This is a genomic window from Actinomadura physcomitrii (genome assembly GCF_008923205.2).
Taxonomy (GTDB): domain Bacteria; phylum Actinomycetota; class Actinomycetes; order Streptosporangiales; family Streptosporangiaceae; genus Spirillospora; species Spirillospora physcomitrii.
Genome location: NZ_WBMS02000012.1, coordinates 156132 through 212316, shown reverse-complemented (window position 1 = coordinate 212316; position 56185 = coordinate 156132). Strand labels below are relative to the sequence as shown.

The window sequence follows — 56185 nt, the reverse complement described above, 5'->3', positions numbered from 1 at the left end:
AGATCGAATGGAGGTCGCTTCGGTCGACACCCTTCGCGGCCTTGAGCGCCCGGTCGGGCCGCCTCAACATCGTGTAGGCGTGGGTGGCTTGCATCGCCACCTGCGACGGCCCGTAGTTGCTCTCATAGTCGTGGCGGTCGCCGTCGTCGAACCGGCCGATACCGACCCGGGCGAGGCCGATGTACTCGGTCACCTCGTCGACGCGTTCGGCCGCCGCGGCGGACGCGAGGCCGGTGAGGACCAGGCCGCCCCACACCGTCAGGTGCGGCAGCGGCGCCCGCGCGAAGTCCGGTTCGATCTGCTCGGCGACGGTGAGGGCGTGCCGCTCGGCTACGTCCAGCCGCCCCTGGTGATGCACGCACCATGACCAGGTGCCGTTCATGGTCGCCCACAACAGCCGGTCGTCTCCGGTGGTGGACGCGGTCACGGCGCGTTCCGCGGCCATCGTCGCGAGGTCGTCCTTACCGAGGTGGACGAGCAGGCACGCGGCGAGTTGGTACGCCTGCGCGAGAGGCCTCGCCGCGGCGGGCCCGTGCTCCCGGGACGCCATGCGCGCCTCGCTGAGCAGGCCGGGAACGGTGGTGGTGAGGCGGGTCAACCGGCCGCCCCAGTAGTCGAGCCATGCGGCGCGCACGGCGCGCTCGAGGGCGGGGAGCGGCGGGGGTTCGGTGTCATCGGCGTCGATGCCCGGCAGGACGGCCGGGGACAGGATCGCGTCTCGTACGGCTAGCACCGACGCATCGTCGTCGTGGGTGAGGTGCGGGCGCTTACCGACTAGCTCGGATAGGTCTATGTCGAGTGCGCCGGCGAGTTTCAGCAGCGACGACACCCGTGCGGATGCCCGGTCGCCGCGCTCGAGTTTGCCGATGAGGTCGACGGAGACGCCGGCCGCTTCAGCGAGTTGCTCTTGGGTGAGGTCTGCGTCTCTGCGATGGGCCTTGAGTCGCTGGCCGATCCCTGTACCGTCGTTCATAGAGCCCCGCCCTTCCGTGAAGCCTGGACAACTTCCACGGTAGGCGCGGGGCTCTGGCATGTCAGCACGTCACGCAGGTAGGGCCTTGGCATGGGGTGTGTCCCAAGGGCCCGGAACAGGCCGATTCAGTGCCTGTCCCGGACCCTCCGAAACCCGAAACATCCCAGGTCACCCCCGATACCGGGGGCGAAACCGGTTTCGGGGGTGGTGAACCCGGTCAGGTGCCGTCGACGGCCGCGAGGTCGTCCCACCGGACACCCTTCGCGCCGCCGCCGGCGCCCCTCTTGTTGATCTGCCGAGTGGTCACTCCGTAGGGCTTGAGGGCGTTCGTCAGCATCGTCGCCGACGCGGACCGGGCCGCCTTCTGCTCCGCCTCGTCGAGCTCGTCCAGCCCTTCCGGGAGCCAGTCGCCGTACCGGTCCGGCTTGTACGCGGCGAGGGCCTGGACGAGCTCCCACGAGTGCATGGTGTCCTGCCCGGCCGGCCACACCGCCCGCAGGTCATCGACGATCGTTGTCCGCTCACCGTCGTTCACCGTCTCCCCGGCCGCCTCGCCGGTGAGGGTGCCCGCGGCGATACGGAGCGCCAGGGCGCGGCGCCCGATCTCCTCCGCTTCGGTCTGCTTGATGAACGCCGCGCGGACGGTGACGCCCTCCCGGCCGCGGGCGAGGATCCCGGTCCCCTGCTCACTGGCAGAGATATCGGTCGCCCGCAACCCGCGTTCATGCGCGCCCGTGCCCAACACATTGTTGTTCGCGCGCCAGTCCATCACCGCGAGGCACAGGCGCGTCCCGACGCTGGACGCGACCGACGTCGGCAGCGACGCAGCGTCGGGGTTCTGCGTCAACAGGATCAGGATCACCCCGTACGCGCGGCCCTTCTTGATCAGCCGGGTAGCCAGGTCGGCCGCCTCGTCCTTGTGCTCGGCAGAGGTGAACAACTCTTGCACCTCGTCGATGACGATGACGCGCGGCCCGAGGTCGGCTTCCGGGTACTTCTCGACCAGGGCGCGGGTGACGCGCCGCCCCTCCGCCGTCTCGGACGCTGGCAGGCCCTTGATGAACTCCGCGCGCCGCTTCTGCTCGGCGATCCCCGCGCGGAGCCCCTCGAGCGCCGCCGTCAGGTCGTCGTCATCGTCGCCGGACACGTACTGGTGGCACACCGGCCGGACGCTGTCGAGGTCACCGGAGCCCTTGAGCTCGAAGACGTCCAGGCGCGCGGTCGGGTCGAGGGCGACGCCCAGGACGATCGCCAGGGCACACGACGTCTTCCCGGACCCGGGGATGCCGCCGACGAGCAGGTTGGAGTACATGAGCGTGATCTCGACGAGGTTCCCGCGCGGGTCGAACCCGAACGGAAGCGGCCCGAACACGTCGGCCTGCCCCTCACGCATGAGCGGCCACAGCCGCCGCGGCGCCTTTGCCGGGTCTTCGCGTGCGACCCAGATGCGCAGGCGGCCCGGGTGCGCGGTCCGGTCGCCTTCCGGCCACAGGGTGGAGATGGGGCGGCGCATCGCCGCGGCGAGTTTCTCGCGCTTCTCCAGCACCATCGCCGCGGTGGTGGCGCCGGGGAGGTCGAGCTCGGCGAGCCACCCGGGCCCGTCGACCTGGATCGGCGCGGCCCAGTCGACCGAGCCTTTGACGCCGATCGCCTCGAGCGCCGTCTCGACCTCGTTGGAGTCCAGGCGCCGCTGGAGGCGCACGGCGACGTACCGGGACACGATGGGCCGGTCCGGGTCCTTGCCGACCCACCCGAGCACCGACAGCACGGCCGCGGCGCCGGCGGTCAACATCCAGGTCGGCAGCAGGATCGCGGCGAGCGTGACCAGCAGCACCACCGGGACGCCGACGACGAGGGTCAGGCGGCGCCGCGGCCCGGTCCGCCGGGACTGGACGGTGACGAACCTCGTCCAGGTGTCGGGGTCGCCGAGCGCGGCCTTGGCTTCCACCGGTCGCGCTTCGGCGTCGGTGACCCACCGGAACCACTTGCGGCCCGCCTTGTAGGCGCCGCGCGGCGCACCCGACCAGAGCCGCGCCACATACAGCGGCGCCCGCACCCCGTGGAATGCCGCTTCGCGCCCGTACCAGGCAGCGACGAACGCGACGTTATCGGCGAACTGGTCGCGGTCCCGCAGCCACAGCGGCACCACCCGCGGCGCCGCGTCCAGCCGCGCCCGACGCTCGGCGATCCACCCGACGTCCAGGCCGGTGTCGGGCTGGTCGACCGGTTCGGCGAGGACCTCGCCCTCGATCTCGTCGACGTCGACGAGCTCCACCGGGTCGACCAGGCGGGCGCCCGCCGGCGCCTTGTCCAGGGAGATGACCGGCTCATCAGCGGCCGGGGTGAACCGGCGCGAGGTGTGGCCGTTGACGGTGTGCGTCATGCTTGTAGTTCCTCCTGAGAGAGGAACCGGGCCCCGGGATGCTGTGGAAGGTGACCCCGGGGCCCGGCTCGGTCTACTTGCCCGCGACCGCGTCGAGCGCGGCGCGGATTTTCACGGCCCGCGGGTACCCGACCCGCATCTCTCGGCGGACCGCCCGCACGGACGGGAGACCACCGGTCGCGATCACGTCGGCGAACCGGTCCCGGGCGGTCGCGATCACCGGCTCAAGTACGGGATCGGTCTCGTCCGGCTCGGAACCATCGGTCTCGTCGGCCGCGCCCGGTTCGGGGTCGGTCTCGTCCTGGTCGCGACCACCGGTCTCCGGCTCGGGATCGGTCTCGTCGTACCAGTCGTCCAGGGGATCGGGGGTCGCGACCGGTTCGACTTCCGCCGGGGGCGCGTCCTCGAGGGCCGCCCAAATCGAGTACCCGTTCGCGGCGCCGTCCGCGCGGTCCGCGTCGGCGACGCTCGCCCGCACGGACACGGACGCGTCCAGCCCATCGGCCGGCCGGGTGACCAGCCGGTGAAGCGTCCGCAGCAGAACCAGCAGGCCCAGCATCGACGCGACCGGCGGGACCGCGGCCGTCGCCTGGTCGGAGAACCGGTGCCCGACCGACCCGACGTTGAACACCAGCGACACGCCCCACCCGGCCGCGGCGATCCCGAACGGCAACGCCACGTCCGCCCACGACATCACCGACTTGCGGAGCCGGTGGCCCTCGAGCGCCAACGCGAACATGCCGAGCTCACCGACCGCGACGAACAGGTCGACCAGCAGCGGGAACGTGTCGGCCTTCCACGACTTGAGGTGGTGCTCGGTCGCCCAGTGGTACAGCCCCGCGTACGACTGCGCGAACCCGTCGCCGGTCGCGACCAGGACCACCACGGCCATGAGGACGATGGTCGCGCGGTGCGCGAAGAACGTGGGCCGCGTCATGAGTCGATCCCTTCGTTCGGCATGTCGGCGACGAGGCGGCGGAGCTCTCCGAGCGTCTTCGCGGCGAGAGCCTGCGTGACCCGGTCCTCCATCTCGACCTGGTCGAGACGGCCGGCCTCAAAGTGCGCGTGCAGGACCGTCACGACGACGTCCCGCTCTGCGTCGCCGATCCGGCGGCCGTCGAGGTCGGACGCGTACGGGCCGCGGTGCAGGATCAGCGTCACGGCCTGCTCGTCGCGGCGCGGGTGGAGTGCCTCGTGCCGCTCCCGCTGCAACCGTTCGTGCCGCTCGATCGCCTTACGGCGCCGCTGCGCCCACCAGTCGACCTCGCGCCACCCGAGCCACAGCGTGGCGGCGCCGGTCGTCAGCGGCAGCAGCAGCGGCACCGACACGTCGGTGACGGCGCACTCGTACAGTCCCCACCCGAGCAGCGCGAAGACGGCGAGGACGAGCACACCGCCGACCGCGTTCCACAGGTCGGTGTCCCGGTTGTTCACAGTTCCTCCCCGCGGATGTGGGCGTCGTACTGGTCGCGGGTCATCGGCGCGGGCAGCCCGTCCGGGCGCCGGTACGCGGTCACGGTGACGCCGGCGAGCTTCCCGCCCTGCCAGATGGTGCGGACGTCCGGCAGGCTCACCGGGACGCCGTGAGCGGCGAACAGCATCATGAGCTCGTCGGCGAGAGCCTGGACGTTCGGCTCGGGAACGATCGCGGTCATAGGGCCGCCTCCCGCAGGATCGTCGCGGCGCGCTCGACGAGCGCGGCCAGGTCGGTCTGGCCGGCGAGCGTCAGGAGCCGGACCATGTCGTCGTGGTCGTCGTTGTGGATCTCGACGTACACCGGCCCGGAGATCGTCACGCTCGCCGGTCCCTCCGGCGACTTGAGGATGACGACGATGACGGTCTCACCGCCGACGTTCGCGCGGCCGATCTCGCCGCGGTGGACAACACCGGACCACCCGGACGGGTGGTCACCGTCGCACCAGGCGGGGCACGGGTTCGGGGTGGCGGTCACTTCGCACCGCCCTTGCGGTCGGCCGCGTCCCGGACGGACTTCGGTTCACCGTTCGGCCACGTCGACGATTTCCCGTCCGTGGCGGACCGGTCTTCGGTCGCGATGTAAATCTCTGCGAAACTACGCATGGGTTCGGGCTCTCTCCCCGGATCAAGGCCCCGGCCGGTGTTGGTAGCACCGTGATTCCGGGGCCGCCTCATGTCTGGCGGCTGCGTGCGGCGAGATGCATCTCACCGCGGCGTCTTGATCGGGGGCCCGCGGGCGGGTTGCAGTTCGGGTTGCAGTTCCCCCCGTACCGTGCAGGTGCGTGGACGTTCGGACGTCCCCTCTGAACAGGCAAAACGAACTTCGGCGAACTCGCCGGAACCCTGGTCAAGGGCTCTCGTAATGAATAGGTCGTCGGTTCGATTCCGACAGGCGGCTCCAGCTCAAAGGCCCCTTCCGGGCACTCGGAAGGGGCCTTTCCGCAGCGGCGCCGCTTCGGTCCTGACCAGCGCGAACACGGCGCCGTGCCGGCAAATCCACCGCGGCGGCGGCCCTGGGCACGGGCGATCCGAGGTCGGTGCTCAGCGCCTGGTCTCGTACCTGGTCAGGAGTACGCCGTCGGGGAACGTCCGGGTCTCCACCAGGGTCAGGTTCACCCAGTTGTCCAGCGCCGTGAAGAACGGTGTGCCGCCGCCCACCAAGACCGGTGCGGTGACCAGCACGTACTCGTCGATCAGCCCGGCCCGCATCGCCGCTGCGGCGAGGGTGGCGCCGCCGATGTCCATGGGACCGCCGTCCTCGGCCTTGAGCCTTCTCATCTCGGTGACCGCGTCGCCGCTGACCAGGCGGCTGTTCCAGTCGACCGTGCCGATGGTGGAGGAGAACACCACTTTCGGCATGTCCCGCCAGCGGCGGGCGTACTCGACCTCCGCCGGTGTGGCGCCGGGCTGCTGGTCGGCGGTCGGCCAATGGGAGCTCATCGTCTCCCACAATCTGCGCCCGTACAGCGCCAGGTCCGTCGCCCCCACCCGGTCGGACCACCACTGGAACAGCTCGTCGCTCGGTGTGCTCCAGCCGAGGTCGTCGCCCGGCGCGGCGATGTAGCCGTCCAGGCTCAGGTTCATGCCGAAGGTCAGTTTCCGCATGGCGTCATCCTCCTGTGAGCCGGTACTCGGCGTACTGACCGGCACGGCGCGGAGAAATCACCGGGGCGCCGCCGATGCGGTGATCGGGCGGGCGGCGTAGGTGGACGGCCATGTGGACCAGGAAGTAGATGCCGGCGACGAGGTAGCAGTTGGCGACCGGTGTCAGGAGGTGAAGGCCGTATTCGCGCGGGTCGCCGTTGTGGGGCGTCCACCACAACGGGGACAGGACGAAGATGGCGCCGCAGGCGATGGCGGTCTTCCGGTGACCGTCGCGGACGAGAACGGCCAGGAGCGGGACGACCCATACCCAGTGGTGCGCCCAGGAAATGGTTGAGACGAGCAGACCGGTCACGCCCGTGACGGCTGTGGCGCTCAGCCAGTCGCCGCGCCTTGCCCACAGCACGGCGATCGCCAGGCCGGCAGCGCCGATGGTCAGTGGAATGGCCGGGTACCAGACGCCGATCTCGGCGGTGCCGTGGAGTATGCGGGCCAAGGCGCCATATGGGGATTGGTTGCTGATGTACGGGACGCCGACGCGCGAAGTGTCGAAGAAGGTGTGCAGCCAATAGATGCGTGACGCGTCCGGTGCGATGGCGTAGGCGAGCAGGGTGCAGGCGGCGAAGGTGCAGAAGGCCGTGACGGCGTCTCTCGTTCTTCTCGTCAGCAGTAGCAGGACGACGAAGATGCCCGGTGTGAGCTTGATGGCGGTGGCGATGCCGATGCCGATTCCGGCTGGACGGCCGAGAGCGACGCGGTGCATGTCGGCCAGGACGAAGGCCAGGAGAAAGAGGTTCACCTGGCCCAGGAAAAAGGAATGCCAGACAGGCTCCAGGAGTAGTGCGACGGTCGCGGCGATGCGGCGGCCGGCGAGCTTCGTGGTCAGGAAACAGGCCCAGGCAAGGGCTCCGAAGGCGGCCGCCTGCCACAGGACTCGGGCGAGGGTGAGCGGCATTGCGGCCAAAGGTACGAACAACGTCGCCATGAACGGGGTGTTCGTGAACCAGAGGCCGGCGAGACGTTCGTGGTAGAGGCTGGTTCCGTTGGTGACGACGTGCCCGCCCAGCCAATAGATGTGGAAATCGAGGGAGTCGTACACCGCCGAGAAGAGTGCTATCCCCGTGATCTCGAAAGCGGGCAGGAGCAGCGTCCACCGTTTCATGGAAATAACGGTGCCGACGGCGCGGTCGCCGGACATCGGGCCGCCGGACACATTCGCCACAGGCCTTTTCATCCCGGAGGATTACGCCTGCGGGCCAATGTGCGAAGGGGCGGGCGAAGGTTACGATCGGCGCATGTCAACCCTGCCGTGGCGTCGAGCGCGCCGAGTCGCCGGTGCGGTCCTGGCCTGGTGCGGGGCCGTCCTCTATCCCGGTGTCCTGCTCCTCACGGTCATGCCCATGAGGTTTCCGGAGCGTCTGGAAGTGCTCCTCTCGATCGGTCTCACGGCCCTCGTGATGTCGTTGTTGAGGCGTCAGGCGCTCGCGGCGCACGCGATTCTGCTTCTCGCCTGGATCGTCGCCCTCATGCAGACGCGGAACGGAACGATCGCCGGGCTGGAGATCCTCCTCACCGATATCGCGGTCTGTTACATCGCGACCACGCGAAGGCGGCGATTCTCGCTTCCCGTCGCCGTCGTCACCTGCGTCCTACAGCTGATGTCCGTGGTGGCGTGGCTGTCCGCGGACGACGTGCTCCTCGTCACCATCGTCCTGGCGGCGGTCGTGACGTGGATGACGGGGAACTCGATCCAGGTGCGGCGTGCGCACACGGAGATCCTGCGCGAGCAGGCCACGGCGCAGGCCGTCGCGGCCGAGCGGCTCCGGATCGCGCGGGAACTGCACGACATGGTCGCGCACAGCATCGGCATCATCGCGATCCAGGCCGGCGTGGGCGGACGGGTGATCGACACGCAGCCTGGGGAGGCGCGCAACGCACTGGCGGCGATCGAGGCGACCAGCCGCGACACCCTGTCCGGGCTGCGCAGGATGCTCACCGCGCTGCGCCGGGACGAGCCCGGTGCCGCACCGCTCGGTCCGGCGCCCGGCCTGGCCGATCTCGGCCACCTGGCCGCGGCGACGATGGACGCCGGAGTCCAGGTCGACGTCCGGATCGAGGGCGAGCCGAGACCGCTGCCGCCGGACGTCGAGCTCTCCGCCTACCGGATCGTCCAGGAGGCGGTCACCAACGTCGTCCGCCATGCGGGCACCGACAGCTGCCGGGTGACCATCGGCTATCGGGACGGGGAGCTGGCCGTCGGGATCGACGACGAGGGGGACGGCGGCGTGGTCGGGACCGGGTACGGCATCGTCGGAATGCGCGAGCGGGTCGCGCTGCTGCGCGGCGAGTTCACCGCCGGGCCGCGTCCCGGCGGCGGGTTCGGGGTGGCGGCGCGGCTTCCCGTGCCCGCGAGAGCGGGGGCGAGGGCGGGGGCCGCATGACGATCCGCATCGTGCTGGCCGACGACCAGCCGCTGATCCGCGCCGGCCTGCGCGTGCTGATGGCCGACACTCCGGACATGGAGATCGTCGGCGAGGCCGGGACGGGCGCCGAGGCGGTCGCGCTGGTGGAGGAGACCGGTCCCGACGTCGTGGTCATGGACATCCGGATGCCGGACATGGACGGCATCGAGGCCACCCGCCGGATCAGGTCCGCCCATGTCGTGATCCTGACCACGTTCGACGACGACGAGTACGTCTACGGGTCGCTGCGGGCGGGCGCCAGCGGCTTCCTGGTCAAGGACATGGCGCTGGAGGAGATCCTCGCCGCGGTCCGCGTCGTCGCCGGCGGGGACGCGCTGATCGCGCCGAGCGTCACCAGAAAGCTGATCGAGGAGTTCGCGGCGCGTCCGGAGCCGTCGCCCGGGCCGCCGCGCCGCGTCGACGGGATCACCGACCGCGAGCGCCAGGTCCTCACCCTGGTCGGACGGGGCCTGTCCAACCAGGAGATCGCGGCTGAGCTTGTCATCAGCGTGGCCACCGCCAAGGCCCATGTCGCGCGGTTGCTCACCAAGCTCGATGCGCGCGACCGCGTCCAGCTCGTCATCATCGCCTATGAGCTGGGCCTGGTGAGGCCGTCCACGAGCGGTGGCTGACCAGCGCCCGAGGCCGATCCGAGGCGCGTCTTAGCAGGCGGCAGCGGCGGGGAGGTGCTTGGCCAGGACCTCGATGTGGGTCTTGTGCGCCTCGGCGTGCCGTTCGCGGCCGGCCTCGGTCAGGGCGACGAACACGCCGCGGCGGTCGGACTCGCACATGACTCGCTCGACCAGTCCGTGCTTCTCGAGCCGCGCGACCGTCCGCGACAGGGCGCTCTGGCTGAGGTACATCGCCGCGGCGATGTCCTGCATGCGGCACTTGTCGCAGCCGACGTCGACGAGCCTGTCGAGCGTCTCGAACTCGCTCATGCTCAGGCCGTGCGCCTCCTGCAGCGAGCGGTCGAGGTCGCAGGCGACCGTGTTGTAGCACGTCGCCAGCGAGCGCCACCGGCCCACCAGGGCCGTCTCCGACTCCATGCCGCGCATCCTAGCATGCGCGCGCATCAGATGCACTCGCATTAAATTCGAACGAAACTTATGCTTGGACATTGAATGCATGTGCATGTAATGTCCTCCGACGTGACTATCACCGACACCTCACCCGCCTCTGCCGTCCGCGCGCCGGCCGCCGCGAGCGCGCCGGCCGAGCAGGCCTGGACCCCCCGGCTGTGGGGAGTCCTCGCAGTGCTCTGCGCCGTGCTGTTTCTCGACGGACTCGACGTCTCGATGGTCGGCGTCGCGCTGCCGTCGATCGGGACCGAGCTCGGCCTGTCCACCACGTCGCTGCAGTGGATCGTGAACGGCTACGTGCTCGGCTACGGCAGCCTGCTGCTGCTCGGCGGACGCACCGCCGACCTCCTCGGCCGCCGCCGCGTCTTCCTCACCGCGCTCGCCGTGTTCGCCGTCGCCTCGCTGGTCGGCGGCCTGGTCAGCGACGGCACGCTGCTCATCGCCACCCGTTTCGTCAAGGGCCTGGCCGCCGCGTTCACCGCCCCGACCGCCCTGTCCATCCTGACCACCACCTTCCACGAGGGACGCGCGCGCAACCGGGCGCTGTCGGTCTTCTCGGTCTTCGGCGCCAGCGGCTACTCGTCCGGGCTGATCCTCGGCGGGCTGCTCACCAGCGTCGGCTGGCGCTGGACGTTCCTGACCCCCGTGCCGCTCGCCCTGGTCGCGCTCGTCGCCGGCATCACCCTGATCCCGCGCGACAAGCCCGCGGCCGGCGGCGGCCACGACCTCGTCGGCGCCGTCACGCTGACCGGCGGCATGCTCCTCGCCGTCTACACCGTCGTCTCGGCGCCGGACCGCGGTTGGCTCGACCCGGTCACGCTCAGCTCCATCGCGCTCGCCGCGGCGCTGCTGATCGGTTTCGTCGCCACCGAGAACAAGGTGCGGCACCCGCTGATCCGGCTCGGCATCCTGCGCATCGGCTCGATCATCCGCGCGAACCTCAGCATCGTCGCGCTCTTCGGCTCGTACCTGAGCTTCCAGTTCATGATGACCCTGTACCTGCAGGACGTCCTGCACTGGTCGCCGCTCAAGATGGCCATGGCGCTGCTGCCCGCCGGTCTGATCGTCGCGTTCGGCTCCCCGTTCGTCGGCCGGCTGATCGACCGCTACGGCACGCCGCGGCTGATCATCAGCTCCATGACGTCGCTGAGCCTCGGATATGTGTGGTTCCTGGCCACCGCCGGGAACACCCCGCACTACGCGTTCACGATCCTGCCGACGATGCTCCTGCTGGGCGGCGGCTTCGCGTTCGGCTTCAGCTCGATCATGGCGCAGGCGACCGACGGCATCGACGACTCCGAGCAGGGCCTCGCCTCCGGGCTGGTGCAGACGTCCGGCCAGGTCGGCGCGGCCCTCGTCCTCGCCGTCGTGACCGCGCTGGTCGCGGGCGGCGCGAGCGGGGGAGGCGGCGACTTCGCCGAGTTCCACCCGGGCGTCAACCTGGTCAGCGGCGTCGCGGTCGTCGGCCTGGCGCTGAACCTGATCCCGCTGCTGCGCGGCGCCCGCGCGAAGCGTGCCTGAGCCCCGCTCTCTCCGGCCACTGCCGGGACCACCACAGGGCGGCCTCCCGCGCGGGGGGCCGCCCTTCGGCCTGCCCGCTCTAGGCGGGGGCTGTGCCTTGCGCCGTGAGCGACTCGCGAGCACCCGCCCGCCCGTGGGATCGAGTACCCGTGCGATCACCTGGAATGCCGCGCTGCAGGGGTTCGCCGACAGCGCTGCCACCTCGATTCGCGCCGCCGGAGCGTCTTTGGCCCCTCGTCCAGCCAGCGGCACCGAACCCCGGCTGCGAGAAGCGGCCAGCGAACACCCGCTCGCGATCACCACGCCGGAGTCTCATCAGGGACGGTGGCGAGGGCGGAGTGCGGGCAATGGGCAACACGGTGACAGCGAGGGGATCCTCGAGCGGGTCAGCGGCGGAGGCCGTGGAGGAGGGCGAGGACGGCGGGCTCGGCCTCGGCGCGGGCGGCTTCGGGGTCGTGGCGCCGGCGATGAGCAGCCCGGCCTCGCCCAGGCCGTTCATCTCCGCGGAGATCTCCTCGATCAGCTCCTGCTGGATCTGCCCTTCGGCGCGCACACGGTGCCGATGCCCGGCGCCGACCTCGCCCCGCCGGCCCTGGCCGCGATCGTCGCCGGTGCGATCCAGGCCTTGGACCTCGGGCCGGTCACCCTGGTCGGCAACGACAGCGGCGGCGCCGTCTGCCAGATCGTCGCGACGACCCGGCCCGAACTGGTCGGCCGGCTCGTCCTCACCTCCTGCGACGCCTACGACACCTTCCCGCCGAAGTTCTTCGACCGGCTCGAATGGATCCCCGGGGCGCGCACCTTCTCGCCCGAGGACCAGCCCGCGCGCCTGGCCGCCGCGATAGCCGGGTTCGTCCCGCAGCGGGCCGCCCGATGAACGGGAGACCCCTGCCCGGACTGGACGGTGTCGAGCACCGGTTCATGGATGTGGACGGCCTGCGCATGCACGTGGCCCTGGCCGGACGGGGCGAACCCCTGGTCCGACACCCTTCGCATCGTCAGTGCTGGTCAAGCGGGCCCGCAGTCGGCTTTGCGTGTGCGTGGGTACTGGTCGGGCGGGGCGTTACCTGTGGCGGGGGCGGGGGTGCCGCCGGTTTCGGTGGGGGGCAGGCCGGGGCCTGCCCCCCACCGGGTCATGATCTGCGCTTCCAGAAGGGGCGGCGGGTCGGGGACTTGGCGGGTTCGCCGGTGAGTTCGCCGAGAGTCTGCAACGTGCGTTTCCAGAGGTCGTCGACCTCGTGCGTCGCGCTGGTGCCGGTGATGCGGAGCAGGGCTCGGCGGAGCGTCTCCAGCGTGCGGAGGGGCTCGGCGTCGGGCGCGAGATGTGCCTGCATGCGGTTGACGACCGATGTCAGCACCGGAAGCACCTCGTGCTGCAGCCGACCGATGCGGTGACCGGTGTCGGAGGGCGTTCCGCGCAGCGACTCCAGCAGGCGCGCCAGTTCCTGCTTGTAGGCATCGATGCCGGGCGTCGTGGGTGCGCCGTAGCCGGGAGACGCGCTCGCCGGGGGCGAGAGGAAGTCGGGCACGTCGATGTCGTCACCGCCGGAGGAGGTTCGGCGCATGCGGGCGGCCGGTGGGGCGGGCGGCCCGGCCGACATGAGGGCGGCGCTCGGGTCGGGAGGCCCACCGGGGGCCGGCGGGGCGAAGGTGGACGGCGGAGGGCCGCTCGCGGGCGGGGCGGGAGGCGCTGCCATCAGCGGACTCGCCGCCCCGTACTCCGCCACGGGGGCGGCCCACCCGTCCGGGACCTCCACCGGCTGGACGACCTGGTGCGGCGCGGCCGAGTCGGTCACGACCCGGCTGTCGACGGCGACGAAGGCGGTGAAGCGGCACAGCACTCCGAACCGCAGCGAGGTCTCGACGATGCGGCTTTCGAGGTCGGGGGGCCCGCCGACGGTGTAGCGGTCTTCGAGGTCGCGGAGGTGGCCGCGCGCCCAGATCGCCGTGGCGGCGGGGTTCCGGGCGATCGTGCCCGATGCCCGCTGCCGCCAGGCGGTGCCGTCGGACGCGGTGCCGTTGACGGTGACGGATCCGGCGGGCGCGCCGCGGAAGCGACCGGCGATCACGAGCGGTACCCCGGGGAAGAGAGCGCCCAGGCGGGCGGGCGCCACCGAGTCGGGGACGATCTCCAGGCCGTCGGCCAGCAAGGAGAGGTCGGTCGCGATGGGCGCGCCGATGTGGTGGTGGATCTGATCCATGGCCTCGTCGAGGCGGTCTTCGGACTCGACCAGTTCGCATCGGCCCTGGCCGATCGACGCGAGCCGGTTCAGGAATCCGGCGTTCACGGCGCGGTCGATCCCGACGGTGTGGACGCGCACGCCCTGCAGCCGCGGCGCCAGCTGCGCGAGGATCTGGTCCTCGTTGCCGACCTGGCCGTCGGTGATGAGGACCACCACGCGGTCGCTCTCCGAGCCGGCGACCAGGCGGCACGCCTCGTTGAGCGGGCCGAGCATCTCGGTGCCGCCGCGCGCGTGCAGTGCGGCGAGGTGCTCGACGGCGCGGAACCGGTTGCGATCCGTGCCTGGGACGAGGCCGGAGCCGAGGTCGCGGGGACGCTCGACGACGGTGTCGAAGGACAGTACGGCGAACCGGTCCTCGTCGCGGAGCGTGTCGACGATCCGTGCGGCCGCGCGCCGGGCGGCGACCATCTTCCAGCCGTGCATGCTGCCCGACCGGTCGAGGATGAGGACCACGTCGCGGGGACGCGGCCGGGCGTCTCCGGACGGGAGGACCGTCAGGCTGAAAGTGCCCTCGTCGCCGCTCTCGTCCGGAACCAGGGACAGGGCCGCGCTCTCCTGGGGCGCGAATCCCAGCCGCAGGATGAAGTCGCGATCGAGTCGCTCGCCGGGACGCAGCCGGACGGTGGTGCGGTCGCCGTCGCTCTCCTCCGTCACCACGTGCAGGGCCGAGTGGATCTCGGTGAGCGGCAGCCCGGACGGGTCGATGTCGGCGCTGATCGCCAGCCGGACCGGGCTGGGGAACCCCCGCAGCAGCACGGGCGGGCTGATCCGGGACGCGTCCGGCGCCGCGTCGGTGTCCTCGGCCACTCCGGCGCCCGCGGCCTCGCCGTCCAGCGGCGTCCCTGGGATGTAGCGGGGCGCGACCACGAGCGGGAAGCGGAACGTCGCCGTCGAGGCCGACTCGTGAGGCAGCGGCTGGGTGAGCGCGAGGCGGATCGTCACGCGCTCCCCCGGCAGGATGTTGCCCACCTGCATGGTGAAGACGTCCGGCCGGTCCTCCTCGGCGAGGGCGGCGCGCTTCCCGGCGGCTATGGCGGCGCTGTAGTCCTGCCGGGCCTGGCCGCGTTCCTTCAGCGTTCCCTCGATGACCCGGTCGTCCGCCTCCATGCGCAGCGCGGTCACGGCGGCGCGGTCGGGCAGCGGAAAGATGTAGGTCGCCTCCAGGGGCACGTCGAACGGGTTGCGGAACCCCTGGACGACCTCGACGCCGGCGGCGAGACCGGTGATCGAGGCGTGCACGTCGACGGAGTCGAGCGGGAGGTTGCCCCGGTCGGTGGCCAGCGCGCCGAGCCCGCCGTCCGGCTCCGGGGGCGCGTCGGTGTCGGGCAGGGGCAGTATGCGGACGGTCATTGCGGCCTCCGGGGAGGGTCGGCGGGCATGCGGGCGGAGTCTGCGGGGGAGGCGATGAGCCCTCGTGCGGCCAGCTCGTCGAGCAGTGGCCGCGCGGCGGTCTCGATGGCGCGGAGGTCGTCGGCGCTGAGCGGGCCGGCCTCCAGGAGGAGGGTGAGGTCGGGGGCGAGGCGGACGCCTTGGACGACGGGCGGAAGGGGACGGGGAAAGTCCTCCGCCACGGCGGCGCGGCCGAAGGAGACGTCGGGTCGGGCGTTCCAGAACCGCGCCCTGGTTCGTGCTTCGCCGTCCGCCTGCCGGGCGCCGTCGGCGGCCGGTTGGGTGTCCGGTTCGGTGCCCGCCGACTTCGTAGGGGGCGCGGCATCGTCGGACGGGGCGGCTTCGGGAGATGGCCCGGTCGATTGCCGCGTCGAGTCGGGCGGAGCCGTTCGCGGTGCCGAAGCGGTGGTCCCGGCATCCGGAACGGATTCCGCCGTGCGCGGGTTCGCGGCGGATGCGGTGCTCTGCGAAGCGGGTTCGGCCGTACCGGCGATGGTCGGGATGGGCGCCTCTGCTTGCTGATCCATGGCACCGGGCGGGAGGGCGGCGATCCGTTCGAGGACGGCGTCGGTCGCCGCGGCGAGCTCGAGCTGGATCTCGGCGATCGAGCGGCCTGCCGCCTGGCGCCGCTTGACCGCGACCAGCTGGAGCAGGTGGCGCGGCCCGTAGAGCGCGGTGCGGCCGCGCCTGCCCGCCGGCGGGTCGACCAGCCCGATGGTGGTGTACCAGCGGATCAGCCGCTCGTTGGGCAGGTCCCGGATGCGGCCGTTGACCTGCGCCGACTCGCCGGCGGCGAGCACCGCGACGGCGCGCTCGGCCAGCTCTCCGATCGTCCAGGCAACGTCCATGGGTCGATGATGACACTGTCACGATGACAGTGTCAAGTCTGTCGGGCCCCTCGGAGTGCGGCGCGGGTTCGACCGGTGGCCCGACGGAGCCTGAAAGATCGGGGCGAATCCCCGTTAAAACCGCTAAATGCAACACTCTGGAAAAGCATTCCGAAAAAGGGAAGAATTGGCGCATGCCATTGGAATCGATCCCTCGAAATCGCCGGTAAAGACCTTCGGGAGGCTTTACCTTTTCTGGTATGAACGACCATCTCCTGGTCGAGGCGCTGCGCGAGCGCGGCGCCGGCGCCCCGGCCGACATGTACGCGGCCTACGCCGACCGGCTCTACGCCTACTGCTGGTTCCAGTTGCGGGAGCGGGACGCCGCACAGGCCGCCCTGCGGGACGCGTTCGTCGTCGCGGAGGCGCACATCGGCAAGCTGCGCGACCCGGATCGGTTCGAGCCGTGGCTGTACGCGATCGCCCGGCTGGAGTGCGCTCGGCGGTCGCCGTTGCGGGAGCGTCCGCCGGATCTGCCGGTAGCGAGCCACGACCAGGAGGACGTCGATCAGCGGATCACCGCGTGGGAGGCCGTAACGTCGCTCCGGGCCGTTTCGAGGGAGGCCCTCGAACTGCGGGTGCGGCATCAGAAGTCCATTCCGGACCTGGCGGCCATTTTCGATGTCCCGCCCAAGGAAGCCGAGGCGATCCTGGAGCGCGCGCACGCCGAGCTCGAAGCGGCCTTGACCGCGGACATCCTGGTAAAGCAGGGCCCGTACGGTTGCGCGGAACGTGCTCGGCTATTGCGGCAACGGCATGGCGACCTCACGGCGGAGCTGAGCGAGCGGCTCCTGACGCACGCCCAGGAGTGCTCCGCATGCCGTGCGTTCCGGCCGCGCAGCGTGTCGGCGGCCAAGGTGTACGGGCTGCTCCCGGACGTGGACCCGCCCGACGAGCTTCGGCTACGTGTGATGAGCTGCTTCCTCGATTCCGAGCTCGTGGGCTACCGGTTGTTCGTGGCCACTCGCGTCACCGAGTTCACATCGGCGGGCTTCCCCGTGCAGCCGCGGCAGCCCTCGGGCCAGGCGCGGACGCCTCGCCCCAGAGGACGGCTCTCGGTGCGAAGGCGGCCGAAGGGCGAGCGTGGTGTGTTACCGCCGGACGGGCTGGCAGCACAGGCCGCCCATGCCTTCGCCGTGCTCCTGCTAGTGGCGGTCCTGTTCGGCGGGGGGATCGCCGCCGTGCGCGCGTTCTTCGGGCGGTCCGAAGACGCTGGACGGGCGGGCACCCTAGCGGGCCCCCACCCCAGCGTCGCTCCTGGTGTCTCCCATAGTCCGGTGCCTGACGGCCGTTCGCCGGGTGGGGGCCGGAATGGCATCGTCGATGTCGCGCCGGTGTCGGCGACCTTTCCTATGGGCTCCCTGGGCTCCTCTGCACCGCCCACCGCCCTGTACCCGTCGCCGCCCCCGTCGCCGCCGGCGGGCCCTCTTCCCTCACCGGCGGACCCATCGCGCATCCTTGTGGTGTCCCCGCTGTACCTGGACATGGCCGGAGGGGCGGACGGCTCTGTGGAGTTGCAGGCAGTGGGAGGGCCCGTGTCGTGGAGCGCCAAGACCTGGGGCGCGCTGCGGTTGAGCAGTTCGGCGGGGCGACTGGAGGCCGGTCAGAGCGTGGCCGTTGCCGTCCACGTGTCCCGCCGGTCGCGCGCGCGAGGGGAGGGCGGCATCACGTTCCAACCGGGGGGCGCGCAGGTGTGCGTCACATGGCGGGCCGATACTCCGGGCACGCCAGGGGGCGGTTCGAACCCCACTCCGCCACCGACCGGGCCCGGCACGACCACCCCGTCCACTCCGCCCGAGACGGACCGCCCCGGCGAACCGCCGACGTCGTCGAGCCCCAACCCGCCTTCGTCATCGGAGCCACCGCACTCGGACCCGCCCGCGCCGTCCGGACCACCGCCCTCCGGCGGTCAGCCGGATCCGTCGTCGCCGGCCCCGCCCGCCTCTTCATCGGCGCCCGGCTCGCCCTCCGCGTCGGACGCGAGTGCGGCGCCCGCATGACGGACGTTCCGATTGTTGCCCGTCTCAACTACGCTTCGTAGGTGATCATTTGCGCTAAGGAGAACACGCCGGGGGGAGGACGTGTTCATGCGACCCAGCGCAATAGAGCATCGCCGTCGCGGACCGGTGTCCCCCGCCCGGAATGCGACCCTCCGGCTGATGGTGTTCTCCGCCGGCATGGCGGTCGGCATGAGCTGGCTGGTCCCACCGGTGTCGGCCCGTGGCGCGCCGCGCGCCCCCGGCAAGCCGGCCCCGAGCGCGCACGACGTCGAGAAGAGCTGGCGGCTGGTGAAGGACCGTGCCGCGGACATCGGCCGGACGAAGGCGGAGCTCGCCCAGGCGGACGGGGAGCTGGACGCGCTGAACGCGGCGGCCGAGACGGCGGTGGAACGCTACAACGGGGAACGGCTCAAGCTGGAACGGTCCCAGCAGATCTACCGCGCCACGCAGCAGCGGCTCGCCGAAGCGGCCCGCAGGGTGGGGGAGGCGCAGAACGAGCTGGCGGCGTTCGCCGCGCGCGTGTACCAGGACGACACCGGCTACGACCGGGTCTCCTCCGCGATCTCGGGCCGGGGCGGCCCGCAAGGCTTCATGGACCGGGCCGGGATGGTCGAGGTCCTGGCCGAGCAGCGGACCGCGATGGTGCGCAGGGTCGAGGCGTCCAAGACCGTCGCGGACGTGTTCCGCAGGCAGGCCCAGGCAGCGCTCCAAGAACAGACGGCCGCGGCCAAGAGCGCCGAAGAGGCCAAGGGACGGGCACAGGCCGCTGTCGCTGCGCAGCAGGCCTCCATCCGGCGGATCGCCGACCGGAAACGCACTCTTGAGAAGCGGCTGGGCGATGCCCAAGCGCGCGCGGACCGGCTCGCGCGCGAGCGGGAACGGGCAATGGAGGCGCGTGCTGTCCGCAAGGCCCGTGCCGGTCTGAAGACGGCGAACATCGCCCGGCGCGGTGCACTTGTGGCGCGGTCGGCGCTCGAATGGCTCGGCACCCCCTACTCCTGGGGCGGAGGCACCTTCGACGGGCCCAGCCTAGGAGTCGACCAGGGAGCCGGCACCGTCGGCTTCGACTGCTCGGGCCTGGCCATGTACGCATGGAGCAAGGCGGGCGTCCGGCTCGACCACTGGACGGGCACGCAATGGACGTCGGGGCCGCACGTCCCGGTCAGCAGGCTCCGCCCCGGAGACCTGGTGTTCTTCGCCACCGACACCTCGAACCCGGACACCATCCACCACGTGGGCGTCTACATCGGCGGCGGACGGATGGTGGAGGCTCCCTACACGGGCGCGCGCGTACGGATCTCCAGCATCCACCGGAGCGACCTGATCGGAGCCACCCGTCCTGCGGGCTGAGCACGGCGTCGCACGGCACACGCGGGCGGTCGCGCATGGCCGCGCCGCAGCGACCGTCCTTCTGGCGGAAGCGAGAACCCTTCCGCACGGTCTCCCGTACGGAAGGGTTCTGCGCGAGCCCTCACGCGTGCACGGCGGGGAGCGGACCTACGCCGTGTCGCGGCCTAAGGACCCTGGTCGCGGCCTCGGGAACCGGCCCGCGGCGGCGGACCGGGAGCGCCGCGGGCGGGTCAGTGACCGCCCTTGTCGGCCTCGCGCTTGCGGGACCGCTCGATCTCGGCCTCAGCCTCGACGCGCCCCACCCAGCTGGCGCCCTCGACGGACTTGCCGGGCTCCAGGTCCTTGTAGACCTCGAAGAAGTGCTGGATCTCCAGCCGGTCGAACTCGGGGACGTGGTGGATGTCGCGCAGGTGCTCCATACGCGGGTCCGTCGCCGGGACGCACAGGACCTTGTCGTCACCACCGGCCTCGTCGGTCATCCGGAACATCCCCACCGCGCGGCAGCGGATGAGGCACCCGGGGAACGTCGGCTCCTGGAGCAGCACCAGCGCGTCCAGCGGGTCGCCGTCCTCGCCCAGCGTGTTCTCGATGAACCCGTAGTCGGCCGGGTACTGCGTCGAGGTGAACAGCATGCGGTCGAGCCGGATACGGCCGGTCTCGTGGTCCACCTCGTACTTGTTCCGCTGGCCCTTCGGGATCTCAATGGTGACGTCGAAATCCAAGATGTCCTCCGCTCCCTGCGCGGTCGCAGTGAATAGTCTTTCGGGGGTCTGTGCGGGCGAGGCCGACCCCCACGGGGGGTGAGTTCCCTTATATAAGGATGTCGCACGTTGGTGAGTGCTGAGTGGGAAGGGGGCGGTCACGTGCCTGCACGCGGTCGCGCCCTTGCCGTACTGTCGCTGTCCCTCCTTAACGTTTTCGTCGCCGCAGCCGGGGTGGCAGTGGCGAAACTCACACCGGACCGGCACCTGTCCCCGCAGCCTCCGGGTGTTGCGGCACGCGAACTGGTGCGGGCGTCGGCCCGCATCCCCGCCGCCGATCCCGCCGGGGGGCGCGCGCCGAACCCCCAGGCGCTGGGTGGCAGGCTGGCGGCCCTCATAGGGGGTCCCAAGGCGAAGATCAACGCCGTGGTGGTGGATGCGGAGACCGGCCGTACGCTGTTCGCGCAGCGCGGGGACCAGCCCGCCACACCGGCCTCCACGACCAAGCTGGCGACGACCGTCGCGGCGCTGGCCACAGTCGGCCCGTCGCACCGGATCACCACTCAGGTCGTGCGCGGCACCGGCGGGGGGATCGTCCTGGTCGGAGGCGGGGATCCTACCCTGACGGCCCTTCCCGCGCGCGCGGACGAGGGCCACCCGCCGTACGCATCGCTGCTGGATCTCGCCGAACAGACCGCCACCGCGCTCAAGGCGTCGGGTGTGACGCGGGTACGCGTGGACTACGACGCGTCGGCGTACCAGGGGCCTCGTACGGCGGCCGGATGGAAGCCGAACTACCTGCCCGAAGGTGAACTGGCGCCCGTCACCGCCCTGACCGTCGACGAGGGACGCGTCTCCCCGGCAGATCCGACCAAGCGCGCGCGGGTCTCGGACCCGCCGTCCGCGGCCGCGAGCATCTTCGCAAGGCTTCTGGCGAGGAACGGGGTCGCTGCCAAGGCGGGGCATAGGACCGTCGCGCAGAAGGGGGCGGCGCGCCTGGGCGCGGTCCAGTCCCCGCCCCTGTCGGCCCTGATCGAGCATCTGCTGACCGAGAGCGACAACGACGTGGCCGAGGCCGTGGCGCGGCAGGTGGCCATGAAGCTCGGGCGCCCGGCGACGTTCGTGGACGCGGCGCAGGCGGTGCGGCAGACCCTCGCGAAGCTCGGCGTCACGCAGGGCGTCTCGGTGAACGACGGCAGCGGCCTTTCGCCGCGGAACCGCATCACGCCGCTCGCGCTCGCCCGCATCATCGCCCTCGCGGCGAGCCCCGCGCACCCGCAGTTGCGTTCGGTCATCACCGGCCTGCCCATAGCCGGGTTCTCGGGCACCTTGAAGCCGCCGCGCTACACGGTCTCCACCAGCCAGGCCGGCGCGGGCGTCGTACGGGCGAAGACGGGCACGCTGGCCGGCGTCAGCACGCTGGCGGGGCTCACCTACGACGGCGACGGGCGCCTGCTGACGTTCGCGTTCATGGCGGGGGACGGGAAGGGGCCGGTGGATCCGGGCAAGCTCGACCAGCTCGCGGCCGCCGTCGCCACCTGCGGCTGCTGAAGCGCGGCAGCCGGGGCGGGCCGCCGCCGCTGATCGTCTCCGCCCGCAGCCCTTGATCGTCGCGAGCCGCGTGCGCCCGCCGGTGTGTGGGCCGGGCCGTACGGGAGATAACCAGAACGGTTGTTCGTTGAACGATCGAGCAGGGGCGCTCCGGCGCCGTGTCCGAAAAGTACGGTGGAGCACATGAGCGCCTCAATGATCGACTGGAACGTCGCAGTCCAGGCGGGGACCCGTCTGGTGCGTCCGGGACCGCAGGTCAGCCATGAGGAGGCCCGCGCGGTCGTGGCGGAGCTGCGCGAGCTGTCCAGGGACGCGCACGGGCACGTGCGGGACTTCACCGGGATGGCCTCCGAGCTCGATCCGGCCCCGGCGACGATCGTGGACAGGCCCGGCTGGATCCGGGCCAACGTCGACGGCTTCCGGGTGGTGCTGGAACCGCTCATGGAGCAGATGTCCGAGCGCCGCAGCCCGAGCCCGCTGGGCGGCGCCGGCAATGTGGTCGTCCAGGCGGTCGGTTCGCGCGTGACCGGAATGCAGGTGGGCGCGATCCTCGCCTACATGGCCAGCCGTGTGCTGGGCCAGTACGAGCTGTTCCTGCCGCCGGACCCGTCCGGGCAGGCGCCGACCGGACGTCTCACTCTCGTGGCGCCCAACATCGTCCATGTGGAGCAAGAGCTCGGCGTCCATACGCGCGACTTCCGGCTGTGGGTGTGCCTCCACGAGGAGACGCACCGCGCCCAGTTCACCGGCGTTCCGTGGCTGCGCGAGTACGTGCAGGACCAGATGACCCAGTTCCTGCTCGCCTCCGACCTGGACCCCGGCGTGATGCTGGACCGGATCCGGGACGCGGCGGAGGCGGTGGCCGACGCGATGCGCGGCGGCGACGCCAACCTCATCGACGCGATCCAGACCCCGGAGCAGCGCAAGATCCTCGACCGGCTGACCGCCGTGATGACCCTGGTCGAGGGGCATGGCGACTACGTCATGGACGCCGTCGGCCCCGAGGTCGTGCCTTCGGTGGAGCAGATCCGCTCCCGGTTCCAGGGACGCCGTGACGGCGGCTCCAAGCTGGACAAGACGATCCGCCGCCTGCTCGGCATCGACCTGAAGATGAAGCAGTACGCGGAGGGCTCGCGGTTCGTCCGGCGGGTCGTCGCGGAGGCGGGCATGAGCGGGTTCAACCAGGTCTGGCAGTCTCCGGAGACCCTGCCCACGCATGACGAGATCAAGGAGCCGGCCCTGTGGATGGACCGGGTCGTCGGCCCGCGCGCCATCGATGTGGCCCCGCCCGAGGCCAGCGAGGCGTGACGCGGCCGCGGGACGCGCACGGCGCCTGACGCCGGCAAAGGAGCGGGCACCGGTTCCGCTGTGCCGCACCGTCCGGTGGTAGACGTTTCCCATGGGGCCTGATCCGGCGGTGGCGGCTGTGCGGCTGGCAGTGCGGCGTGTACTGGCCGACATGCCTGCCGGCTCGATGACGGTCGTGGCGTGCAGCGGCGGCGCCGACTCCCTGGCGCTCGCAGGAGCCCTCGCCTTCGAGGCGCCCAGGGCGGGGCTCCAAGCGGGCGGCATCACCATCGACCATGGCTTGCAGGACGGTTCAGGCGCGCGCGCGGACGCGGTCGTCCGGACGCTCGCAGACCTGGGGTTGGACCCTGCCGGGTCGATCGCGGTCACCGTTGACGGTGAGGGCGGCATGGAGAACGCGGCCCGCAACGCCCGCTACGCGGCGTTGGACCGCGCCGCAGGACGGCTCGGTGCGGCAGCGGTCCTCCTCGGCCATACGCGGGACGACCAGGCAGAGACGGTCCTGCTCGGGCTGGCGCGCGGGTCCGGAGCGCGTTCCCTGGCGGGGATGCCCCCGGTCCTCAGACGCTCGACCGATCGCGGAGAGGTGCTGTATCTCCGGCCCCTGCTGGAACTGGATCGGGCCACCATGCGCCGCGCCTGCCTCGCTATGGGGCTGGAGCCCTGGGACGACCCCCACAACGACGACCCCGCCTACACGCGCGTGCGCGTACGGCACCAAGCCCTGCCGGTCCTCGAAGAGACGCTCGGCCCGGGGGTGGCAGAGGCGCTGGCGCGAACGGCTCGGATGCTGCGGGACGACGCCGACGCCCTGGACGCTCTCGCCGCGCGCGCTTACGAGGACCTCCTCGCCGACGCGTTCGACCACGACGACGCACTCGACCACGACGACGCACTCGACCACGAGGGCAAGGGCCCGACCGTCGCCATCCGCGTGGACGGCCTCGACGAACTGCACAGAGCCCTCCGTACACGCGTCTTGCGGATGGCGGCGGTCAAGGCGGGCAGCCCACCGGGTACGCTCGCGGCCGTCCATGTCGATGCAATGGATCGGCTGGTCACGGCCTGGCACGGCCAGCGGCACGTCGACCTGCCCGGGGGTCTTCGAGCGTTCCGGCGGTATGGGAGGCTGCTGGTCGGCCCGGTTTGACGTCGCGTCGTGTGCGACCCGTCACACGGCGTGCCCGTCGCGCAAGGCGTCCGTTCCGCGCGGGCGGGCGAAGTCACAACGATGAGGGTGGGGTTGTGGACGAGAAGGACCTGGGCAACGACCTGGCGAAGGTGCTGATCCCCGAGGCCGACCTGCAGGCGAAGGTGCGCGAGCTCGCCGCGCAGATCGACGCCGACTACGCGGGCAAGGACCTGCTCCTCGTCGGTGTCCTGAAGGGCGCCGTCATGATCATGGCGGATCTGGCGCGCGCGCTGCACTCGCCGGCGTCGATGGACTGGATGGCCGTGTCGTCCTACGGGTCGGGCACCAAGTCGTCGGGCGTCGTCCGCATCCTCAAGGACCTGGACACCGACATCCTCGACCGGCACGTGCTCATCGTGGAGGACATCGTCGACTCGGGCCTGACGCTGTCGTGGCTCGTCAGCAACCTGCGTTCGCGCGGCCCGGCGTCGCTGGAGATCTGCGCGCTGCTGCGCAAGCCCGAGGCGGTGAAGACCGACCTCGACGTCAGGTACATCGGGTTCGACATCCCCAACGAGTTCGTCATCGGGTACGGGCTCGACTACGCGGAGAAGTACCGGAACCTTCCTTTCGTGGGGACTCTGGCGCCGCACGTGTACGGGGGAGAGGGCTCCTGAGCCCGCCCGTGCGCGGACCGAGGACGTCTCTGGGAACCCCTGGGGAACAAGGGGCCGTGACGGATCGTTGCAAAGGTCGTTGACGGGTATATGAAGAGGATCAGGAGATCGGCGCTGGCTGCGTCTCCTGTGCCCTGCGGTGTACCGTCATATCCCGGGCCCTCGGGTCAGGGAGCCATGTGAGGGAGACCGCCTCGACGGGTCCGGAGCCCCGGGCGACGGACCTTTGTTGGTCGCAGTGACGTCCGCCCCCCGGGACGGGCGAGGATCGCACACAGACGTTGGTCAGGAGGGACGGGCCCCGTAGGGGTAACCGGATAAATGGACGTGAAGCGCTATTTTCGCGGGCCGCTGCTGTGGATCCTGCTGTTCGGCCTCTTGGTCGCCCTTGTGATGTGGGGCGTCAACCCCGGCCGTTCGTTCGAGAAGACCGACACCTCCAAGGTGGTCCAGGAGATCGCCAAGAGCCAGGTGAAGTCCGCCAAGATCGTCGACAAGGACCAGCGGATCGAGGTCACGCTCAAGAACGGCAAGCAGCAGCAGGCCTCCTGGGTCGACGGCCAGGGCCTGCAGTTGCAGAACCAGCTGCAGAAGCAGGCAGACGACGGCAATCTGCCCGGCGGCTACAACGTTGATGTCCCCAAGCAGAGCTTCTTCCTGAACCTGCTGTTCAGCCTGCTGCCGATCGTGGTCATCGTGCTGATCTTCCTGTTCATCATGAACCAGATGCAGGGCGGCGGCTCGCGGGTGATGAACTTCGGCAAGTCCAAGGCCAAGCTCATCACCAAGGACACCCCGAAGACCACCTTCGCCGACGTGGCCGGGGCCGACGAGGCCCTGGAGGAGCTGGAAGAGATCAAGGACTTCCTGCAGAACCCGGCGAAGTTCCAGTCGATCGGCGCGAAGATCCCCAAGGGCGTGCTGCTGTACGGCCCGCCCGGCACCGGTAAGACGCTCCTCGCGCGCGCGGTGGCCGGCGAGGCGGGCGTGCCGTTCTACTCGATCTCCGGTTCCGACTTCGTCGAGATGTTCGTCGGTGTCGGCGCCTCCCGGGTGCGCGACCTGTTCGAGCAGGCCAAGACCAACGCCCCCTCGATCATCTTCATCGACGAGATCGACGCCGTCGGCCGGCACCGCGGCGCGGGGCTCGGCGGCGGCCACGACGAGCGCGAGCAGACGCTGAACCAGCTCCTCGTCGAGATGGACGGGTTCGACGTCAAGGGCGGCGTGATCCTCATCGCGGCGACCAACCGCCCCGACATCCTCGACCCGGCGCTGCTGCGCCCGGGCCGGTTCGACCGCCAGGTCACCGTGGACCGCCCCGACCTGGAGGGCCGCAAGGGCATCCTGCGGGTGCACGGCCGCGGCAAGCCGTTCGCCCCGGACGTCGAGCTGGACATCATCGCGCGCCGCACTCCGGGCTTCACCGGTGCGGACCTCGCGAACGTCATCAACGAGGCGGCGCTGCTGACCGCGCGCTTCGACCGCAAGCTCATCGACATGGACACCCTCGAGGAGTCCATCGACCGCGTCATGGCCGGGCCGGAGCGCAAGACCCGGGTGATGTCGGAGAAGGAAAAGAAGATCATCGCTTACCACGAGGGCGGGCACGCGCTGGTGGCGCACGCGCTGCCGAACTCCGACCCCGTGCACAAGGTGACGATCCTCCCGCGCGGGCGCGCGCTGGGGTACACCATGACCCTGCCGATGGAGGACAAGTTCCTCACCACGCGCTCGGAGATGACCGACCAGCTGGCCATGCTGCTGGGCGGGCGCACCGCGGAGGAACTGGTCTTCCACGAGCCGACCACGGGCGCGGCCAACGACATCGAGAAGGCCAGCTCCATCGCCCGCAACATGGTGACCGAGTACGGCATGAGCGAGCGTCTCGGCGCCCGCAAGTTCGGCACCGGGCAGGGCGAGGTCTTCCTGGGCCGCGACATGGGCCACGAGCGGGACTACTCCGAGGACATCGCGTCCGCGATCGACGACGAGGTGCGCCGCTACATCGAGGCCGCGCACGACACCGCGTGGGAGATCCTCGTGGAGTACCGGGACGTCCTGGACGACCTGGTGGTCAACCTCATGGAGAAGGAGACCCTCTCCAAGGAGCAGGTGCTGCGGATCTTCGCGCCGATCCAGAAGCGGCCGCACCAGAACTCCTACACCGGTTATGGCAAGCGCCTCCCGTCGGACCGCCCGCCGGTGCTCACGCCCAAGGAACTGGCTCTGATGGGCCCGCAGGACGTGACCGACCTGACCAAGAACAACGGCCAGGGCGGCGGCGTCACCTCCGAGTCCGCCGACCCGGCCCCGGGCGAAAGCTGACCGCCTTGGCCATCCCCTATGACGAAGAGCCGGTTCGGGAGGACCCTCCCGGGTTCGACCACGCGCGGATCGAGAAGGCGGTACGCGAGATCCTGTTCGCGATCGGGGAGGACCCCGACCGCGACGGGCTCCGCGACACCCCGGCGCGGGTCGCGCGCGCGTACGCCGAGCAGTTCGCCGGCCTGCGCCAGCGGCCCGAGGACGCGCTGACGACGGTGTTCGACGCCGACCATGAGGAAATGGTCCTGGTGAAGGACATCGAGGTGTACAGCGTGTGCGAGCACCATCTGGTGCCGTTCCACGGCGTGGCGCACGTGGGGTACACGCCCAACAAGAAGGGGCAGATCACCGGGCTGTCGAAGCTGGCCCGGCTGGTCGACGTGTACGCGCGGCGCCCGCAGGTGCAGGAGCGGCTGACGAGCCAGGTGGCGGACGCGCTGATGAGCGTGCTGGAGCCGCGGGGCGCGATCGTGGTGATCGAGGCCGAGCACCTGTGCATGACCATGCGGGGGGTGCGCAAGCCGGGCGCCAAGACGGTGACCTCAGCGGTGCGCGGGGACTTCCGTGATCATGCGGAGACCCGCAGCGAGGCGATGAGCCTGATCCTGGGCCGCTCCTGACCCCTGTTCGCATCTCGATTACCCGACCACGTCCGTACGGGCCTCAGCGTCGAGCTGAGGCCCGTTCAGCGTGTGATGGGTGAGCGGCGACGGACAGTCGGGGCGCGAGGGACGAGCCGCCAGGCCGAGCCGGGGGAGCGGGGCCTGCTCGGCGGCGGGCGCCTCGGCGGGCGAGGTGGGATGCGCGTCCACGGCGCCCGGATGCGCGTCCACGGCGCCCGGATGCGCGTCCACGGCGCCCGGATGCGCGTCCACGGCGCCCGGATGCGCGCCCACGGCGCCCGGACGCGGGTCCAGGGCGACGCTCTGAAGGGGTACGGGCAAGGCATAGGCTGGGCCATATGACCAGTGCCGCCGTTCCGGGGCTGCCCCAGCCGGGGCGATGCCTCGTCATGGGCGTGGTCAACGTCACTCCGGACTCCTTCTCCGACGGTGGGAGCTGGTTCGACCCGGAGAAGGCCGTCAGGCACGGCCTGGACCTGGTCGCCGAGGGCGCCGACATAGTCGACGTGGGCGGGGAGTCCACGCGCCCAGGGGCGCAGAGGGTGTCGTTGGAGGAGGAACTCCGCCGCGTGGTGCCCGTCATCAAGGCGCTCACGGAAGAGAACGTCCCGGTCAGTGTCGACACCATGCGCGCGGAGGTGGCGGAGGCGGCCGTCGCCGTCGGCGCCCGGCTGGTGAACGACGTGAGCGGCGGCCTGGCCGACCCGGACATGCCCCGTGTGGTGGCCGCCGCCGGGGTGCCCTATGTGGTGATGCATTGGCGCGGCCACAGCCACGACATGCAGACGCGGTCCGTCTACGCCGATGTGGTCCGCGAAGTGCGCGAGGAACTGCTGCACCGTGTCGATGCCGTCCTGGGCGAGGGCGTCGATCCGTCCATGGTCGTCCTCGACCCGGGGCTGGGGTTCGCCAAGAGCCCGACCGCCGGGCACAACTGGGCGCTGCTGGCCCACCTGGACGAGTTCATCGGCACGGGCTACCCGCTTCTCGTGGGCGCGTCCCGCAAGAGCTTCTTCACGACCCTGCTGGCCGAGCCGGACGGGACGCGCCGCCCGTTCGCCGAGTGCGACGACGCCACCGTCGCCGTCACGGCGCTCGCCGCGACCGCCGGTGCGTGGTGCGTGCGCGTGCACCGGGTACGTCCGAACGTGGACGCCGTACGCGTGGCGGCCGCCATCGAGGCCGCCCGTCCCATGCACCCCGGGAGCGACCAGCGATGACCCGTGCAGTGAACCGCGCCGACCTGGAAGAGGTCCACGCCGAGTTCTACGCCGCCTTCGAAGCGGGGGACTTCGACCGGATGGCCGACGTGTGGGCCGAGGGCCCCTACGCGGCGGGCGTCTCCTGCGTGCATCCCGGCTGGACGATGCTGCGCGGGCGCGAGGAGGTCCTCCGCTCGTGGGCGCTCATCATGGCCAACACCACCTACATCCAGTTCGTGCTGACCGACGTCGAGACGGACGTCTACGGCGACCACGCCGTGGTCACCTGCAAGGAGAACGTCCTCACGGCCGACGACGAGTCCGAAGCCGGTTTCCTCGCGGGAGGAAGCATCGTGGCCACGAAACTGTTCGTACGGGTCGACGGGCAGTGGCGGCTCCTGCTGCACCACGGCTCGCCCGTTCTCAACCCCGCGGATGCAGAGGAAGAATGAGCCTGGACCGCATAGAACTGCGCGGCCTGCGGGCCCGGGGGCGGCACGGCGCGCTGCCGGCCGAGCGCGAGCTCGGGCAGGAGTTCGTGGTGGACGCGTCGCTCGGCCTCGACACCCGTCCCGCGGCGGAGACCGACGACCTCTCGCGTACCGTCGACTACGGCGCGCTCGCCGGCAGGCTGGTCGCGGCCGTCGAGGGGGAGCCGGTCGACTTGATCGAAACGCTGGCCGACCGGCTCGCGAAGATATGTCTGGAGGACCCGGCGGTGGTGGAGGCCGAGGTCACCGTCCACAAGCCCAGCGCCCCGGTGCCGCATCCCTTCACGGACGTCGCCGTGAAGATCAGGAGGAGTCGCCCATGACAGCGTCAGACCGCATGCCCGACCGCACCGCCACCGGCGGCCACATGCTGGTCGAACACCGGGTCGTGTTCTCGCTCGGCAGCAACCTCGGCGACCGGCTGGACAACCTCCAGGAGGCGGTCGACGCGCTGTTCGACGCGCCCGGCCTGGAGTTCGTGGCGTGCTCCCCCGTCTACGAGACGGCACCGTACGCGCCGCCCGGCGAGACCATCCCGGAACAGAGCGACTACCTCAACATCGTGGTGGTGGCCGACACCAGGCTCCCACCGGAGAACCTGCTGGAACGCGTGCTCAACATCGAGAACTCCCTGCGCCGCGTCCGGGAGGTGCGCTGGGGGCCGCGCACGCTCGACATCGACATCGTCGTGTTCGGCGACATCTCGTCCAGCGACCCCGATCTGACGCTCCCGCACCCGCGCGCGCACGAGCGGGCCTTCGTGCTCGTGCCGTGGGCCGACATCGAGCCGGACGTCCTGCTTCCGGGGCACGGCCGTGTCGGCGACCTCGCCGAGGCCAAGCAGGCGGAAGGGGGCCCGTCGGCCGTTCGCCGCCGGAACGACCTGACGCTGCAGCAGCCTGCATGAGACCGTCCCGCCCGCTGTTCCTCATCGCCCTCGTGATCGTGGTGGCAGTGATCACCTGGGCGGTGTTGCGTTCCGCGTACGTGTCGCTGCCGCCGCTTCCGTGGACGGCGGTGCCGACCCTGCTGCTGCTGGCGCTCGGCGAGGCCTTCACCGGCTACAACCTGATGCGCCGGATCCGCCGCAAGCCGCACACCAAACCGGTGGAGCCGCTCGCGGTCGCGCGCATGGCGGCCCTGGGGAAGGCCAGCGCGCACACGGCGGCGGTCATCGCCGGCGTCTTCGGCGGGTTCGCCGCCAGCCTGGCGGACTCGCTCGACAAGTCGACCCCGCGCCACGACTTCTTCGTCAGCGTGGGCACGTTCCTCGCGGCCGTCGTGCTCGTGGCGGCGGCGTTCTTCCTGGAGTACGCGTGCCGTGTGCCCAAAGACCCGGACGAGGAGGAGCGCAACAGGAACTCATCCAGGGCGTGAGCCGCCGCAGAGCGTCCGCAGAGCCGCCCGACAAGGGCCGCTACTTGTCGATGTCGCCGACGACGAAGAACATCGAACCGAGGATCGCGATCATGTCGGCGACCAGATTGCCGGGCAGCAGCTCCGCCAGCACCTGGACGTTGTTGAACGACGCGGACCGCAGCTTCATCCGCCACGGCGTCTTCTCGCCGCGCGACACCAGGTAGTAGCCGTTGATGCCGAGCGGGTTCTCCGTCCAGGCGTAGGTGTGCCCCTCGGGCACCTTGAGCACCTTCGGGAGCCGCTGGTTGATGGGCCCCGGCGCCAGTTCGTCGAGCCGGTCCAGGCAGGCGTCGGCGAGGTCCAGCGAGGCGTACACCTGGTCCAGCAGGCACTCGAAGCGGGCGAGGCAGTCGCCCTCCTGCCGCGTGACCACAGGCACGTCGAGCTCTCCATAGGCGAGGTACGGCTCGTCCCGGCGCAGGTCGAAATCGACGCCGGACGCCCGTGCGATCGGACCCGACACGCCGTACTGGAGGATCTGCTCCTGCGTGAGCACCCCGACGCCGCGCGTGCGCGCGCGGAAGATCTCGTTGCCCAGGATGAGGTCGGCGATGTCGCCCATCCTCGAGCGGACGTCGGAGACGGCGGTCCGCGCGCGCGCCGTCCAACCGGCGGGGAGCTCCTCCTTCAGGCCCCCGACACGGTTGAACATGTAGTGCATACGCCCGCCGGACACCTCCTCCATCACCCGCTGCAACGTCTCGCGTTCACGGAACGCATAGAAGATCGGCGTGATCGCGCCGACCTCGAGGGGATACGAGCCCAGGAACATGAGGTGGTTGAGGACCCGGTTGAGCTCGGCCAGCAGCGTCCTCGTCCACACCGCGCGGACCGGCACCTCCATGCCGAGCATCCGCTCGACGGCGAGCACCACGCCGAGTTCGTTGGCGAACGCCGAGAGCCAGTCGTGCCGGTTCGCCAGCACGATGATCTGCCGGAAGTCCCGCACCTCGAAGAGCTTCTCGGCGCCCCGGTGCATGTAGCCGATGATGGGCTCGGCCGCCGAGATGCGCTCGCCGTCCAGGGTCAGCCGCAGCCGGAGCACCCCGTGCGTGGACGGGTGCTGGGGGCCGATGTTCAACGTCATGTCCTCGGTGGCGAGCTCCTTGGCGCCCGCACCGATCCCGACGATCCGCTCGGTGGTCATGGTCGCGTCTCCGCCGCTCCGGTCACCGCCTCATGGTCCCATGGCGGGCGGCGGCCGTTATCCGGTTGACTAGGGGGCAATGAACCCGAGCCATGGTGAACCGCCGTACGAGCCCGTCGCGCAGCCTGGATACCAGAACGCGGCGCGTCCGCCCGCGCCGTCCGGGCCGGGGCAGGGCGGCCATCCGCACGACCCCGCGGGCTCCCCGCCGGGCATGCCACCGGGCCGGCCCGACTTCGTGCCGGGCGCGGAGCAGGTGCCGCCCGGCGGTCACCAGCAGCAACCGGGCGCGCCCGTCGCGGTGCCTCCGACGTACAAGGCCGACGAGGCGTTCGCCCCCGGCGGGGACCTTCAGTGGTCCACCATCTCGGCACGGCACGCGCCGCACCGGCTGCTCAACGCCGTCCTGTGGGCGGTCCCCATCGGCGCCGTGGGCGCGTTCCTGGTGTGGCGCAACGGCGGCGCGGCGGCGGCCGTCATGTGGATCGTCGCGGTGGCGCTGGTCACCGTCGTCATCTGGGTCATGGCGGAGCTCGACCGCCGGTCCTTCGGGTACGTCGAGCGCTCCGACGACCTTGTCGTGACTCATGGTGTGTTCGTCAAGCGGCTCATCGTCGTGCCCTACGGCCGCATGCAGTTCGTGGACGTGACCGCTGGGCTCCTTGAGCGGTGGATGGGCATCGCCACGGTGCGGATGCACACCGCTGCCGCGGCGACCGACGCGGCCATTCCCGGCCTTCCCGCCACGCAGGCCGCACATCTGCGAGACCGACTCGCCCAGAAGGGCGAGGCACGGGGCATGGGCCTATGAACGGCCCTTACGGCCCGCCTCCCGGTGACCACGGCCGCCCGTACGGGCCACCCGGTCCCTACGGGCCGCAGCCGCCGCGTCCTTACGGGCCGCCCCGTCCTCCGTACGGCCCGCCTCCTGGCCCGTATGGTCAGCCCAGGCCGCCTTATGGACCGCCCTATGCGTACGGTCCGCCGCCCGGTTACCGCCCCCCTCCGCCGCCGGTCCGGTTCTCCGAGGGCACGCACCGGCTGCATTGGGCGACGGCGCCGCTGCGCGCCTTCGTGTTCCTCATCATCTACTTCGTGCTGCTCGGCTTCCCGCTGCTGCTGACGCAGACGAGCGACGGCGTCACGTTGGAGCTCACGCCCGCCGTGGTGACGCGCTTCTTCGCGGTGTCCATCCCCATGACGGCCATCGCGGTCGGCTCCGGCCTGTGGACATGGCTGGCGCTGCGCTTCACCATCGACGGCGACGACCTCGTGGTGGAGACGGGCCTGATCCGCAAGAACAAGCGCCGCATACCGCTCTCCCGCATCCAGGCCATCGACGTCGTCCGTCCGCTCGTCACCCGGGTGTTCTCCCTGGCGGAGGTCCGGGTGGAGCTCGCGGGCGGGGAGCAGAGCGAGATCGCGCTGCGCTACCTAGGACGCCACTCCGGCCAGCAACTGCGCGCGGAACTCCTCGCGCGCGCGGCGGGCCTCCCCGGAACCACGCCCGAGGCGCCGGAACGGCACATGTGGCGCGTCCCCTTCGGCAACCTCCTCGCCTCTTTGATCCTTCGTCTGCCCGTGCTCGGTACCGGGATCCTCTTCTTCGCGACCCTGGTGTTCCTCGTGGCGTACGCCGAGGGCGGCATCCTCGCGGTCACGCTGCCGATCGTCCTCGGGCTCATCCGGGCCGTCATCGCACCGCTGGTGATGTACGCCAACTTCACGGTCGCGATGTCACCGGACGGCATACGACTGCGGTACGGGCTGCTCGAGACGCGGATGCAGACGCTTCCGCCCGGCCGCATCCAGGCCGTCAGCATCGTCGAGCCCGCCATCTGGCGGAAGGTCGGATGGGCCCGCGTCGAGGTGACCGTCGCCGGTTATGCGGGGGAGCGGCAGGCGCTGTCCTCGACGCTGCTGCCGATCGCGCCGAGGCACGTCGCCATGCACCTGGTCTCGCAGGTCTTCCCCGGTACGCACGTCGACGCGGTGCCGCTCGTTCCCGCCTCGTCGAAGGCGGTCGCGATCGACCGGGCGGACGGCGCCGGCGCCGACGACGTGGTGTTCGTGGCCCGGCACGGCTGGCCGTGCCGCCGCACCGACGTGATCGCCCACGCGCGCGCGCAGAGCGTCCGGCTGACCATGAACCCGGTGCAGCGCGTTTTCGGGCTGGCCACCGTCCACGTGGACGCGCCGCCGGGGCCGGTCCAGGTGGCGGCCGCGGACCGGGAGTCCGGCGAGGCCCGGGCGATCGTCGAGTCGACGGCGCGCCGCGCCCAGGCCGCCCGCAGTGCCGCCGGTGACCCCGCCCACTGGGCCGCCCGCTGACGGGTTATCCACAGAATCGCGTTTCTCTTGTGGGGCGCGACCCCCCACACCCCCCCCGCTGCGGGGGGAGCGGCCCCCTTCGCTCCGCTGGCGCTCCGCTACGGGTGCCGCTCCCCCCGGTGGGGGCCAGCCCCCCACGCCCCCCGGCGGGGGGCTCCGCCCCCCACACCCCCCCGGCGGAGGTGCCGTCCGGCGCCGTCGAGCATGGGCCGTGGCCGTCCCGCCGCGGGGCGGCCCCGCGTTTCGGGGAACGGGGCCCGGCCGACGGATCAGGCTGGTTCTTGGCGGTGGCTGGGGGTGGGGCTTCGTGCATCTGTGTGGGTACTGCCTTGGCGGGGTGGCCGTATTGTCGGTGGATGAGCGATTTGGGGTACCAGCCGTGGGCGGCGGAGTTCGTCGCGGATCCGTATCCGGTGTTCGCGCGGCTGCGGGAGGAACGGCCGGTGTTCTTCCACGAGCCGACCGGGCAGTGGGTGATCAGCAGGTACGAGGACGTCGACGCGCTGCTGCGCGACCGGCGGCTCGGGCGGTCCTACCTGCACGTGGCCGGGCACGAGGAGTTCGGGCAGCCGCCGGAGGCGGAGTTCCTCAAGCCGTTCTGGGACCTGATCCGGGCTGGGATGCTCGACGTCGAGCCGCCCACCCACACGCGGCTGCGGCGGCTGGTGTCCAAGGCGTTCACCGCTCGGATGGTCGAAGGGCTGCGGCCGATGATCCGGCGGCTGGCCGGTGAGCTGGCCGGGACGCTCGCCGCCAAGGGCGGCGGCGACCTGCTCGCCGAGGTCGCCGAGCCGCTGCCGGTCAACGTCATCGCCGAGATGCTCGGCGTGCCCGAGGCGGACCGGCCGCTGCTGCGCCCCTGGTCCGCCGGCATCTGCGGCATGTACGAGTTGAACCCGCCGGAGGAGGTGCAGCGGACCGCCGTACGGGCCGCGGTGGAGTTCTCCGACTACCTGCGGGAGCTGGCCCGGTCACGGCGCCGGGACCCGCGCGACGACCTGATCAGCGCGCTCGCCCAGGTCGTCGACGAGGGCGACCGGCTGACCGAGGACGAGCTGATCGGCACCTGCGTCCTGCTGCTCAACGCCGGCCACGAGGCGACGGTCAACGCGACCGGCAACGGCTGGTGGGCGCTGTTCCGCAACCCCGGCGAGCTCGAGCGGCTGCGCGACGACATCTCGCTCGTCCCCACGGCCGTCGAGGAGCTGCTGCGGTACGACACCCCGGCGCCGATGTTCGAGCGGTGGGTGCTGGAGGACATGACCGTGGCGGGCGTGGACATTCCACGCGGTGCCGAAGTGGCGCTGCAGTTCGCCTCCGCCAACCGGGACCCCGCCGTCTTCGCCGACCCCGACAGGCTCGATCTCGCCCGGGACCCGAACCCCCACATCACCTTCGGCCTCGGCATCCATTACTGCCTCGGCGCCCCGCTCGCCCGGATCGAGCTGACCGAGTCGCTGTCGGCCCTGCTCAGGCTGGCACCTGGCCTACGTCCGGCATCCGAGCCGGAATGGAAGCCCGGCTTCGTCCTCCGTGGCCTCCAAGCCCTCCACGTCGAATGCTGAACCGCGACCGGCAACTCGCCTCGGGTGGCCCGCTGGTTGAGTCCTGGCGGCGGGCGGATGGACTCCTCCCGGAGCGCCGGCTTGTCCGCCGCGTGCGGGTCAGGAAGTGGGTGGCCGAGACAGGGGCGGGGGGAGGGGGATGCCTACGGTTTGGGTGAGCCATCCGAAGCCGCCCAGGCCGGACGGGTCGGTGAGCTCGGCGTCCTCGCCGGCGCGGCAGAGGGCGGCGACGTATCCGCGGGGGTCGGTGTGGGCCATCGCCAGGGTCGGGCGGGCGCCGGACAGCCCCAGGGCGCGAAGGGCGGCGCACTGGGTGGTGAGGAGCGTGGACGTGGCGCCGGCCCGCTCGCCCGCGGTGGTGCAGGCGTCGAGGGCCACGTGCGCCGTCACGTCGCACGAGCCGTCCGGGACGGCCGGGACGGTGGCGCCGTCGCGGTAGCCGGTGAGGGTGCCGTACGGGGGGCGCGAGTCGCGGGCGTGCGAGTAGTCCACGGCGATCGCCAGGCCGCGGTCGAGGCGCCCGATCACCGCGGCCCAGGCGGCGCAGCGGGGGTGGCCGATCTCGGCGCGGTCGCCGGGCTCGCGAAGGGGCCACCAGCGGTCCAGCCAGGCGCGGTCCTCGGCGGACGGCTCGGCGCCGAGGCGCTCGATGCCGCTGGACGGGTCGACCAGCACGGTGCGGACGCCGTCCGGGGTGTGCTCGGCGACGTCGAGCGGGATGTTGTCGAGCCACTCGTTGGCCACGGCGAGGCCGGTGATGCGGTCCGGGAGGTCGGCGCGCCAGGTGACGGACGCCGGAATGTCAGAGGGGCGTGGTGCTATCTCCACGGCGGTGGGTGCGAGGCGGGAGGTGATGCCGGACGGGAGACTCGCCATGATGTTGCCCAGCAGGCGGCCCGAGCCGGCGCCGATGTCGACGAGGTCGAGCCGGTCGGGATGGCCGAGGGCGGTGTCGACGTCGATCAGGAGCCGGGCGATCGCGGCGGCGAAGCGCGGCGAGGCGTGCACCGAGGTGCGGAAATGCTCGGCGGGGCGCTCTCCCCGCCGGTAGAAGCCGCCCTCTCCGTACAGTGCCCGCTCCATCGCGGTGCGCCATGTCAGCCACCCGGTCGCCAACGCCGCCACGAGTGTGACGTTACCGTGCGGTGGCGGTGGGACCATCCCTGCGGCGGACGACCGTCCGACCTGCGGCTGATCCAGGGCTGATCTGCGCGTCCGTACGCTGTGCGCATGGTCGGGAGGTTCTGGGACTGGCTGCGCGGCAGGAAACCGCTGGTCGACGCCTTTTTCGCGGCTCCGCTATTGCTGGTGGCCCTCCCCGCGTGGCTCGGGAACACGCAGGCCGTGCCGAGGCTCGAATACCTGGCGCTGACGACCGGGCTCGTCGCGTCGATGGTGATGCGGCGGACGTTCCCGCGGACGGTCTTCGCCGTGGTGGCGCTGATCAGCTGCATCCAATGCGTGGCCGGTATCGTCCCGATCCCGGCGAACATGGCCGTCCTGATGGGCGTGTACACCGTCGCGGCGGACCTCTCGTTCCGCTGGGGGCTGGCTGCGGCGTTGACGGCCGAGTTGGGCGCGGTGATGGCGGCGATGCGGTATTCGGTCGCCCCGAACGACCAGCGGTCGACGCTGCTGCTGCTGTCGGTGCTGGTCGCGGGCGTGTGGATCCTCGGGCTGCACATCCGGACGCGCCGCGCCTACCTGAGCTCGCTGGAGGAGCGGGCGGCCCGTCTCGAGCGGGAGCGCGACGCCGAGGTGAAGATGGCGATGGCGGCGGAACGGGCCCGGATCGCCCGGGAGCTCCACGACGTGGTGGCGCACAACGTCAGCGTGATCGTGGTGCAGGCGGACGGCGCGTCGTTCGCGATCGACCGGGACGTGGGGCGGGCCCGGCAGGCGCTGGAGACGATCTCGCAGACGGGCCGGCACGCGCTGGCGGAGATGCGGCGGCTGCTCGGGGTGCTGCGGGAGAGCGACGACGCGGGGGCGTACGCGCCGCAGCCGGGCGTCGCGCAGCTGGACGACCTGGTGGAGCAGGTGCGCTCGTCGGGCCTGCCGGTGACGTACGAGGTCGCCGGTTCGCCTCCGGACATGTCGGAGGGCCGGCAGCTGACGGTGTTCCGGATCGTTCAGGAGGCGCTGACCAACACGCTCAAGCACGGCGGTCCGCAGGTGGCGGCGACGGTCCGGCTCCGGTACGCGGGGGACGCGGTCGAGGTGCGGGTGCACGACGACGGGCGGGGCGCGGCGGCGGCCGACGACGGGCGCGGCCACGGGCTCGCGGGGATGCGGGAGCGTGCGGCGGTGTACGGCGGCAGCGTCCGCGCGGCGCCGTGTCCCGGCGGCGGTTTCGAGGTGCTCGCTCGGATCCCGACCGGCGAGCCCGGATGACCCGCCGCGCCATGCGGGCGCCGGGTGGGAGTGTGGGCAGGGTGGGCGCCGGGCGTGCCGCGGAACCGAGTCCGCTACGAGGAGAGGCGTGATGGAGATGGACGACGAGCTGGGCGCGGGGCCGATCCGGGTCGTGCTGGTGGACGACCAGGAGCTGGTGCGGGCCGGGTTCACGATGGTGCTGGACGCGCAGCCCGACATCGAGGTGGTCGGCGAGGCGGGGGACGGTCAGCAGGCCCTCGATCTGCTGCGGACGACGGCGGCGGACGTGGTGCTGATGGACGTCCGGATGCCGCGGATGGACGGCATCGAGGCGACGCGGCGGGTGGTGTCGGGCGAGTGGAGCGGGGTCGGCGACGGCGGCGGGCCGAAAGTGATCATCTTGACCACGTTCGACCTGGACGAGTACGCGTTCGCCGCGATCAAGGCGGGCGCGGGCGGGTTCCTGCTGAAGGACGCGGGCCCGGCGCAGCTGATCGAGGCGATCAAGGCGGTGCACTCGGGGGACGCGGTGGTGGCGCCGAGCACCACCAAGCGGCTGCTCGACCGGTTCGCGCTGCACCTGCCGGACACCGAGGAGAAGGCGAGCGGCGCGCTGGAGAGCCTGACCGAGCGGGAGGGCGAGGTGCTGCGGCTGGTGGCGCGGGGGATGTCGAACGCGGAGATCGCGGGCCGGCTGTTCGTGTCGGAGGCGACGGTGAAGACGCACATGGGCCGGATCCTGATGAAACTGGGGCTCCGGGACCGGGTGCAGGCGGTCGTGTTCGCCTACGAGACAGGACTGGTCAGAAGCGGGCAAGGCGGCGACGGCCGATGAGTTCATGATCACTTGCTGATGATCAATTGCCGCTCCGCTGGTCCGAACCAGCCCCGTGCCTGACTGTGGCGGGGTAACTACCGTACGCGACGCCCTCTGAGGGCGGCTTCGGAATCATTCGCTTCGGGCCGTCGGCCCGGTACGGGAGGACTCTCGTGTTCAAGAAGCTCGTCGTCACCGGCATCCTCGGGTGCGCGGTGGCCGGTTCGGCGCTGGGCGCGGCGCCCGCGTACGCCGGCGGCTGGGACCACGGCCACGGCCACGGCAAGGGTCACGGCAAGGGCCACGGCCAGTTCAACGGCAACCACACCAGCGGGAACTTCTCGATCCTGGGCGGCAACCAGGTCAACGTCCCGATCTCGGTCCCGGTCAATGTCTGCGGCAACGCGGTCGGCGCCGTGCTCGGCATCGCGGCCGCGCACTGCAAGGGCGGCGCGTCCGTCCACAACGGCTGATCCGCCGCACCGGGCCAGCGGCGGTCCGGTCTCGAAGCGCCGGAGGTCCCCCCGCGGGACTTCCGGCGCGTTCGCGGCGACCGGCACTGCGGAGCGTCGGTGGATCCCGTGTTCTTACCGCTCTCGCATGCGCGGGAGATGTATTGCGGCCCCGCGATGCCGTCGCTTCCGAGCATGTGAGAGGCGGCGCGGCGGCGGGTGGAGTCGCCGTGATCCGGCCGCTCCTTTCGAATGGCGAAAGGCGAGGTCGTGGGCCGTTTGGCGCCCTGAGAGCGTCGGCGTGGCCGCACTTCGGACGCGTCTCGGTGATGTGGAGCCGTGGACGGCGCGCACGGTGGTCGCGCTCGGCTGGGGCGACAGTCCCGGCGAACCCGGCAAAACGGTTACACTTTGTAACGCCATGATTACTCGTTGGCGACTATTTGCCGTCATGCTGGGGCGCTCTATTGGCTTACCGGAGAGTAGCTGGGTAACTACCGTACGCGACGCCCTCTAAAGGGCGGCTTCAAAATATTCGCTCGGGCCCTCGGCCCGGTACGGGAGGACTCTCGTGTTCAAGAAGCTCGCCGCCACCGGCATCCTCGGTTTCGCGGTCGCCGGTTCGGTTCTGGCCGCGGCCCCCGCGTACGCCGGGGACTGGGACCACGGCCACGGCCACGGCAAGGGCCACGGTCACGGCCACGGCCACGGCCAGTTCAACCACAACCACACCAGCGGGAACTTCTCCATCCTGGGTGGCAACCAGATCAACGCCCCGATCTCGATCCCGGTCGACGTCTGCGGCAACGCCGTCGCCGTCATCGGCATCGCGGGCGCCGGCTGCAAGGGCGGCGCGTCCGTCCACAACGGCTGATCAGCCGCGCCGGGCGCGCAACGGCCCGGCACCGAGGCGCCGGAGGTCCCACGGGGGCCTCCGGCGCCTCCGCGTGTACCGCGGGCAGGTGCGCAGGGCGCGCAGGGCGGGCAGGACGAGCAGGGCGAGCAGGGCGAGCAGGGCGAGCGGGGCGGGTCGGCGGAAGGGGGGACGGGCTCGTACGTCTCAGGTCGTACGCCGCGCGCCGGAGCAGCCGAAAAGCTGACACGCGGCGGAGCCGCACGGCTGATGGCAGCTGCGCCGCGGATTCCTAGCGTTGATCACGGTCGTATCCGACACGTCCGTCCGATCCGAAGGAGCCGCCGTGACCAGCACGTTCACCAGTCCGTCCGGGGAGGCGCCGCACGCCGCGCCGCCGCCCGCGGTCGCCGCCACCGGGGTGTCGAAGGTGTACGGGTCGGGCGACGCGGCCGTACGGGCGCTGCACGAGGTCAGCGTCGGGTTCGCGCGCGGTGCGTTCACCGCGATCATGGGCCCGTCCGGGTCCGGGAAGTCGACGCTCATGCACTGCCTGGCCGGGCTGGACACGGTCACCTCCGGGCGGATCGTGCTGGGCGACGCGGAGATCACCGGGATGGGCGACCGGCAGCTGACGATGCTGCGCCGCGACCGGGTCGGGTTCGTGTTCCAGGCGTTCAACCTGCTGCCGACGCTCACCGCGGAGCAGAACATCCTGCTGCCGCTGGAGCTGGCCGGCCGCAGGCCGGACCGGGCCTGGTTCGACCAGGTCGTGGACGTGGTGGGGCTGCGGGACCGGCTCGGGCACCGGCCGAGCGAGCTGTCGGGCGGCCAGCAGCAGCGGGTCGCGTGCGCGCGGGCGCTCGTCGCCCGCCCGGACGTGATCTTCGCGGACGAGCCGACCGGCAACCTCGACTCGCGCGCGGGCGCGGAGGTGCTGGGGTTCCTGCGCGCCTCGGTCCGCGAGATGGGGCGGACGATCGTGATGGTGACGCACGACCCGGTGGCGGCGTCCTACGCCGACCGGGTGGTGTTCCTGCGCGACGGCGCGATCGTCAGCGAGATCGTCCGGCCGACGCCGGACGCGGTGCTGGACCGGCTGAAGAGCCTGGGGGCGTGACCCGATGCTGAGGACGACGCTCGCGGGCCTGCGGGCCCACAAGCTGCGCCTGCTGCTGACCGCGGTGGCCATCACCCTCGGCGTGGGCTTCATCTCCGGCACGTTCGTGCTGACCGACACGATGAACCAGGGCGTCGCGCGGACGTTCGCGAGGTCGGCCGACAAGGTCGACGTCGCGGTCCGGCCCCCCGCGCGCACGGGTGCCGGCCCGGACGACGAGCAAGGGATCCCGTTGGACGTCCTGGCCCGCGTCAAGGCGGTGCCCGGCGTGACGCAGGCGCTGGGCACGGTGCGCGGCGACGCGGCACTGGTCGGCAAGGACGGCAAGACGGTCGGCGACGTCCCGACCGTCGGGATCTCGGTGCCGTCCGGGCGGCTGCTGCGCTACGACGTCACCAAGGGCAGGACGCCGTCGGGCGCGTCCGAGGCGGTGCTGGGCAAGGATCTCGCGGAAAGGTCCGGCTACAAGGTCGGCGACGCGGTCACGGTCCTCGACCACGCGAACCGCCCGCACCGCTTCACCGTCGTCGGGCTCGTCGACTTCGGCATCGACGAGGAGGCGGGCTACCGGGGCGGCGTCGGTTTCGACACCGCGACGGCGATGGCGATGGCGGGCGCGAAGAAGTACCAGGAGATCGACGTCCTGGGCGGGACGAAGCCGGCCGTGAAGGCGGCGGTCGGCGGCGAGTACAGGGTCTACACCGGTAAGGAGCTGGGCAAGCGGCTCGCCGACGAGGCGGGCGCGGACACCGAGGTCATCAAGGCCGGACTGCTGATCTTCGGGCTGGTCGCGATGCTGGTGTCGGCGCTGGTCATCTACAACACGTTCGCCATCCTGGTCGCGCAGCGGATGCGGGAGATGGCGCTGCTGCGCTGCGTCGGCGCGACCCGCCGGCAGGTGTTCGGCGGGGTGGTCACCGAGGCGTTCGCCGTCGGGCTCGCCGGGTCGGTGCTCGGCATCCTCACCGGCGCCGGGCTCGGCGCGGGGGCGGTCGCCGTCATGACGCGGCTGACCGACAAGGTGCGGATGGACGGCCTCGCCCTGTCCGCCCGGACGGTGGTGATCGGACTCGCGGTGGGCGTGGTCGTGACGGTCCTGTCCGCGCTGTTGCCGGCGCGGGCGGCGACGCGGGTCGCGCCCGTCGCGGCGCTGCGCTCGGAACCTGAGCCGGGCGGCGGGCGGTTCCGGCTCGGCGCGATCCGCACGGCGCTGGCCGTCCTGCTCGGCGCGGCCGGGCTCGGGCTCGGCGCCATGGGCTCGTTGACGATGGCTAAGGGCCAGGCCGCGATGTACACGGTCGCGCTCGCGGGGGCGGTGTTCTTCCTTGCCGTGGTGACCGCGATGCCTGCCCTGGTGCGTCCGCTCGGCCGCCTCGCCGGTGCGGTCCCGGCGCGGCTCGGCGGGGTGCCGGGACGGCTCGCGGTGGCGAACGCGCGCCGGTCCCCGCGCCGCACCGCTACCACGACGATCGCGCTGACCGTCGGGATCGGGCTGATGAGCCTGTTCGCCGTCGTCGCGGCGAGCAGCAAGGCGACGTCGGCGCAGAAGCTGGCCGAGCAGTACCCGGCCGAGTTCCAGGTGCAGGCGCGCATTGGCGACGGCGGCGGCCGGGCGCCGCAGGGACTCACCGAGGCGTTCAGGAAGCGGCCCGAGTTCTCCGACGTCTTCGAGTTGCTGGCCGAGGACGCCAAGGTCGACGGCAAGGAGACCCAGGTCGCGAGCCTGACCGGGTCGGCGCTCGGCCGCGTCCTGAAGCCGAAGCTCGTGGACGGGGCGGCGTCCGCGCTGACCTCGGACGGCCTGAAGCCGGGCACCGGGATCGTGGAGCAGGCCGTCGCGGAGCGACACGGCATGAGCGTCGGGCAGACCGTGCAGGTCAGGACGGTGCACGGCACCGCACCCGTGAAGATCGCCGCGGTGTTCAGCACGCCGGCGACGACGCTCGGCGGGCTGCTCGTCCCGGAGGCGGACTTCACCCGCTACTTCGCCGCGCCCGACGACTCGGCGATCTACATCAAGGACCGGGACGGTGTGCCGGCCGCCGCCGCGCGCAAGGCCGTCGAGACGGCGGCGCGCCCCTACCCGGCCGCGAAGGTGTACTCGTCCGCCGAGTTCGAGAAGAGCGTGAGCGACGCCATCGACATGCTGCTGCTGATCTTCGGGGGGCTGCTCGGGCTGGCGATCGTCATCGCGCTGTTCGGCATCGCCAACACGCTCACGCTGTCGGTGGTGGAGCGGACCCGCGAGTCGGCGCTGCTGCGCGCCCTCGGCCTCACCCGCCGCCAGCTGCGCCGGATGCTGTCGGTGGAGGCGCTGGTCATGGCGGTGATCGGCGCGTTCACCGGGGTCGTGCTCGGGGTGGCGTTCGGCTGGGCCGCGACGAACGCGATGGAGGACGGCGCGATCTTCTCGCTGCCCTACCTCCAGGTCACCGGGTTCGTGCTGCTGGCGGGCGCCGCCGGCGTGCTCGCCGCGGTGATGCCCGCGCGCCGGGCGGCCAAGGCGTCCATCGTGGAATCCCTGGCGCACGACTGACCGTGCTCTGGCGAATGTGTACGGAGTGTGACGAGCGCCCGGATTCGGACAGTCACCGAATCCGGGCGCCTCGTGTCACGGACGGTTCCCTTCGTCCCGCCGCGGGGACGGCGTCGCGGTGGGCCGAAGGCGCCGCGGGCATCGCCTCCGAGGGCGGCCGGGCAGGGTCAGGTCCCGGGCCGCCGGGCGGGCCCGCGGTGGAGTCACCTCGTCACCAGCGGTGCCCGATCCAGCCTGCGGTGCCGCTGTGGTTGTGCCCGTTGTACACGTGATTGCCGTTGCAGCCCGTGCCGGACTGGCTGCCGACGGAGACTGAGCCGCAGGTCACGCCGTAGCCACCGACGATCAAGACGTTCGTCGTGTTGCCCACGGCAGTGTTGTGGTTGTGGGTGTCGGCGTTGGCCGGAGCGGCCGCGAAGGCCGTTCCCGCGAGGGTCGCGACGACCGCGCCGGTCTTGAGGGCTGTCCTGATCAAAGTCTGCTCCATCTCGTCGGGGGCGGAGCGCCCTGGTCATTCCTTGCCTTTCACCTTGCGTGACGACGTCGTCACAGACATGGTTACGCCCCGCCTCCGGTCTTCCGCAAGCGTTCACGTTCCGTGACCTATGAAGTGTGGCCGTCCGGCCGACACGGACGTTACGACGGGTAGCCGGACCGTCACCGATGTGTGATGGTGTTCGCGGGACCCGTGCCGTCAAGGCGTCCGTGAACCACCGGAAGACCCACCGGAACGCGCGTCCGCGACCCGCGGGTACGCTGGGCGCGCACGTCCGGTACCTACCTCGAGGACTGGAACGAACAGATGGACCCATTCACGCCTGACCCCGCCGCGCCCGGGGACGGGCCGGGGGCCGGGGAGACGCGGCCCGAGGACCGGCCCGCCCGGCTCGCGGTCGGCGTCGTCGGCGCGGGACGCGTCGGCACGGCGCTCGGCGCGGCGCTCGCCCGCGCCGGCCACCGCGTGGCCGCCGCCGCGGCCGTCTCCGACCGGTCGCGCGAGCGGGTGGCCGAGCGGCTGCCCGGCGCCGCCGTCGTCACCCCGCAGGACGCCGTCGCCGTCGCCGACCTGGTGCTGCTCACCGTGCCAGACGACGCGCTGCCCGAACTGGCCGCCGGACTGGTCGCCGCGGGGGTCGACGTCACCGGCAAGCTCGTCATGCACACCAGCGGGCGGTACGGGTCCGCCGTCCTCGACCCGCTGACCCGCGCCGGGGCGCTGCCGCTGGCCCTGCACCCGGTCATGACGTTCACCGGACGCCCCGACGACGTGAACCGGCTCACCGGCATCTCGTTCGGCGTCACCGCGCCCGAACCGCTGCGCCCGGTCGCCGAGGCCCTCGTCGTGGAGATGGGCGGGGAGCCGGTGTGGATCACCGAGGAGCGCCGCCCGCTCTACCACGCGGCGCTCGCCGGCGGCGCCAACCACCTGGTCACCCTCGTCGTCGAGGCGATGGACCTGCTGCGCACCGCGGGCGTCGGCGAGCCCGGCCGGATGCTCGGCCCGCTGCTCGGCGCCGCCCTCGACAACGCGCTGCGGCTCGGCATCGACGGCCTGACCGGCCCGGTCGCGCGCGGCGACGCCGGGACGGTCGCCGACCACGTCGCCGAGCTCGGCAGGGTCTCGCCGGAGAGCCGCCGCGCCTACATCGCGCTGGCCCGCCTCACCGCCGACCGCGCGCTCGGCGCGGGACTCCTCAAACCCGAGGCCGCCGAGCGCCTCCTCGAAGTGCTGGCCGACTGACGGCCGCCCACCACCGCATGCCGAGGACACGCAGCACTCCGGCCGCCGCCCGGCGGAGCGCCGGCCCTGCGACGCCGACGAGAGCGGCGCCGACGAGTGCGGCGAGGGACGACCGGAACCGAGCAGGGACACCGAGCAGGACCGACCAGGGAGGATCAGTGAGCGAGCCGGAGGACGCGTCGTGACGCCCGTCATCGCCGCGACGCGCGAGGAACTGGCCGCCGCCCGTTCCGCGGCGAAGGGCGCGCTGGCACTCGTCCCCACGATGGGGGCGCTGCACGAGGGGCACCGGTCCCTGATCCGCGAGGCGCGGCGCCGCGCGGACGCGGTCGCGGTCAGCATCTTCGTCAACCCGCTGCAGTTCGGCCCGAACGAGGACTTCGACCGCTACCCCCGGACGTTCCAGGCCGACCTCGAGGCCTGCGCCGCCGAGGGTGTGGACATCGTGTTCGCGCCGTCCCGCGAGGTCATGTACCCGGGCGAGCCCGAGGTCACGGTCAGGTCGGGCCCGATGGGCGAGCGGGTGGAGGGCGCGGCGCGCCCCGGCCACTTCGACGGAATGCTCACGGTCGTCCTGAAGTTGTTGAACCTGGTGCGTCCGGACGTGGCCGTCTTCGGCCAGAAGGACGCGCAGCAGCTCGCGATGATCCGCCGGATGGTCGCGGACCTGAACGTGCCGGTCGAGATCGTCGGCGCGCCGACCGTCCGCGAGCAGGACGGGCTGGCCCTGTCGAGCCGGAACCGGTACCTGTCCGAGGACGAGCGGCGCACGGCGCTCGCCCTGTCCAGGGCGCTGTACGCGGGCGCGGACGCGGCCGACGAGGGCCCGGACGCGGTGGTCGGGGCGGCGGGCGCCGTCCTGGACAAGGCGGCCGCGGCCGACCCGCCGCTCGAGCTCGACTACCTCGTGCTCGTCGACCCGTCCACGTTCTTGCAGGTCACGACCGGATACACCGGTCCGGCCGTGCTCGCCGTCGCCGGACGCGTCGGCGCCACCCATCTGATCGACAACCTGCCCCTCCAGCTCGTCACCCCGAAGGAGCGCTGATGTTCCGGACGATGTTCAAGTCGAAGATCCACCGCGCCACCGTCACCCAGGCGGACCTGCACTACGTGGGCTCGCTCACCCTCGACCAGGACCTGATGGACGCCGCGGACCTGCTGCCCGGCGAGCAGGTGCACATCGTGGACATCGACAACGGCGCCCGCCTGGAGACCTACCTGATCGCGGGCGAGCGGGGCTCCGGCGTGATCGGGATCAACGGCGCGGCGGCCCGCCTGGTGCAGCCCGGCGACCTGGTGATCATCATCGCGTACGCGCAGATGACCGATGCCGAGGCGCGCGAGTTCGAGCCGCGCGTGGTGCACGTCGACCGGTCCAACGCCATCGTCGCGCTCGGCTCCGACGCGGCCGAGCCGGTGCCCGGCGGCGACGGCGTGCGGGGCGACCTCGTGGCGCGCTGAGGGCGCGCCCACGGCGGTCAGGGCGGCCGCGCATCCCCCGGGCGGGGTGCGCGGTCGTCCTGCTATGTGGGGTTTTACCCCGGAACTTGGGGGCCGAGCATTCGGGTCCGGTGGGGATAATGTCACAATGACGAGAACCGAACCCCGAGGAGGGCTCATGATCCCTTCCGTTCTCGACGCCCCCGCCCCCGGCTGGACCGCCGACGCCGACGTCGTCGTCATCGGCTCCGGCATCGCCGGCCTGGTCGCGGCACTGCGCTGCCGCCCGCACGGGCGCGTGCTGCTCGTCACCAAGGCGCTGCTCGACGCCGGGTCCACCCGCTGGGCGCAGGGCGGCATCGCCTCCGCCCTCGCCCCCGACGACACCCCCGACGACCACCTCGCCGACACCCTCACCGCCGGGGTCGGCCTCTGCGACGAGGCCGCCGTCCGGGTGCTCGTCACCGAGGGGCCGGACGCCGTCCGCGGGCTCATCGAGCTCGGCGCCGCGTTCGACCGCTCCGCGGACGGCGAGATCTCGCTCACCCGCGAGGGCGGCCACCACCGCCGCCGCATCGCGCACGCCGGCGGCGACGCCACCGGCGCGGAGATCAGCCGCGCGCTGCTCGCCGAGCTGAAGGACTCCGGCGTCGAGGTCATCGAGCACGCCCTCGTCCTCGACCTGCTCAAGGACGCCGCCGGACGCGCCGCCGGGGTCACCCTGCACGTGATGGGCGAGGGGCAGCCGAACGGCGTCGGCGCCGTCCGCGCCCGCGCCGTCGTGCTCGCCACCGGCGGCCTCGGCCAGGTGTTCTCCGCCACCACCAACCCCGAGGTGTCGACCGGCGACGGCGTCGCGCTCGCGCTGCGCGCGGGCGCCGCCGTCACCGACCTCGAGTTCGTCCAGTTCCACCCCACTCCGCTGTGGCTCGGCGAGGACGCGCGGGGGCAGCAGCCGCTGATCTCCGAGGCAGTCCGCGGGGAGGGCGCGCACCTGGTCGACCGCTCCGGCGAGCGGTTCATGGTCGGCCGCCACGAGCTGGCCGAGCTCGCCCCGCGCGACGTCGTCGCGAAGGGGATCATGAACCGGATGCGGGAGACCGGCGAGCCCTGCATGCTGCTCGACGGCCGGCACTTCGGCGCGGCGATGTGGGAGAAGCGGTTCCCGACCATCCTGGCCGCGTGCCGGCACCACGGCATCGACCCGGTGACCGAGCCGATCCCGGTCGTCCCCGCGGCGCACTACTCTAGCGGCGGCGTCCGGACCGACCTGTGGGGGCGCACGTCCGTCCCCGGCCTGTACGCGTGCGGCGAGGTCGCCTGCACGGGCGTGCACGGCGCGAACCGGCTGGCGTCCAACTCCCTGCTCGAAGGCCTCGTCTTCGCGGCCCGCATCGCCATCGCCCTCACCGACGACCTGGCCGCCGCCGACTTCACCGGCCCCGCCGACTTCACCGGCCCCGCGGACGCGCGCGGCGCGGCGGTGCCCCGGGGCGGTGGGCTGGTCGCGCCGCAGGCACGGGGGGAGATCCAGCGGATCATGACCACGCACGCCGGGGTGCTGCGCGGCGCCGAAGGGCTCGAAACGGCCGCGCGGGAGCTGGCCGCGCTTCCGCACGGCGGCGCGGAGCCCGGGGTGGAGGCGTGGGAGGCCACGAACCTGCACACCGTGGCGTCGGCCATCGTCGCCGCCGCGAGGCTGCGCGAGGAGACGCGCGGCAGCCACTGGCGGCAGGACTTCCCGGAACGGTCCGACGCGGGCTGGCGCGGGCATCTGGTCACGCGGCTGGCGGGGAACGTCCTGACGACGGCATACGAACCTCTCGAAGGGAACGACGAGTGACACCCGAACTCTCGCAGAAGCTCAAGGACGCCGGGCTCGATCCACAGACTGTGGAAAACCTCGTCCGGACGGCCCTGGACGAGGACGGCCCGGTCGACGTGACCAGCGAACCGATCTTCGCGCCGGAGGCCGCGTCGGCCGGGGACTTCCGGGCCCGCGAGGCGGGCGTCGTCGCCGGCATCCCGGTGGCCGCGGTCGTGTTCGAGCTGCTGGACGTCGCGTACGAGGCGAAGGCGGCGGACGGCGACCGGGTCGCCCCCGGCCAGGTGCTGATCTCCGTCGAGGGCCCCACCCGGGCCGTGCTCCGCGCGGAACGGACGGCACTGAACCTGCTCACGCACCTGTCCGGAATCGCGACCGCCGCGCGGCGCTGGACGGACGCGATGGAGGGCACCAAGGCGAGGGTCCGCGACACCCGCAAGACGCTGCCGGGCCTGCGCGCGCTCCAGAAGTACGCCGTGGCCTGCGGCGGCGGCGTCAACCATCGGATGGGCCTGCACGACTCCGCGCTGATCAAGGACAACCACGTCGCGGCGGCCGGCAGCGTCACCAAGGCCTACGAGGCGATCCGGGCGGTGTACCCGTCGCTGCACGTCCAGGTGGAGTGCGACACCCTTGACCAGGTCGAAGAGGCTCTCGCGGTGGGCGCGAAGAGCATCCTGCTGGACAACATGACCGACGCGCAGATGGCCGAGGCGGTGCGGCTCGTGGCGGGCCGGGCGGAGCTCGAGGCCAGCGGTGGGCTTACCCTGGAGCGGGCCCGAGACGTCGCCGTGACCGGGGTGGACTACCTTGCGGTCGGTGCGCTGACGCACTCGGCGCGCGTGTTCGACATCGGCCTTGACTTCTCCTGACCAGCGGGGACCGGATGCTGCTCACCATCGACGTCGGTAACACCCACACCGTCCTCGGCCTGTTCGAGGGCGAAGAGGTGATCGAGCACTGGAGGATCAACACCGATCCGCGGCGTACCGCCGACGAGATCGCGGTGGTCCTGCAGGGGCTGGTCCAGCAGAGCCCGCTGCTGGCCGAGACCGACATCAGCGGCATCGCGCTGTGCTCCACGGTCCCGTCCGTCCTGCACGAGATGCGGGAGATGTGCCGCCGCTACTACGGCGACGTGCAGGCGGTGATCGTGGAGCCGGGGGTCAAGACGGGGGTGCCCATCCGGATGGACAACCCCAAGGAGGTCGGGGCCGACCGCATCGTGAACGCGCTGGCCGCCGTGCACACGCACGGCGGCCCGGCGATCGTGGTCGACTTCGGCACCGCGACGACGTTCGACGCCGTCTCGGCGAAGGGCGAGTACGTCGGCGGCGCGATCGCGCCCGGTATCGAGATCTCGATCGACGCGCTCTCCTTGCGCGGCGCGCAGCTGCACAAGATCGAGCTGGTCCGGCCGCGCAGCGTGATCGCGAAGAACACGGTGGAGGCGCTGCAGTCCGGGATCATCTTCGGGTTCGCCGGGCAGGTGGACGGGATCGTCGAGCGGATGTCGGAGGAACTGGTCGACGACCCCGACGAGGTGACCGTGATCGCGACCGGCGGCCTCGCGCCGCTGGTGCTGGAGGAGTCCCGCAGCATCGACGTGTTCGAGCCGTGGCTCACCCTGATCGGGCTCCGGCTCATCTACCAGCGGAACACTCCCTGACGTCGGGGACGGCACGCCCGTCCGGGACCGTACACCCGGCGGCGCGGGTCTGCCGGGAGACGTAGCCGAGGCACGCGGCGGCCAGCACCGCCATGGCGGTCAGGGCCGCGTCGAGCGGGACCGCCTTCGCCAGGACGGTCAGCAGCAGCGGCGAGAACATCCCCACATAGACCAGGGCATAGGCGACGGCGGTGAGGCCGGCCAGCCCGCCGGGCGCGGCGATGCGGGCGACCGCGCCGAGGCCGTAGGTCAGCACGAACCCGTACCCGGCGCCGAGCACGACCGTCGTCACGGCGTTGAGGACGGGCAGGCCGGCGGCGACGGTCAGCGCGGCGAGCAGCAGCCCGCAGGTGATCGCGCCGAGCCCGGCGCGTGCGACGAGCCGCGGGTGCCGCGCCTCCAGCCGCCGGGCGACGGGCTGCGCCGCCATGCCGGACGCGGGGGTGAGCCCGGTGATCGCGCCCGCGTAGGCGATCCGCAGGTGGTGGACGGGGACGAGCGCGGGCAGCAGCGCGAAGGCGCTGACGGGCGCGGCGAACGTCCAGACCGCGACGGGCGCGATCGTCCGGCGGAACGACCTCGGCCCCCTCGTCGCGGCCGGGCCGGGCGATCACCCCGAACTCGTTCGCGGTGCGTCCGGCGGGCTGGATAGCCTTGGGCCGTGAGTGACGAGACCCTCGATGACCTTCCGGAGCAGATGCGCGTCCGCCGGGAGAAGCTCGACCGCCTGCGCGAGGCCGGCGTCGACCCCTACCCGGTGACCTTCCCGCGCACGGCGACGATCGCCGAGATCCGGGCGAAACACCCGGACCTGGAGCCGGGCACCGAGACGGGCGAGAAGGTCGGCGTCACCGGTCGCGTCATGCTGATCCGCAACACCGGCAAGCTGTGCTTCGCCACCATCCGGGACGGCTCCGGCGACCTGCAGATCATGCTGTCGCTCGCCAAGGTGGGGCAGGAGCGGCTCGACTTCTGGAAGCGCGAGGTCGACCTCGGCGACCACGTCGGCGTCGAGGGCGAGGTGATCACCTCCAGGCGCGGCGAGCTGTCGGTCATGGCGGACCGGTTCGCGATCACCTCCAAGTGCCTGCGGCCGCTGCCGGAGAAGCACGCCGGCCTCACCGACCCCGAGGCCCGGGTGCGGCAGCGCTACGTCGACCTGATCGTCAACGACGAGGCCCGCAAGATGGCGCGGATCCGCAGCGCCACCGTGCGCGCCGTCCGCGACTTCTGGCACGAGGAGGGGTACCTCGAGGTCGAGACCCCGATGCTGCAGCCGATCCACGGCGGGGCGGCGGCGCGTCCGTTCAGGACGCACATCAACGCCTACGGCATGGATCTGTACCTGCGGATCGCGATCGAGCTGTACCTGAAGCGGCTCGTCGTCGGCGGGATCGAGAAGGTCTTCGAGATCAACCGGAACTTCCGCAACGAGGGCGCCGACTCCACCCACAACCCCGAGTTCACCATGCTCGAGGCGTACGGGACGTACCTCGACTACAACGACATGGCCGACCTCACCCAGCGCATGTACCAGAAGGCGGTCGTGGCGGCCCTCGGCACGTCCGTGGTCGTCCACGACGGCGCCGAGATCGACCTCGGCCTGCCCGAATGGCCGCGGATCACGCTGTACGGGTCGGTGTCGGAGGCGCTCGGCGAGGAGATCACCCCGCACACGCCGATCGAGACCGTCCGCAAGCTCGCCGACGCCCGCGGCATCACCTGGGACCCCAAGTGGGGGCAGGGCAGGCTCGTCCAGGAGATCTTCGAGGAGCTGATCGAGCACACCCTCGTCCAGCCGACGTTCGTCATGGACTACCCGCTGGAGACCTCGCCGCTGACCCGCCAGCACCGGCGCGAGCCGCTGCTCACCGAGAAGTGGGACCTGATCGGGTTCGGCACCGAGCTCGGCACCGCCTACTCCGAGCTGGTCGACCCGGTCGAGCAGCGGCGCCGGCTCACCGAGCAGTCGCTGCTGGCGGCGGGCGGCGACCCGGAGGCGATGCAGCTCGACGAGGACTTCCTGCGCGCGCTGGAGTACGCGATGCCGCCGACCGGCGGGCTGGGCGCCGGCATCGACCGGATGATCATGGCGTTCACCGGCAAGGGCATCCGGGACACGATCCTGTTCCCGCTGGTCAAGCCGGAGTAGCAGGCAGAAGCGGCCTGCCGGTCACCCGATCCGGATCGGCAGGTCGCGCAGCCCCCGCAGCACCAGGTTGTCCCGGTACACCAGGTCGCCGTCCTCGGCGGCGAGGGTCACGTCGCGCTCGAACAGCTTCTTCAGCGCGATCCGCCCCTCCAGCCGGGCCAGCGGCGCGCCGAGGCAGAAGTGGATGCCGTGCCCGAACGACAGGTGGCGCGGCGCGTCCCGTCCGTCGGCGTAGCGCAGCAGGTCGAGGCGGTCCGGATCGGCGAACACCGACGGGTCCCGGTTCGCGGCGCCCGTCAGCAGCAGGACGAGCCGCCCCCGCTCGATCAGGGTGCCGCCCAGCTCGACGTCCTCCAGCGCGGCCCGCAGCGTCAGCTGCACGGGCGGGTCGTAGCGCAGCAGCTCCTCCACGGCCGCCGCGACGTTCTCCGGACGGTCCCGGAACGCGGCGAGCTGCTCCGGGTGCCGCAGGAGCGCCAGCGCCCCGTTCCCGATCAGGTTGACGGTCGTCTCGTGGCCCGCGACGAGCAGCAGCACGCACGTCGCGAGCAGCTCCTCCTCCGTCAGGACGTCGCCGCCGTCCGACACGCCCACCAGTGCGCTCAGCAGGTCGTCGCGGGGCTCCGCGCGGCGCTGCGCGGCCAGCTCGCGGAAGTAGGCGGCGAACTCCGCGCGCGCCTCGTCGCGCAGCGCGATCTCCGCCTCGGGCAGCAGGAAGTCGGGGTCGAGGCCGCGGGCGAGCGCGTCCGACCAGCCCTTGAACAGGTCCCGGTCACGCGGCGGGACGCCCAGCATCTCGCTGATCACGATGACGGGCAGCGGGTACGCCAGCGCCGCGATCAGGTCGACGTCGCCGGACGCCGCGTCCAGCAGCTCGTCCACCAGCTCCTCGACGCGCGGCCGCAGCCGCTCGATCAGCCGCGGCGTGAACGCCTTGCTGACGAGCCGGCGCAGCCGCGTGTGGTCCGGAGGGTCCATCGTCAGGAACGACCGGTTCCGCTGCGGCGCGTCCCGCCACAGGCCGCCGTTCTCAGGCCGGTGTCCGAAACGCGGGTTTCGCAGCGCCTGCTCGCACAGCTCGTAGGACGTGCTGACCCACAGGCCGACCGCGGTCCGCTGCAGCCTGCCCGCCGCCGCGAGCCCCCGGTAGTGCGCGTAGGGGTCGGCGTGGAAGGCGGGGTCGAACGGGTCGAACCCGAGGATCGACGCGGCCTCCACGTCCGGCGCGGACGGTTCCCTGGTGTCCTCCATAGGCCAAGTCACGCAGGATCTGAGACACCATGTCAATAGTGCGATGGTCCGGGATGCCGGAGATCGGCGGCGGGCGTCAGGCGGACTCGCGCACCACCAGCTCCGGGGTGAGGACGACCTGGCGGTGCTGGTGCGACCGGCCCTCCCGGATCTCGGCCATCGCCAGCTCCGCGGCCTCCCAGCCGAGCGCCCGGCGCGGCTGTTTGATCGTGGTCAGCGGCACCGCGGCGCTCGCGGCCAGCTCGATGTCGTCGTAGCCGACCACGGCGATGTCCTCCGGGATCCGCGCGCCGAGCCGCGTCAGCTCGTTGGTCAGCCCGATGGCGAGCAGGTCGTTCGCGCAGAACACCCCGTCCGGCCGGGGCGCCATGTCCATGATGCGGCGCGCCGCCCGCCGGCCCTCGGTCGGGCTCAGCGCGTCCTGGACGAGCACCGGCGGCTTCCCGGCGCCCGCCTCCACGAGCGTCCTGGCCGCGCCGTCGCGGCGCTCGACGCAGGGCTGCGGCTCGGGCGTGCCGGTGACGAACGCGATCCGCTCCCGGCCGAGGCCGAGCAGGTGCGCCGCCGCCAGCTCCCCGCCGGCGACGTGGTCGACGTGCACGGCGCACGCGTCGGAGACGTCCCGGTCCATCAGGACGACGCTCAGCCCGGCGGCGCGCAGCCGTTTGATGCCGGCCCTGTCCAGCCCCACGGGGACGATCAGAGCGCCCGCGGCGCGCTGCTCCTCCAGCAGTTCCAGCGACCGGGCCTCCTTGGCGGCCGAATGGTCGCTGGACAGCCAGAGGGCGTCGTGGCCCGCCTCGTTCAGCGCCTCCTCGGCGCCGCGCACGACGTCGGCCGCGTACGGGTTGGCGAGGTCCTCGACGACCACGCCGAACGCGCGGCGCGGCTCGTCGCCGAACTCGCCCGCGGTGCGGTCGGGGCCCCTGCGGAGCCTTCGCGCGGACTCGTTGCGGACGAATCCGAGCTCCTCGATCGCCGCGCGGACACGGTCACGGGTAGCTTCGGCCACGAGGTCTGGCCGGTTTAGGACATTCGAAACGGTCCCAACCGAGACCCCGGCACGCCTCGCGACCTCGCGAATACTGGTCTGTGGCAAGTCGCTCCTCGTCCGCCCCGGTGGTGTTTTCCCAGGTAGTTCGGCTTTCCCATGTCAATCCCCGAAAACCCGGTCACTCATCGCGACCATTCGGGCACAGACGGCACCTAACCAGCGCTTGACGGGCCGGATCCGGCCGCCTAGCGTTCCGAGCCGAAGCGTAGCTTGAAACGATTCACGATCTTCGTCCGCGGCGAGATCCGGTGAGTCCAAGAGGAAGGGACGGGTTACGGAAGCGACGACCAAGACCCGTTCCTGACATGCGGCCAACGAGTGGATCGTCACCCGGAGTTCCCCCGCACGACCCCGCAATCGGCCCATCGGCCACCTCCGGCCAAGCTCGCGAGACAGAAAAGGAACCCGACCCGATGATCTAAGTCCGGAAGGCTCCGGACCCGGCGACCCAACGCATGCAGTTAGAGGCCCAACCCGTGCCTGTGCAGCGGACGGCTGCATCCCCGCGGTCATCAACCACGGACGAGGGAGGACGGAGTGGAAACAGCCACACTCGATTTCGGGCTGAGCGACGAGGAGATCAGGTTGCTCGCCCAGATCGCCAGCGGTGTCACCGCTGATGTGGCGGCACGCAAGCTGGAACTGAGCGCACGGACCTTGCGGCGCAGGTTGCGGAACATCTGCGACCGGCTGGAGGTCAACACCCCTATCGAGGCCGTGGTGTGGGCGGCCAGGAGGCAGCTCATCTAGCGCTACCGACGACGCCCGTCAGGGGACGGCGGGCGTCATCAACCGGAACCCAGCCCGACCGGAAGCACGTCCAGCGATGCGAACTCGTCCGACCCCGCAGCGGCGGCGCACCACCACTGGCAGGTAGGTCCCTGCGAGAGCGAAGCGCCGCCGCGGACGCAGTTCAGATCGCCTTGTTCATACGGCCTCGCAGTGGTACGCCCGCCGAGGGTTGCTCAGCGGGCGGCTGTTCTGCGCGCGCGCCGACCGGGGGCCGCGAGCCTAGACCTACGCGACGCGGATCACGCGCCTACGCGACGCGGA

Annotated in this window: 54 protein-coding genes and 1 pseudogene (2 of these 55 only partly in view); 34 read left to right on the top strand and 21 right to left on the bottom strand. The window is 71.7% G+C overall.

Annotated features, from left to right (window positions below; translation table 11 throughout):
• From F8568_RS17640 to F8568_RS17605, 9 genes and pseudogenes are all read right to left on the bottom strand, one after another.
• Positions 1 to 733, bottom strand: the 5' portion of a protein-coding gene (locus F8568_RS17640) for a hypothetical protein (RefSeq protein WP_236008850.1). Its footprint begins 218 nt before the window's first position; 733 of the gene's 951 nt are visible here — the first part of the coding sequence; it begins with the start codon at positions 731 to 733; its stop codon lies beyond the left edge, outside the window.
• A 54-nt stretch (positions 734 to 787) separates the two neighbouring features.
• Positions 788 to 973 (bottom strand): annotated as a pseudogene (locus tag F8568_RS51040) (helix-turn-helix domain-containing protein); the annotation flags it as partial.
• Positions 974 to 1190: 217 nt separating this feature from the next.
• Positions 1191 to 3356, bottom strand: a complete 2166-nt coding sequence (locus F8568_RS17635; RefSeq protein WP_151594627.1) for an FtsK/SpoIIIE domain-containing protein — start codon at positions 3354 to 3356, stop codon at positions 1191 to 1193.
• A gap of 73 nt (positions 3357 to 3429) precedes the next feature.
• A complete protein-coding gene (locus tag F8568_RS17630; RefSeq protein ID WP_151594626.1) occupies positions 3430 to 4293 on the bottom strand; it encodes a DUF2637 domain-containing protein in 864 nt (287 codons plus the stop codon).
• Positions 4290 to 4790: a DUF1707 SHOCT-like domain-containing protein gene (locus tag F8568_RS50430; protein WP_151594625.1), complete on the bottom strand. Its 501-nt coding sequence runs from the start codon at positions 4788 to 4790 to the stop codon at positions 4290 to 4292. The genes F8568_RS17630 and F8568_RS50430 overlap by 4 nt, the downstream gene beginning before the upstream one ends.
• A complete protein-coding gene (locus F8568_RS17620) occupies positions 4787 to 5011 on the bottom strand; it encodes a hypothetical protein (RefSeq protein ID WP_151594624.1) in 225 nt (74 codons plus the stop codon). The genes F8568_RS50430 and F8568_RS17620 overlap by 4 nt, the downstream gene beginning before the upstream one ends.
• A complete protein-coding gene (locus tag F8568_RS17615) occupies positions 5008 to 5307 on the bottom strand; it encodes a DUF6907 domain-containing protein (RefSeq protein WP_151594623.1) in 300 nt (99 codons plus the stop codon). The genes F8568_RS17620 and F8568_RS17615 overlap by 4 nt, the downstream gene beginning before the upstream one ends.
• A 566-nt stretch (positions 5308 to 5873) precedes the next feature.
• Entirely contained in the window at positions 5874 to 6437 is a 564-nt protein-coding gene (locus F8568_RS17610) for a dihydrofolate reductase family protein (RefSeq protein WP_151594622.1), read from the bottom strand.
• Positions 6438 to 6441: 4 nt separating this feature from the next.
• The gene (locus F8568_RS17605) at positions 6442 to 7656 is read right to left on the bottom strand and encodes a glycosyltransferase 87 family protein (RefSeq protein WP_160573652.1); all 1215 of its coding nucleotides are present in this window, start codon (positions 7654 to 7656) and stop codon (positions 6442 to 6444) included.
• A gap of 304 nt (positions 7657 to 7960) precedes the next feature.
• Here F8568_RS17605 and F8568_RS17600 point away from each other — a divergent pair, with 304 nt between their 5' ends.
• Positions 7961 to 8875, top strand: a complete 915-nt coding sequence (locus tag F8568_RS17600; RefSeq protein WP_236008849.1) for a sensor histidine kinase — start codon at positions 7961 to 7963, stop codon at positions 8873 to 8875.
• The gene (locus F8568_RS17595; protein ID WP_151594619.1) at positions 8872 to 9528 is read left to right on the top strand and encodes a response regulator; all 657 of its coding nucleotides are present in this window, start codon (positions 8872 to 8874) and stop codon (positions 9526 to 9528) included. Before F8568_RS17600 ends, F8568_RS17595 begins: the two co-directional genes overlap by 4 nt.
• 30 nt (positions 9529 to 9558) lie before the next feature.
• On the opposite strand, the gene F8568_RS17590 is transcribed toward F8568_RS17595, so the two are convergent.
• Positions 9559 to 9945, bottom strand: a complete 387-nt coding sequence (locus F8568_RS17590) for a MarR family winged helix-turn-helix transcriptional regulator (RefSeq protein ID WP_151594618.1) — start codon at positions 9943 to 9945, stop codon at positions 9559 to 9561.
• Between the two features lie 102 nt (positions 9946 to 10047).
• Here F8568_RS17590 and F8568_RS17585 point away from each other — a divergent pair, with 102 nt between their 5' ends.
• Entirely contained in the window at positions 10048 to 11499 is a 1452-nt protein-coding gene (locus tag F8568_RS17585) for an MFS transporter (protein WP_151594617.1), read from the top strand.
• Positions 11500 to 12061: 562 nt separating this feature from the next.
• On the top strand, positions 12062 to 12376 hold the full coding sequence (locus tag F8568_RS17580; RefSeq protein ID WP_151594616.1) for an alpha/beta hydrolase: 315 nt from the start codon (positions 12062 to 12064) through the stop codon (positions 12374 to 12376).
• Positions 12377 to 12632: 256 nt separating this feature from the next.
• On the opposite strand, the gene F8568_RS17575 is transcribed toward F8568_RS17580, so the two are convergent.
• On the bottom strand, positions 12633 to 15092 hold the full coding sequence (locus F8568_RS17575) for a VIT domain-containing protein (protein ID WP_151594615.1): 2460 nt from the start codon (positions 15090 to 15092) through the stop codon (positions 12633 to 12635).
• Positions 15089 to 15979, bottom strand: coding sequence for a MerR family transcriptional regulator (locus tag F8568_RS48235; protein WP_236008848.1), 891 nt, complete (start codon positions 15977 to 15979; stop codon positions 15089 to 15091). The genes F8568_RS17575 and F8568_RS48235 overlap by 4 nt, the downstream gene beginning before the upstream one ends.
• A 239-nt stretch (positions 15980 to 16218) precedes the next feature.
• Between F8568_RS48235 and F8568_RS17565 the strand changes: the two genes are divergently transcribed.
• Positions 16219 to 18018: an RNA polymerase sigma factor gene (locus tag F8568_RS17565; RefSeq protein ID WP_151594614.1), complete on the top strand. Its 1800-nt coding sequence runs from the start codon at positions 16219 to 16221 to the stop codon at positions 18016 to 18018.
• Positions 18019 to 18177: 159 nt separating this feature from the next.
• Positions 18178 to 19368, top strand: coding sequence for an NlpC/P60 family protein (locus F8568_RS17560; RefSeq protein WP_236008847.1), 1191 nt, complete (start codon positions 18178 to 18180; stop codon positions 19366 to 19368).
• A gap of 230 nt (positions 19369 to 19598) precedes the next feature.
• Here the strand turns inward: F8568_RS17560 and F8568_RS17555 are convergent, their stop codons facing one another.
• Positions 19599 to 20090: an inorganic diphosphatase gene (locus F8568_RS17555; protein ID WP_151594612.1), complete on the bottom strand. Its 492-nt coding sequence runs from the start codon at positions 20088 to 20090 to the stop codon at positions 19599 to 19601.
• A gap of 219 nt (positions 20091 to 20309) precedes the next feature.
• Between F8568_RS17555 and dacB the strand changes: the two genes are divergently transcribed.
• The 6 genes from dacB (at position 20310) to folE (ending at position 27685) form a co-directional block, all read left to right on the top strand.
• Positions 20310 to 21620 carry a D-alanyl-D-alanine carboxypeptidase/D-alanyl-D-alanine endopeptidase gene (dacB, locus tag F8568_RS17550; protein ID WP_151594611.1) on the top strand — a complete coding sequence of 437 codons (1311 nt, stop codon included), beginning with the start codon at positions 20310 to 20312 and terminating at the stop codon, positions 21618 to 21620.
• A 195-nt stretch (positions 21621 to 21815) separates the two neighbouring features.
• Entirely contained in the window at positions 21816 to 22928 is a 1113-nt protein-coding gene (locus F8568_RS17545) for a zinc-dependent metalloprotease (protein ID WP_151594676.1), read from the top strand.
• 91 nt (positions 22929 to 23019) lie between these two features.
• Positions 23020 to 24078, top strand: a complete 1059-nt coding sequence (gene tilS, locus F8568_RS17540; RefSeq protein ID WP_151594610.1) for a tRNA lysidine(34) synthetase TilS — start codon at positions 23020 to 23022, stop codon at positions 24076 to 24078.
• Positions 24079 to 24173: 95 nt separating this feature from the next.
• Positions 24174 to 24737: a hypoxanthine phosphoribosyltransferase gene (gene hpt / locus F8568_RS17535; RefSeq protein WP_151594609.1), complete on the top strand. Its 564-nt coding sequence runs from the start codon at positions 24174 to 24176 to the stop codon at positions 24735 to 24737.
• A 321-nt stretch (positions 24738 to 25058) separates the two neighbouring features.
• A complete protein-coding gene (gene ftsH / locus F8568_RS17530; RefSeq protein WP_151594608.1) occupies positions 25059 to 27065 on the top strand; it encodes an ATP-dependent zinc metalloprotease FtsH in 2007 nt (668 codons plus the stop codon).
• A gap of 5 nt (positions 27066 to 27070) precedes the next feature.
• A complete protein-coding gene (gene folE / locus F8568_RS17525; protein WP_151594607.1) occupies positions 27071 to 27685 on the top strand; it encodes a GTP cyclohydrolase I FolE in 615 nt (204 codons plus the stop codon).
• 18 nt (positions 27686 to 27703) lie between these two features.
• On the opposite strand, the gene F8568_RS46830 is transcribed toward folE, so the two are convergent.
• Positions 27704 to 28009, bottom strand: a complete 306-nt coding sequence (locus F8568_RS46830; RefSeq protein WP_151594606.1) for a hypothetical protein — start codon at positions 28007 to 28009, stop codon at positions 27704 to 27706.
• 17 nt (positions 28010 to 28026) lie between these two features.
• Between F8568_RS46830 and folP the strand changes: the two genes are divergently transcribed.
• From folP to F8568_RS17500, 5 genes are read left to right on the top strand one after another with little or no spacing between them, the layout of a single operon-like run.
• Positions 28027 to 28908: a dihydropteroate synthase gene (gene folP, locus F8568_RS17520; protein ID WP_236008845.1), complete on the top strand. Its 882-nt coding sequence runs from the start codon at positions 28027 to 28029 to the stop codon at positions 28906 to 28908.
• Complete coding sequence (locus F8568_RS17515; protein WP_151594605.1) at positions 28905 to 29342, top strand: nuclear transport factor 2 family protein; 438 nt, start codon at positions 28905 to 28907, stop codon at positions 29340 to 29342. The genes folP and F8568_RS17515 overlap by 4 nt, the downstream gene beginning before the upstream one ends.
• A complete protein-coding gene (gene folB / locus F8568_RS17510) occupies positions 29339 to 29704 on the top strand; it encodes a dihydroneopterin aldolase (RefSeq protein ID WP_202125058.1) in 366 nt (121 codons plus the stop codon). Before F8568_RS17515 ends, folB begins: the two co-directional genes overlap by 4 nt.
• Positions 29701 to 30288, top strand: a complete 588-nt coding sequence (gene folK, locus F8568_RS17505; protein ID WP_151594604.1) for a 2-amino-4-hydroxy-6-hydroxymethyldihydropteridine diphosphokinase — start codon at positions 29701 to 29703, stop codon at positions 30286 to 30288. The genes folB and folK overlap by 4 nt, the downstream gene beginning before the upstream one ends.
• Positions 30285 to 30758, top strand: a complete 474-nt coding sequence (locus F8568_RS17500) for a DUF3180 domain-containing protein (RefSeq protein ID WP_151594603.1) — start codon at positions 30285 to 30287, stop codon at positions 30756 to 30758. Before folK ends, F8568_RS17500 begins: the two co-directional genes overlap by 4 nt.
• 40 nt (positions 30759 to 30798) lie before the next feature.
• Here the strand turns inward: F8568_RS17500 and F8568_RS17495 are convergent, their stop codons facing one another.
• Positions 30799 to 31947: an NADH-quinone oxidoreductase subunit D gene (locus F8568_RS17495; RefSeq protein WP_151594602.1), complete on the bottom strand. Its 1149-nt coding sequence runs from the start codon at positions 31945 to 31947 to the stop codon at positions 30799 to 30801.
• A gap of 79 nt (positions 31948 to 32026) precedes the next feature.
• Between F8568_RS17495 and F8568_RS17490 the strand changes: the two genes are divergently transcribed.
• The 3 genes from F8568_RS17490 (at position 32027) to F8568_RS17480 (ending at position 35843) form a co-directional block, all read left to right on the top strand.
• Positions 32027 to 32758 (top strand): PH domain-containing protein, encoded by a 732-nt coding sequence (locus tag F8568_RS17490; RefSeq protein WP_236008844.1) that lies wholly within the window; start codon positions 32027 to 32029, stop codon positions 32756 to 32758.
• A 263-nt stretch (positions 32759 to 33021) separates the two neighbouring features.
• Entirely contained in the window at positions 33022 to 34278 is a 1257-nt protein-coding gene (locus F8568_RS17485; RefSeq protein WP_328600928.1) for a PH domain-containing protein, read from the top strand.
• A 356-nt stretch (positions 34279 to 34634) separates the two neighbouring features.
• Positions 34635 to 35843, top strand: a complete 1209-nt coding sequence (locus tag F8568_RS17480; RefSeq protein WP_151594600.1) for a cytochrome P450 — start codon at positions 34635 to 34637, stop codon at positions 35841 to 35843.
• A gap of 99 nt (positions 35844 to 35942) precedes the next feature.
• Here the strand turns inward: F8568_RS17480 and F8568_RS17475 are convergent, their stop codons facing one another.
• Positions 35943 to 36968: an SAM-dependent methyltransferase gene (locus tag F8568_RS17475; RefSeq protein ID WP_328600927.1), complete on the bottom strand. Its 1026-nt coding sequence runs from the start codon at positions 36966 to 36968 to the stop codon at positions 35943 to 35945.
• A gap of 105 nt (positions 36969 to 37073) precedes the next feature.
• Here F8568_RS17475 and F8568_RS17470 point away from each other — a divergent pair, with 105 nt between their 5' ends.
• The 6 genes from F8568_RS17470 to F8568_RS17445 all read left to right on the top strand — a co-directional run bounded on the left by F8568_RS17470 (position 37074) and on the right by F8568_RS17445 (position 43997).
• The gene (locus F8568_RS17470) at positions 37074 to 38237 is read left to right on the top strand and encodes a sensor histidine kinase (RefSeq protein ID WP_151594598.1); all 1164 of its coding nucleotides are present in this window, start codon (positions 37074 to 37076) and stop codon (positions 38235 to 38237) included.
• A 91-nt stretch (positions 38238 to 38328) separates the two neighbouring features.
• A complete protein-coding gene (locus F8568_RS17465) occupies positions 38329 to 39054 on the top strand; it encodes a response regulator (RefSeq protein ID WP_236008843.1) in 726 nt (241 codons plus the stop codon).
• Between the two features lie 155 nt (positions 39055 to 39209).
• Positions 39210 to 39509, top strand: coding sequence for a chaplin family protein (locus F8568_RS17460; RefSeq protein WP_151594597.1), 300 nt, complete (start codon positions 39210 to 39212; stop codon positions 39507 to 39509).
• Positions 39510 to 40059: 550 nt separating this feature from the next.
• Positions 40060 to 40362: a chaplin family protein gene (locus tag F8568_RS17455; RefSeq protein WP_151594596.1), complete on the top strand. Its 303-nt coding sequence runs from the start codon at positions 40060 to 40062 to the stop codon at positions 40360 to 40362.
• A gap of 325 nt (positions 40363 to 40687) precedes the next feature.
• A complete protein-coding gene (locus F8568_RS17450; protein ID WP_151594594.1) occupies positions 40688 to 41461 on the top strand; it encodes an ABC transporter ATP-binding protein in 774 nt (257 codons plus the stop codon).
• 4 nt (positions 41462 to 41465) lie between these two features.
• On the top strand, positions 41466 to 43997 hold the full coding sequence (locus F8568_RS17445) for an ABC transporter permease (RefSeq protein WP_151594593.1): 2532 nt from the start codon (positions 41466 to 41468) through the stop codon (positions 43995 to 43997).
• 211 nt (positions 43998 to 44208) lie between these two features.
• Here F8568_RS17445 and F8568_RS17440 read toward each other — a convergent pair whose 3' ends face one another.
• A complete protein-coding gene (locus F8568_RS17440) occupies positions 44209 to 44484 on the bottom strand; it encodes a hypothetical protein (protein WP_151594592.1) in 276 nt (91 codons plus the stop codon).
• Positions 44485 to 44799: 315 nt separating this feature from the next.
• Between F8568_RS17440 and F8568_RS17435 the strand changes: the two genes are divergently transcribed.
• The 6 genes from F8568_RS17435 to F8568_RS17410 all read left to right on the top strand — a co-directional run bounded on the left by F8568_RS17435 (position 44800) and on the right by F8568_RS17410 (position 50675).
• Positions 44800 to 45738, top strand: a complete 939-nt coding sequence (locus F8568_RS17435; RefSeq protein ID WP_151594591.1) for a Rossmann-like and DUF2520 domain-containing protein — start codon at positions 44800 to 44802, stop codon at positions 45736 to 45738.
• A gap of 181 nt (positions 45739 to 45919) precedes the next feature.
• Positions 45920 to 46786 carry a pantoate--beta-alanine ligase gene (panC, locus tag F8568_RS17430; protein ID WP_151594590.1) on the top strand — a complete coding sequence of 289 codons (867 nt, stop codon included), beginning with the start codon at positions 45920 to 45922 and terminating at the stop codon, positions 46784 to 46786.
• Positions 46786 to 47202 carry an aspartate 1-decarboxylase gene (panD, locus tag F8568_RS17425; protein WP_151594589.1) on the top strand — a complete coding sequence of 139 codons (417 nt, stop codon included), beginning with the start codon at positions 46786 to 46788 and terminating at the stop codon, positions 47200 to 47202. The genes panC and panD overlap by 1 nt, the downstream gene beginning before the upstream one ends.
• Positions 47203 to 47359: 157 nt before the next feature.
• On the top strand, positions 47360 to 49024 hold the full coding sequence (locus F8568_RS17420; RefSeq protein WP_151594588.1) for an L-aspartate oxidase: 1665 nt from the start codon (positions 47360 to 47362) through the stop codon (positions 49022 to 49024).
• Positions 49021 to 49878, top strand: a complete 858-nt coding sequence (gene nadC, locus F8568_RS51035; RefSeq protein ID WP_407924476.1) for a carboxylating nicotinate-nucleotide diphosphorylase — start codon at positions 49021 to 49023, stop codon at positions 49876 to 49878. Before F8568_RS17420 ends, nadC begins: the two co-directional genes overlap by 4 nt.
• A 14-nt stretch (positions 49879 to 49892) precedes the next feature.
• Entirely contained in the window at positions 49893 to 50675 is a 783-nt protein-coding gene (locus F8568_RS17410) for a type III pantothenate kinase (RefSeq protein WP_151594587.1), read from the top strand.
• Here the strand turns inward: F8568_RS17410 and F8568_RS17405 are convergent.
• Positions 50650 to 51105, bottom strand: coding sequence for a hypothetical protein (locus F8568_RS17405; RefSeq protein ID WP_151594586.1), 456 nt, complete (start codon positions 51103 to 51105; stop codon positions 50650 to 50652). The genes F8568_RS17410 and F8568_RS17405 overlap by 26 nt on opposite strands.
• 231 nt (positions 51106 to 51336) lie before the next feature.
• On the opposite strand from F8568_RS17405, the gene lysX reads away from it, so the two are divergent.
• On the top strand, positions 51337 to 52827 hold the full coding sequence (gene lysX, locus F8568_RS17400) for a bifunctional lysylphosphatidylglycerol synthetase/lysine--tRNA ligase LysX (protein WP_151594585.1): 1491 nt from the start codon (positions 51337 to 51339) through the stop codon (positions 52825 to 52827).
• Between the two features lie 21 nt (positions 52828 to 52848).
• Here lysX and F8568_RS17395 read toward each other — a convergent pair whose 3' ends face one another.
• Both F8568_RS17395 and F8568_RS17390 read right to left on the bottom strand, forming a co-directional pair.
• Entirely contained in the window at positions 52849 to 54078 is a 1230-nt protein-coding gene (locus F8568_RS17395; RefSeq protein WP_151594584.1) for a cytochrome P450, read from the bottom strand.
• A 76-nt stretch (positions 54079 to 54154) separates the two neighbouring features.
• A complete protein-coding gene (locus F8568_RS17390) occupies positions 54155 to 55177 on the bottom strand; it encodes a LacI family DNA-binding transcriptional regulator (RefSeq protein ID WP_151594583.1) in 1023 nt (340 codons plus the stop codon).
• 435 nt (positions 55178 to 55612) lie between these two features.
• On the opposite strand from F8568_RS17390, the gene F8568_RS17385 reads away from it, so the two are divergent.
• Positions 55613 to 55882, top strand: coding sequence for a LuxR C-terminal-related transcriptional regulator (locus tag F8568_RS17385; protein ID WP_372442464.1), 270 nt, complete (start codon positions 55613 to 55615; stop codon positions 55880 to 55882).
• Positions 55883 to 56171: 289 nt separating this feature from the next.
• On the opposite strand, the gene F8568_RS50425 is transcribed toward F8568_RS17385, so the two are convergent.
• A protein-coding gene (locus tag F8568_RS50425) for a C40 family peptidase (RefSeq protein WP_151594582.1) crosses the window boundary here: on the bottom strand, positions 56172 to 56185 show its end. It continues 964 nt past the right edge of the window; 14 of the gene's 978 nt are visible here — the last part of the coding sequence; the start codon falls outside the window, past its right edge; it ends in the stop codon at positions 56172 to 56174.

Coding starts and splice junctions, on each gene's coding strand:
- F8568_RS17635 (WP_151594627.1), bottom strand. CDS start 3,356: ATGACGCACACCGTCAACGGCCACACCTCGCGCCGGTTCACCCCGGCC.
- F8568_RS17630 (WP_151594626.1), bottom strand. CDS start 4,293: ATGACGCGGCCCACGTTCTTCGCGCACCGCGCGACCATCGTCCTCATG.
- F8568_RS17620 (WP_151594624.1), bottom strand. CDS start 5,011: ATGACCGCGATCGTTCCCGAGCCGAACGTCCAGGCTCTCGCCGACGAG.
- F8568_RS17610 (WP_151594622.1), bottom strand. CDS start 6,437: ATGCGGAAACTGACCTTCGGCATGAACCTGAGCCTGGACGGCTACATC.
- F8568_RS17600 (WP_236008849.1), top strand. CDS start 7,961: ATGCAGACGCGGAACGGAACGATCGCCGGGCTGGAGATCCTCCTCACC.
- F8568_RS17595 (WP_151594619.1), top strand. CDS start 8,872: ATGACGATCCGCATCGTGCTGGCCGACGACCAGCCGCTGATCCGCGCC.
- F8568_RS17590 (WP_151594618.1), bottom strand. CDS start 9,945: ATGGAGTCGGAGACGGCCCTGGTGGGCCGGTGGCGCTCGCTGGCGACG.
- F8568_RS17580 (WP_151594616.1), top strand. CDS start 12,062: ATGCCCGGCGCCGACCTCGCCCCGCCGGCCCTGGCCGCGATCGTCGCC.
- F8568_RS17575 (WP_151594615.1), bottom strand. CDS start 15,092: ATGACCGTCCGCATACTGCCCCTGCCCGACACCGACGCGCCCCCGGAG.
- F8568_RS48235 (WP_236008848.1), bottom strand. CDS start 15,979: ATGGACGTTGCCTGGACGATCGGAGAGCTGGCCGAGCGCGCCGTCGCG.
- F8568_RS17565 (WP_151594614.1), top strand. CDS start 16,219: ATGAACGACCATCTCCTGGTCGAGGCGCTGCGCGAGCGCGGCGCCGGC.
- F8568_RS17560 (WP_236008847.1), top strand. CDS start 18,178: ATGGTGTTCTCCGCCGGCATGGCGGTCGGCATGAGCTGGCTGGTCCCA.
- F8568_RS17545 (WP_151594676.1), top strand. CDS start 21,816: ATGATCGACTGGAACGTCGCAGTCCAGGCGGGGACCCGTCTGGTGCGT.
- tilS (WP_151594610.1), top strand. CDS start 23,020: ATGGGGCCTGATCCGGCGGTGGCGGCTGTGCGGCTGGCAGTGCGGCGT.
- ftsH (WP_151594608.1), top strand. CDS start 25,059: ATGGACGTGAAGCGCTATTTTCGCGGGCCGCTGCTGTGGATCCTGCTG.
- folP (WP_236008845.1), top strand. CDS start 28,027: ATGACCAGTGCCGCCGTTCCGGGGCTGCCCCAGCCGGGGCGATGCCTC.
- F8568_RS17515 (WP_151594605.1), top strand. CDS start 28,905: ATGACCCGTGCAGTGAACCGCGCCGACCTGGAAGAGGTCCACGCCGAG.
- folB (WP_202125058.1), top strand. CDS start 29,339: ATGAGCCTGGACCGCATAGAACTGCGCGGCCTGCGGGCCCGGGGGCGG.
- folK (WP_151594604.1), top strand. CDS start 29,701: ATGACAGCGTCAGACCGCATGCCCGACCGCACCGCCACCGGCGGCCAC.
- F8568_RS17500 (WP_151594603.1), top strand. CDS start 30,285: ATGAGACCGTCCCGCCCGCTGTTCCTCATCGCCCTCGTGATCGTGGTG.
- F8568_RS17495 (WP_151594602.1), bottom strand. CDS start 31,947: ATGACCACCGAGCGGATCGTCGGGATCGGTGCGGGCGCCAAGGAGCTC.
- F8568_RS17490 (WP_236008844.1), top strand. CDS start 32,027: ATGAACCCGAGCCATGGTGAACCGCCGTACGAGCCCGTCGCGCAGCCT.
- F8568_RS17480 (WP_151594600.1), top strand. CDS start 34,635: ATGAGCGATTTGGGGTACCAGCCGTGGGCGGCGGAGTTCGTCGCGGAT.
- F8568_RS17470 (WP_151594598.1), top strand. CDS start 37,074: ATGGTCGGGAGGTTCTGGGACTGGCTGCGCGGCAGGAAACCGCTGGTC.
- F8568_RS17465 (WP_236008843.1), top strand. CDS start 38,329: ATGGAGATGGACGACGAGCTGGGCGCGGGGCCGATCCGGGTCGTGCTG.
- F8568_RS17445 (WP_151594593.1), top strand. CDS start 41,466: ATGCTGAGGACGACGCTCGCGGGCCTGCGGGCCCACAAGCTGCGCCTG.
- F8568_RS17440 (WP_151594592.1), bottom strand. CDS start 44,484: ATGGAGCAGACTTTGATCAGGACAGCCCTCAAGACCGGCGCGGTCGTC.
- F8568_RS17435 (WP_151594591.1), top strand. CDS start 44,800: ATGGACCCATTCACGCCTGACCCCGCCGCGCCCGGGGACGGGCCGGGG.
- panD (WP_151594589.1), top strand. CDS start 46,786: ATGTTCCGGACGATGTTCAAGTCGAAGATCCACCGCGCCACCGTCACC.
- F8568_RS17420 (WP_151594588.1), top strand. CDS start 47,360: ATGATCCCTTCCGTTCTCGACGCCCCCGCCCCCGGCTGGACCGCCGAC.
- F8568_RS17410 (WP_151594587.1), top strand. CDS start 49,893: ATGCTGCTCACCATCGACGTCGGTAACACCCACACCGTCCTCGGCCTG.
- F8568_RS17405 (WP_151594586.1), bottom strand. CDS start 51,105: ATGGCGGCGCAGCCCGTCGCCCGGCGGCTGGAGGCGCGGCACCCGCGG.
- F8568_RS17395 (WP_151594584.1), bottom strand. CDS start 54,078: ATGGAGGACACCAGGGAACCGTCCGCGCCGGACGTGGAGGCCGCGTCG.